This is a genomic window from Streptococcus marimammalium DSM 18627, assembly GCF_000380045.1.
Lineage (GTDB): Bacteria > Bacillota > Bacilli > Lactobacillales > Streptococcaceae > Streptococcus > Streptococcus marimammalium.
Window position 1 is genome coordinate 115,343 of sequence record NZ_KB904358.1, and the last position, 44,406, is coordinate 159,748.

Annotated in this window: 42 protein-coding genes, 2 tRNA genes, 1 other RNA gene and 1 riboswitch (1 of these 46 running past the window's edge); of the genes, 27 read left to right on the forward strand and 18 right to left on the reverse strand. The window is 34.1% G+C overall.

Annotated features, from left to right (window positions below; genetic code table 11):
* Together tsf and rpsB are read right to left on the reverse strand one after the other, a co-directional pair.
* A protein-coding gene (gene tsf, locus A3I1_RS0106000) for a translation elongation factor Ts (RefSeq protein WP_149031805.1) crosses the window boundary here: on the reverse strand, positions 1-1,013 show its 5' portion. 28 nt of this gene lie to the left of the window's left edge; 1,013 of the gene's 1,041 nt are visible here — the first part of the coding sequence; the start codon lies at positions 1,011-1,013; the stop codon falls past the left edge of the window.
* 97 nt (positions 1,014-1,110) lie between these two features.
* The gene (rpsB, locus tag A3I1_RS0106005; RefSeq protein ID WP_018370383.1) at positions 1,111-1,905 is read right to left on the reverse strand and encodes a 30S ribosomal protein S2; all 795 of its coding nucleotides are present in this window, start codon (positions 1,903-1,905) and stop codon (positions 1,111-1,113) included.
* 757 nt (positions 1,906-2,662) lie between these two features.
* Here rpsB and A3I1_RS0106015 point away from each other — a divergent pair.
* Positions 2,663-2,733 (forward strand) — tRNA-Cys (locus A3I1_RS0106015).
* A 142-nt stretch (positions 2,734-2,875) separates the two neighbouring features.
* Here the strand turns inward: A3I1_RS0106015 and A3I1_RS0106020 are convergent.
* Both A3I1_RS0106020 and A3I1_RS0106025 read right to left on the reverse strand, forming a co-directional pair.
* Positions 2,876-3,766 carry a diacylglycerol/lipid kinase family protein gene (locus tag A3I1_RS0106020; protein ID WP_018370385.1) on the reverse strand — a complete coding sequence of 297 codons (891 nt, stop codon included), beginning with the start codon at positions 3,764-3,766 and terminating at the stop codon, positions 2,876-2,878.
* A gap of 14 nt (positions 3,767-3,780) precedes the next feature.
* Positions 3,781-5,676, reverse strand: a complete 1,896-nt coding sequence (locus A3I1_RS0106025; protein ID WP_018370386.1) for a M13 family metallopeptidase — start codon at positions 5,674-5,676, stop codon at positions 3,781-3,783.
* A gap of 124 nt (positions 5,677-5,800) precedes the next feature.
* Between A3I1_RS0106025 and A3I1_RS0106030 the strand changes: the two genes are divergently transcribed.
* From A3I1_RS0106030 to A3I1_RS0106040, 3 genes are all read left to right on the forward strand, one after another.
* Positions 5,801-6,334 (forward strand): class IV adenylate cyclase, encoded by a 534-nt coding sequence (locus A3I1_RS0106030; protein ID WP_018370387.1) that lies wholly within the window; start codon positions 5,801-5,803, stop codon positions 6,332-6,334.
* Entirely contained in the window at positions 6,324-6,677 is a 354-nt protein-coding gene (locus A3I1_RS0106035; protein ID WP_018370388.1) for a hypothetical protein, read from the forward strand. The genes A3I1_RS0106030 and A3I1_RS0106035 overlap by 11 nt, the downstream gene beginning before the upstream one ends.
* Positions 6,678-6,842: 165 nt before the next feature.
* A complete protein-coding gene (locus tag A3I1_RS0106040) occupies positions 6,843-9,962 on the forward strand; it encodes an LPXTG cell wall anchor domain-containing protein (RefSeq protein ID WP_018370389.1) in 3,120 nt (1,039 codons plus the stop codon).
* Positions 9,963-10,029: 67 nt separating this feature from the next.
* Here the strand turns inward: A3I1_RS0106040 and A3I1_RS08250 are convergent, their stop codons facing one another.
* Entirely contained in the window at positions 10,030-10,257 is a 228-nt protein-coding gene (locus A3I1_RS08250) for a PF20097 family protein (RefSeq protein ID WP_018370390.1), read from the reverse strand.
* Between the two features lie 198 nt (positions 10,258-10,455).
* On the opposite strand from A3I1_RS08250, the gene A3I1_RS0106050 reads away from it, so the two are divergent.
* A complete protein-coding gene (locus A3I1_RS0106050; protein WP_018370391.1) occupies positions 10,456-11,289 on the forward strand; it encodes a M48 family metallopeptidase in 834 nt (277 codons plus the stop codon).
* A gap of 289 nt (positions 11,290-11,578) precedes the next feature.
* Here the strand turns inward: A3I1_RS0106050 and A3I1_RS0106055 are convergent, their stop codons facing one another.
* Positions 11,579-12,907 (reverse strand): alanine/glycine:cation symporter family protein, encoded by a 1,329-nt coding sequence (locus A3I1_RS0106055; protein WP_018370392.1) that lies wholly within the window; start codon positions 12,905-12,907, stop codon positions 11,579-11,581.
* 163 nt (positions 12,908-13,070) lie between these two features.
* Positions 13,071-13,177: riboswitch (glycine riboswitch) on the reverse strand.
* Positions 13,178-13,448: 271 nt separating this feature from the next.
* Between A3I1_RS0106055 and A3I1_RS0106070 the strand changes: the two genes are divergently transcribed.
* The 10 genes from A3I1_RS0106070 to A3I1_RS0106115 all read left to right on the forward strand — a co-directional run bounded on the left by A3I1_RS0106070 (position 13,449) and on the right by A3I1_RS0106115 (position 20,811).
* Complete coding sequence (locus tag A3I1_RS0106070; protein ID WP_018370393.1) at positions 13,449-14,486, forward strand: S66 family peptidase; 1,038 nt, start codon at positions 13,449-13,451, stop codon at positions 14,484-14,486.
* Positions 14,487-14,556: 70 nt separating this feature from the next.
* The gene (locus A3I1_RS0106075) at positions 14,557-15,009 is read left to right on the forward strand and encodes an ASCH domain-containing protein (RefSeq protein ID WP_018370394.1); all 453 of its coding nucleotides are present in this window, start codon (positions 14,557-14,559) and stop codon (positions 15,007-15,009) included.
* Positions 15,010-15,329: 320 nt separating this feature from the next.
* Positions 15,330-15,809, forward strand: a complete 480-nt coding sequence (locus A3I1_RS0106080; protein WP_018370395.1) for a hypothetical protein — start codon at positions 15,330-15,332, stop codon at positions 15,807-15,809.
* A 36-nt stretch (positions 15,810-15,845) separates the two neighbouring features.
* The gene (locus A3I1_RS0106085; RefSeq protein WP_018370396.1) at positions 15,846-16,322 is read left to right on the forward strand and encodes a DUF2975 domain-containing protein; all 477 of its coding nucleotides are present in this window, start codon (positions 15,846-15,848) and stop codon (positions 16,320-16,322) included.
* Between the two features lie 13 nt (positions 16,323-16,335).
* Positions 16,336-16,542, forward strand: a complete 207-nt coding sequence (locus A3I1_RS0106090; protein WP_018370397.1) for a helix-turn-helix domain-containing protein — start codon at positions 16,336-16,338, stop codon at positions 16,540-16,542.
* Positions 16,543-16,809: 267 nt separating this feature from the next.
* The gene (locus A3I1_RS07985) at positions 16,810-17,118 is read left to right on the forward strand and encodes a DUF6110 family protein (RefSeq protein ID WP_018370398.1); all 309 of its coding nucleotides are present in this window, start codon (positions 16,810-16,812) and stop codon (positions 17,116-17,118) included.
* Between the two features lie 9 nt (positions 17,119-17,127).
* Positions 17,128-19,197 (forward strand): heavy metal translocating P-type ATPase, encoded by a 2,070-nt coding sequence (locus A3I1_RS0106100; RefSeq protein WP_026216788.1) that lies wholly within the window; start codon positions 17,128-17,130, stop codon positions 19,195-19,197.
* A 189-nt stretch (positions 19,198-19,386) separates the two neighbouring features.
* On the forward strand, positions 19,387-20,142 hold the full coding sequence (locus tag A3I1_RS0106105; protein ID WP_018370400.1) for a class I SAM-dependent methyltransferase: 756 nt from the start codon (positions 19,387-19,389) through the stop codon (positions 20,140-20,142).
* Positions 20,143-20,156: 14 nt separating this feature from the next.
* Positions 20,157-20,495 (forward strand): cupin domain-containing protein, encoded by a 339-nt coding sequence (locus A3I1_RS0106110; RefSeq protein ID WP_018370401.1) that lies wholly within the window; start codon positions 20,157-20,159, stop codon positions 20,493-20,495.
* Position 20,496: 1 nt separating this feature from the next.
* Positions 20,497-20,811: a cupin domain-containing protein gene (locus tag A3I1_RS0106115; protein WP_018370402.1), complete on the forward strand. Its 315-nt coding sequence runs from the start codon at positions 20,497-20,499 to the stop codon at positions 20,809-20,811.
* Positions 20,812-20,856: 45 nt separating this feature from the next.
* Here the strand turns inward: A3I1_RS0106115 and A3I1_RS0106120 are convergent, their stop codons facing one another.
* From A3I1_RS0106120 to A3I1_RS08255, 5 genes are all read right to left on the reverse strand, one after another.
* Positions 20,857-21,726 (reverse strand): CPBP family intramembrane glutamic endopeptidase, encoded by an 870-nt coding sequence (locus A3I1_RS0106120; protein ID WP_018370403.1) that lies wholly within the window; start codon positions 21,724-21,726, stop codon positions 20,857-20,859.
* A gap of 67 nt (positions 21,727-21,793) precedes the next feature.
* Positions 21,794-22,309 (reverse strand): SA1002 family membrane protein, encoded by a 516-nt coding sequence (locus A3I1_RS0106125; protein WP_018370404.1) that lies wholly within the window; start codon positions 22,307-22,309, stop codon positions 21,794-21,796.
* Between the two features lie 21 nt (positions 22,310-22,330).
* Positions 22,331-24,154: a glycerophosphodiester phosphodiesterase family protein gene (locus tag A3I1_RS0106130; RefSeq protein ID WP_018370405.1), complete on the reverse strand. Its 1,824-nt coding sequence runs from the start codon at positions 24,152-24,154 to the stop codon at positions 22,331-22,333.
* 21 nt (positions 24,155-24,175) lie between these two features.
* Complete coding sequence (locus tag A3I1_RS0106135; protein ID WP_018370406.1) at positions 24,176-25,687, reverse strand: amidase family protein; 1,512 nt, start codon at positions 25,685-25,687, stop codon at positions 24,176-24,178.
* 477 nt (positions 25,688-26,164) lie between these two features.
* Positions 26,165-27,019: a helix-turn-helix domain-containing protein gene (locus A3I1_RS08255; protein WP_018370407.1), complete on the reverse strand. Its 855-nt coding sequence runs from the start codon at positions 27,017-27,019 to the stop codon at positions 26,165-26,167.
* A 521-nt stretch (positions 27,020-27,540) separates the two neighbouring features.
* On the opposite strand from A3I1_RS08255, the gene A3I1_RS0106145 reads away from it, so the two are divergent.
* The 3 genes from A3I1_RS0106145 to A3I1_RS0106155 all read left to right on the forward strand — a co-directional run bounded on the left by A3I1_RS0106145 (position 27,541) and on the right by A3I1_RS0106155 (position 28,611).
* A complete protein-coding gene (locus A3I1_RS0106145) occupies positions 27,541-27,885 on the forward strand; it encodes a nuclear transport factor 2 family protein (protein WP_018370408.1) in 345 nt (114 codons plus the stop codon).
* Positions 27,886-27,908: 23 nt separating this feature from the next.
* Positions 27,909-28,304, forward strand: a complete 396-nt coding sequence (locus A3I1_RS0106150; protein WP_018370409.1) for a bleomycin resistance protein — start codon at positions 27,909-27,911, stop codon at positions 28,302-28,304.
* Positions 28,305-28,476: 172 nt separating this feature from the next.
* Entirely contained in the window at positions 28,477-28,611 is a 135-nt protein-coding gene (locus A3I1_RS0106155; protein WP_018370410.1) for a hypothetical protein, read from the forward strand.
* A gap of 139 nt (positions 28,612-28,750) precedes the next feature.
* Here A3I1_RS0106155 and A3I1_RS0106160 read toward each other — a convergent pair whose 3' ends face one another.
* The 4 genes from A3I1_RS0106160 to A3I1_RS0106170 form a co-directional block, all read right to left on the reverse strand.
* Positions 28,751-29,350 carry a Type 1 glutamine amidotransferase-like domain-containing protein gene (locus A3I1_RS0106160; protein WP_018370411.1) on the reverse strand — a complete coding sequence of 200 codons (600 nt, stop codon included), beginning with the start codon at positions 29,348-29,350 and terminating at the stop codon, positions 28,751-28,753.
* A 181-nt stretch (positions 29,351-29,531) separates the two neighbouring features.
* A tRNA-Lys gene (locus A3I1_RS0106165) sits at positions 29,532-29,604 on the reverse strand.
* A gap of 1 nt (position 29,605) precedes the next feature.
* Positions 29,606-29,800: non-coding RNA, 6S RNA (gene ssrS / locus A3I1_RS08390), on the reverse strand.
* A gap of 196 nt (positions 29,801-29,996) precedes the next feature.
* Positions 29,997-31,280: a replication-associated recombination protein A gene (locus A3I1_RS0106170; protein WP_018370412.1), complete on the reverse strand. Its 1,284-nt coding sequence runs from the start codon at positions 31,278-31,280 to the stop codon at positions 29,997-29,999.
* A 204-nt stretch (positions 31,281-31,484) separates the two neighbouring features.
* On the opposite strand from A3I1_RS0106170, the gene A3I1_RS0106175 reads away from it, so the two are divergent.
* The 7 genes from A3I1_RS0106175 to A3I1_RS0106210 all read left to right on the forward strand — a co-directional run bounded on the left by A3I1_RS0106175 (position 31,485) and on the right by A3I1_RS0106210 (position 39,133).
* The gene (locus tag A3I1_RS0106175; protein ID WP_018370413.1) at positions 31,485-32,072 is read left to right on the forward strand and encodes a TMEM175 family protein; all 588 of its coding nucleotides are present in this window, start codon (positions 31,485-31,487) and stop codon (positions 32,070-32,072) included.
* A gap of 211 nt (positions 32,073-32,283) precedes the next feature.
* Complete coding sequence (locus A3I1_RS0106180) at positions 32,284-33,354, forward strand: DNA/RNA non-specific endonuclease (RefSeq protein WP_026216791.1); 1,071 nt, start codon at positions 32,284-32,286, stop codon at positions 33,352-33,354.
* Positions 33,355-33,673: 319 nt separating this feature from the next.
* The gene (locus A3I1_RS08260; protein WP_169332637.1) at positions 33,674-35,620 is read left to right on the forward strand and encodes a leucine-rich repeat domain-containing protein; all 1,947 of its coding nucleotides are present in this window, start codon (positions 33,674-33,676) and stop codon (positions 35,618-35,620) included.
* Positions 35,621-36,014: 394 nt separating this feature from the next.
* Complete coding sequence (locus tag A3I1_RS0106190) at positions 36,015-36,329, forward strand: hypothetical protein (protein ID WP_018370416.1); 315 nt, start codon at positions 36,015-36,017, stop codon at positions 36,327-36,329.
* A gap of 620 nt (positions 36,330-36,949) precedes the next feature.
* The gene (locus A3I1_RS0106200) at positions 36,950-37,420 is read left to right on the forward strand and encodes a DUF3013 family protein (protein ID WP_018370419.1); all 471 of its coding nucleotides are present in this window, start codon (positions 36,950-36,952) and stop codon (positions 37,418-37,420) included.
* A gap of 9 nt (positions 37,421-37,429) precedes the next feature.
* Positions 37,430-38,383, forward strand: a complete 954-nt coding sequence (gene prmA / locus A3I1_RS0106205; RefSeq protein ID WP_018370420.1) for a 50S ribosomal protein L11 methyltransferase — start codon at positions 37,430-37,432, stop codon at positions 38,381-38,383.
* On the forward strand, positions 38,384-39,133 hold the full coding sequence (locus A3I1_RS0106210; protein ID WP_018370421.1) for a 16S rRNA (uracil(1498)-N(3))-methyltransferase: 750 nt from the start codon (positions 38,384-38,386) through the stop codon (positions 39,131-39,133).
* Between the two features lie 99 nt (positions 39,134-39,232).
* Here A3I1_RS0106210 and A3I1_RS0106215 read toward each other — a convergent pair whose 3' ends face one another.
* Together A3I1_RS0106215 and A3I1_RS0106220 are read right to left on the reverse strand one after the other, a co-directional pair.
* A complete protein-coding gene (locus A3I1_RS0106215; RefSeq protein WP_018370422.1) occupies positions 39,233-40,273 on the reverse strand; it encodes a M42 family metallopeptidase in 1,041 nt (346 codons plus the stop codon).
* Positions 40,274-40,282: 9 nt separating this feature from the next.
* Entirely contained in the window at positions 40,283-41,050 is a 768-nt protein-coding gene (locus tag A3I1_RS0106220; protein WP_018370423.1) for an epoxyqueuosine reductase QueH, read from the reverse strand.
* Between the two features lie 225 nt (positions 41,051-41,275).
* Between A3I1_RS0106220 and A3I1_RS0106225 the strand changes: the two genes are divergently transcribed.
* Both A3I1_RS0106225 and dtd read left to right on the forward strand, forming a co-directional pair.
* A complete protein-coding gene (locus tag A3I1_RS0106225) occupies positions 41,276-43,498 on the forward strand; it encodes a RelA/SpoT family protein (RefSeq protein WP_018370424.1) in 2,223 nt (740 codons plus the stop codon).
* A 4-nt stretch (positions 43,499-43,502) separates the two neighbouring features.
* The gene (gene dtd / locus A3I1_RS0106230) at positions 43,503-43,946 is read left to right on the forward strand and encodes a D-aminoacyl-tRNA deacylase (RefSeq protein WP_026216793.1); all 444 of its coding nucleotides are present in this window, start codon (positions 43,503-43,505) and stop codon (positions 43,944-43,946) included.
* A 108-nt stretch (positions 43,947-44,054) separates the two neighbouring features.
* On the opposite strand, the gene A3I1_RS08000 is transcribed toward dtd, so the two are convergent.
* On the reverse strand, positions 44,055-44,406 hold a 352-nt coding region (locus A3I1_RS08000), incomplete at its 5' end, for a Cna B-type domain-containing protein (RefSeq protein ID WP_018369884.1).

Genomic DNA, 44,406 nt, shown 5'->3' on the forward strand with positions numbered 1-44,406 from the left:
GCTTGAACTTCACTTTCAAAGTCATTGGCTGCTTTTTCAATACCCTCACCCACTTCAAAGCGTGTAAATGTATCAACAGTTGCATTTTTAGATTCAAGAAATTGTTCTACAGTTTTACTATCATCCATAATATAAACTTGAGCAAGTAATGTGTATTGTTGATCTACTTGAGTATTATCAAGTAAGAAGCGATCTATCTTACCTGGAATGATTTTATCCCAAATTTTTTCTGGTTTACCCTCAGCTTTAAGTTCTTCTTTGATAGATTCTGTTGCTTCAGCAAGAACACTATCAGTTAATTGTGCTTTTGAACCATATTTAAGGAATGGTAGAGCCGGTTTATTAACCATAGCACGACTTTCGTTATCAAGTTCAATCTTATGGTTTAATTGTGCTAATTCATCATGAACAAACTCTTCACTAAGATCCTTATATGATAAAACAGTTGGTTTCATCGCAGCAACATGCATAGCTACAGATTTAGCAAGACTGTCATCTTCACCATCAAGAACAGTGATAACACCAATACGACCACCATTATGTTGGTAAGCACCAAAAACTTGACTATTTTCTTTTTCAACAAGTGCAAAGCGACGGAACGAAATTTTTTCACCGATCGTTGCTGTTGCTTTAATATAAGCTTCTTCCAATGTTTCACCAGAAGCAACGGTTAATTTAAGTGCTTCTTCATTGTTAGCTGGCTTGTTATCACCAATGATTTGAGCTGTCTCATTAACAAGAGAAACAAATTGCTCATTTTTAGCAACAAAGTCTGTTTCAGAGTTAACTTCAACCAATGCTGCAACATTTCCGTTAACATAGATACCAGTTAAACCTTCAGCAGCAACACGGCTTGCTTTTTTAGCAGCTTTAGCCATTCCTTTTTCACGAAGAAACTCAATTGCTTTTTCCATGTCACCATCAGTTTCAACTAATGCTTTTTTAGCATCCATAACACCAGCACCAGTTTTTTCACGTAATTCTTTTACTTGAGCTGCAGTAATTGCCATTATAAATTTCCTCCATGTTATATTAATTTCTAATGAAAAACGAGACAGAGCGGTTTGCTATTTCTGCCCCGTTTATAGACGTTATCATCAAAAGTAGTGATTATTCATTTGTACCTTCAACAACTTCAACAAGTTTCTCAATTGACTCAGCTGATGCTTCTTCATTGACTTCTTCACTTACCATTTCATCAGCAACAACTTCCATTGAGTCTTCTCCTTGACGACCTTCAATAACAGCATCTGCTAATTTGCCAGTAATAAGTTTAACAGCACGAATAGCATCATCATTTGCTGGTATAATGATATCAATATCATCTGGATCAGCATTTGTATCAACCATAGCAACTACTGGAATACCTAATTTTTTAGCTTCTTTAACAGCAATTTGCTCTTTATGAGGGTCAACAACATAAATCACATCTGGAATACGAGGCATATCAGCGATACCACCCAAGAATTTTTCTAAGCGATCACGTTGTTTGTTAAGAAGTGACACTTCTTTTTTAGGAAGAACATCAAATGTTCCATCTTCTTCCATTTTGTTAATTTCTTTAAGACGTTTGATACGTTTTTGGATAGTTCCCCAGTTGGTCAATGTTCCACCTAACCAACGATGATTAATGTAGTATTGACCTGCACGAAGTGCTTCTTCTTTAACAGCATCTGCTGCTTGTTTTTTTGTTCCTACAAACAAAATAACAGCATCATTAGCTGCAGCATCACGAACAAATTCGTAAGCTTGTTCTGCTAATTTAACGGTTTGTTGAAGGTCAATAACATGAATACCGTTACGTTCTGTAAAGATGTACTTAGCCATCTTAGGGTTCCAGCGACGAGTCTGATGACCAAAGTGAACACCAGCCTCAAGAAGTTGTTTCATTGAAATTACTGCCATGAGTATTTCTCCTTTTTTTGTTTTTTCCTCTCTTGAATTTCAACTTGCCATCTCACTCTAACGAGCAACAAGAAAACAATCCATTCAAAATGAGTATTTGTCATAATAAATGACTCTACTATAATATCAAAAAAGTGTAAATTTAACAAGACATTTATCTCTATTTTAATTTTCATAGGAAAATCCTAAATTACTCTTAAACATTTGAGAATATTTAAAATTTTTCTAAGAGAGACAATCAATCCATTAAAGGTGCATTTGAAGAATCATGGAATACAATTTTACTATCACTCCAAAATAGCTCATCAATCAGTTGACGCTAACAAACGTTCTAATTATTTGAATAAAAAATTGATTTTAGTAAGGTAGCAGTGATCATTTGAATATGTAGTTTGACAAATTCTACAGTTTTAAGCTAACATATTAATAATGCAATGATTTCTCAGTTATGTTGAATTATAATATAGTAACTATAAGTCTGTTAAATCCTTCTTGTCATATAGTGAACGCCACTTTTGAAAAACAATTTTCCCATTTTTCCTTTAGTCAACCTATTTAAATCTTTCTCAACTACAAATTATATGAATTAAAAAGTGGATAAACAACTCACCAAAAGAAGTATTAGAAAACAAATTTCCTAGAAAATCTTTATAGTTAAGCTAATTGGGAATTACCATTAGTTTTATATTTTCTATCAAAAAATCTTCTAAGATTTTACTTGACGAAATCTTATTTTTGCGTTAGAATAATTACTTGTGGCGGTATAGCCAAGTGGTAAGGCACGGCTCTGCAAAAGCTTGATCGTCGGTTCAAATCCGTCTACCGCCTTACAAAACATTTTCATTCATTTTCATAGACAATAAAAAACGCTCAATAGAGCGTTTTTTGTTTTTTAAAGTTAATTAAAACTAGATGAAGCTAAAAATTTCTGGTAAAATTTCTGCATTTTCATCAGAAATATAAATTACTTTTAAGGTCTGTAAACTTTTAAGTGTGAAGGTAAAACCTTGATAGCTACTGGTAGAGCATCTCCTTCATCACCATCAACGTTGACTGTTAATGGTTCATCAGTTTTTTCTAGTGTTATGTTTAATTCTTTTAGTTTTTCATAACCAATACGTTGATTAGAATTGTCTACACCAAATAAAAGACTTGGGACAGATTGTAAGGTTTCCAATAAATTAGAGTCCTTTAAATAAACAAAGTGTAACAAACCATCATTGACTTCAGCCTCAGGCAAGAGTTGTTCAAAACCACCTATTGAATTGGTTAAACCTATTAATAAAGTGCTACTTTTAATCTCTTTTTCCTTACCATCTACTGTCACTTTAAAGTTATAAGATTGATGTTCTAGTAAACTTTTAAATCCTGATACAAAATAAGCCATTTTACCAAGTTTAGTCTTATCTTCTGAGTCGACATCATTGATAGCTTCTGGAATTGTTCCAATAGCGACAACATTCATAAAATAGGAATCATTAATTTTACCAATATCTAATGGATGTAAATTGTCAAAGTCAATTGAATCGATAGCTTCTTTTGGATCAAGTGGAATATTAAGGGCACGAGCCAAATCATTAACTGTTCCTAATGGGAAAAAACCAAAATAAGGTCGGTGGTCTTCTTCTGCTAAACCACTAATACCTTCATTAACTGTCCCATCACCACCCATAACAAAAACACTATGGAAGTGATCTTTAGCTGCTTCTTTAGCAAAATCTCTAGCATCACCACCTTTTTTGGTGTGTTTCACTACAACATCATCAAAATAGGTAGCTAGCTTGTCTTTAGCCATATCTTCAAATTCTTTAGCTTTTTCGCCTCCTGAGCTTGGATTGACAACTAATAATACACGTTTCATTTTTTTCTCCTTTATTACCAAATCGTTAAACGGTCTTCTTTTTTACGCCACATTTTATCTGTTTCTTTCACATCAAAAGTTGTAAAGAAATCATTAAAATTAGCCACTTGAATATTAGTTCTAAGATGACCTGGGGCGTGAACATCAATAGCCACGATCATTTGCATGTATTCTTCACGCGCTTTCATACGCCAAATTTTAGCGAAATTAATGAAATAGTCTTTGGCTGAAAAGTCTGCTTCTTTTTTGGCTGCTTCTAAAGCACAAGCCAAACCACCTAAGTCAGCTACATTTTCAGAAACGGTTAATTTGCCATTAACCTTGGCACCATGCGACTCTTGACCATCAAACTGAGCGACTACTTTATCTGTTCTTTCTTTAAAGGCCTCATAATCTTCTTTTGTCCACCAATCTTTTAAGCTACCATTTTCATCAAAGGAAGCACCATTAGTGTCAAAAGCATGGGAAATTTCATGAGCTATCACTGCACCAATACCACCATAGTTAGCAGAAGAACTTTGTTCTAGTGAATAAAATGGTGCTTGAAGAATAGCTGCAGGAAAGACAATTTGGTTTTGTTGTGGATCATAGTAGGCATTGACCATGTGTGCTGGCATGTGCCATTCTTTACGATTCACCGGCTTATTCCACTTGCTCCAAGAATAAGCAATCGAAATCTCAGCCAATTTTTGTGCATTATCAATCAAACTAATCCTATCATCAATAATCTTTCTATTATAAGTTTCTGGTAATTCTTCTGGATAGGCAATATGTGAAGTGATAACATTTAGTTTGGTGATAGCTTTTTGGCGTGTCTCTTCTTGTAACCAATCATTTTTTTCTAAGCGATCCTTATAAACACGAATCATAGTCGCTACTTTTTTTTCAACATCAGCTTTTGCTTCTGGGGAGAATTTCTCACCCGCATACCATAAACCAAGTGCTTGATTGTATGGTCCTTGTGCAAGGTAAAAAGCTGCTTTTTTCTTATCCATTGCTTGAGGGGTTCCTGAAATCGCACGCTGATATTCACCAGATAAGATACGAATCTCATCTGTTAAATATGATGTCCAGTGTTGTGCAGCTAATGAAAGGAAAGAAGCCTTTAAAGCAGCCCAATTATCTTTTGAGTAAAATTCATTGGCAAATTCCGTCCAAAAACGTTTCTCAGGGACAATAATCTTATCTGGGATTTGCCCTAAAATTTCTTTGAAAAAGTCATCAAGTGGCAACTCAGGCACTAATTTTGTAAATTCTGACCATTCATAAGGATGGTATAATTTAGCATATTCTGATGACTCTTCGCTTGATAAAACGTACTTAGCTAATTTGTTATCAAGAGCAATTATTTTATCTAATATATCTTTAACATCTTCTTTTGAAAAACCAAATAAAGGCAAAAGTTTTTCTTGATTGGCACGCCAAATAGCCAATAATTCTTTACCTCTTTCATTATTCTCATCATAGAAAGTTGTATCAGGCAAAATAGTTCCCGGTGCATAAGCCCAAAGCACATTAGTTCTTGCATCCATAAAATCTGGCGACGTACCAAATGGCATTAAGTTGGGTTTGCCTTTCTTCTCAAGACTAGCTAGCTTTTGGGTAAACTCTTTAAAGCTTTTCATTTCCTGATATTCTTTAATAAGAGGCATAGCAGGAGCAACTCCTAATTTTTCTCTTTTATCAAAATCAGACACCAGGTGATGGAATTTGACAAAGTTTTTTAAAATAGCATCATCAGGAACGTCTTTACCTTCTAACCAGCCATCAGTTGTCTTAAGCATGAGTTTTTCAATCTCATCGGCTAAATCATAAAACCCACCAGTGGCTGGCTTGTCATCAGGAATAACAGCTGACTCAATCCAATCGCCATTAATACCATTGTAAAAATCATCTTGTAATCGAACCATATATCGACCTCAATTTCTATTAATATACCTTCTATTCTATCAAAAATAGGGGTGAAACGCATACTAAATACTTAATATTTCAATAAAATATATTCTATGATATACTGATAAAAAAGGAGGAATAATGATTTTGGCAAAAAATATTGAAATCAAAGCACGCATTACAGATTACCAAAAAACGAAAAAGTTCTTTCATCAATTAACTCAGGTAGAACCTGTCACTTTAAATCAACGAGATACTTTTTACCATTTTTGCTTTGGTAGGCTAAAACTCCGTCAAATTAACAATAAAACTAGTGAATTGATTTTTTATCAAAGACCTGACCTTTCCAGCTCAAAACTTTCCAACTATAAGATATGGAACATTAACAAGCCTAAACAATTAGATAGGGTGTTAGGAGTAGTTTTGGGACGTGTTGGCATCGTTGAAAAGACACGTCTACTCTTTTTAAAAGATAACGTTCGCTTTCATTTAGATCATGTTAAAAACCTTGGTGATTTCATTGAATTAGAATATATGATTTTAGATAATGAACCACTTAAACAAGCTCAAGAAAAGGTAGAGACTATTCTTGAAAAACTTAATATTTCGGATACTGATTACATATCAGTTGCTTATATAGATTTATTAAAAAAGGAGGATTCTTATGACAGCTGACATTAAACCAGAAATTACCATGGACGCCCTTGAAAAAATCGATATTCGTTGTGGCACCATCTTAAGGGTTGAAGATATTGAAGCATCAAAAACTCTTGTCAAATTAACTGTGGATTTAGGAGAAAAAGAACCAAGAACAATCCTTTGTGGTCTTAAAGAAGAGCGGCAAAATCCTCGTGAAATTGAAGGAAAACAGGCATTATTTGTTGTTAATTTGAAACCTCGAAAACTATTTGGTCACATCTCTTATGGCATGCTATTTGATATTGGCTTTGAAGATGGCATCACACCTGTTCTTGCGATGCCAGAAAAACAAATTCCAAACGGAACACGCGCTGGTTAATTTAAATGTAATTATGATAAAATCCTCTCTAAATTAGAGAGGATTTTATTATGTGACTAGTAGTAAAATTTGTTATGAAGTGTTAATTCTATCACATAATGTAAGCGCTTTTAATGTTAAAATACAGGTGAATTCAGCTTAAATTAAATTTCAAGGAGGATACTTATGGTGAAAAAACGACGTTTACCTAAAAGCATTATAGGCCTATCGGCATCATTTTTATTAGCCTTAATGGCTGAGGGTATTATTACCCCAGTGCATGCCAATGATGAGCAACTTTCTACTGTCACAACTACTCAGGTAGAAAACCAACCTGAACCAACTGATAATCAAAATAATGTTGATCAAATTGCTGAATTCGACACTAAAACAGAAGTCACTCCTCAAGAAGTGATAGCCCCAACGGTGACCGAAACTGGCGATTTACCAAAAGAGCCTGCTGTCGAGACGGATACCATAGCAAAAGAGCCTGTTGTTGAAAAAACAGCAATAGCTCCAATCACCTTAGAAGAACAAACAGTTTATCTATCAGAATCAAATAAAATAAATATATCTATTGAAACCCCTGAGACTGACATTAACTGGCAAATAAATGGATTGCCAGAAAAAACTTATATCATTGAAGACGGAACCTTTACAGGTGAACAATTAATTAATGTTTCTGATGTTCAAACTACTAGTGGACAATATAAAGCTACTCTTACGATTAAACCTCTCTTAGGTGAGGATTTGAGTCTACGATGGCCAAATAACATTAGAAGAAGTTTTCGTGATTACATGAAAACCTATGTTTTAGAAGGACATAATAGTGCTGGTGAGCTCATTGTTCAAAAACCACTGACCTTTAGACCATATGAAAGCTATCAAACCTATGAAGAAATGGTAGCTTTTGTTGATGACACCATGACTAATCATGCTAATGACCGTTATGTCAGCCTAGAAGTCATTGGTCAAAGTGCACAAGGTCGTGATTTGAGAATGGGAATCATTGCTGATAAAGAAAAAGATGTCTCTGATTATCTTGAGCACCTAACACCACAAATGTTAAACAATCCTGCTAGTCTTATCAAACAAATTGCTGAAGGCAAACTTGATTACAAGGTCCCTATCATCATCAACAACACTCATGCTGATGAGCAACCAGGGATTGATATTATCGCCTTTCTTTTTAACGATTTTGCTACTAAAGACACTGTTAGCTATCAAACACTAGATGCTAATAAAAATAAGGTCTCAGTCTTACTAAAGGTTAAAGATTTACTTAAACATGCCATTTTAATCTTTAATTTTACCGAAAATCCTGATGGTGATTTATTAAATACACGCTCCCTAGTTAATGGTATTGACCCTAATAGAGATGCAGGTTATCAAGCCAATCCAGAAACTCGTGCAATAGCCGCTCAAATCTCAAAATGGAATCCTGCTTCACTCTATGATGTTCACGGCTTTGTTAAAGAATTTTTAATTGAACCTGCTACACCACCACATGATCTTAACTTTGAGTATGATTTATTAGAAAAAACCATGTTAGAGCAAGCAAAAGCCATGGGAACAGCCGGTATTACAAGTTCTAAATATACTAGCTTTATTATCCCAAGACTTGATTATGGTGCTGGATGGGACGATGCCTTCTCAGGCTATACTGCCGTTTATTCAATGCACCATGGTGTGTTAGGTCATACTGTTGAGATTCCTGAAATGAACCAGCAATCCTTCTATGCTGGATATGCTGCTGTGTTAGCTGGTATTGACTACAATATTCAAAATAAAGATATTATTACAACCAATCGTCTCAATTATTACCTCAGAGGTATCAATAAAATTGAAGATAAAAATGCTGAGAAACAATTTATCGGTCCTAATGGTAACGTTGTTGGACGACCAAAAGGAAATAATCCTAAATTCTTCCCAGATTATTATGTGATCCCAATGGGACTTTCTACTGAGAGCGATAGTCAACAAGCGTTTGAGATGATTGCTTACCTCAAACGTAATGGTATTATCGTCAATGAATTAACCAAGGATATTGGTAGTTATAAAAAAGGTGACCTCGTCATTGACATGGCACAAGCAAAACGCGGCTATGCAAACCACGTCCTCTATAAAGGAAATGATGAGTCTGCTTGGTCAGGAATGTATGCTGAAGTGGTGATGAATTTCCCAGCAATGAGAGGTTTCAAAGCTGAAGCTATCTTTAGTGAAAATCTCTTTAAAGATGCACTAGGACAACCAACTCATCAAATGGCACCTAGAACTATTGTTGATAAAAAAGCAAGCTACTATATGATACATAACAATTCTCTTAGTAGCATTCAAGCTGTTAATACCCTCTTAAAACAAGGAGGAAAAGTCTACCTAACAACTGATGGCTATGTAGTAAAGACACCTGATTTTAGTCGTCTCTTAATGGATTTTGCTTTATTAGGATCACCACTTTATAATAAAGAACCTATTGGTATACCACTAAAACCGATGAAAGTCTATGCTCCTGGTAATCCAAATAGAATTCTTGGTTATCCTTCTGTTTCTGAAGCTACATTGTCTCTTACTCAAATGGGATTTGAAATTGTTAATAGTCTTGATGAAGCAGATGTACTTGTTTTGGATAGCAATCAATTTGATGCAGATCTTCTTGGTAAAAAACCAACGCTCATCATTGGTGGCTCTGCTATGAGAAAGCTAGAAAGACTTGGTGTCTTAGATGGCTTTGATGCTGAAACACAAGATAATGGCGACTCTTATGAAGGTCTCCTAAGAGCTCTAGTTAATAAAACCAATCCACTCTCTAATGGTTATCGAGCTAATGACCTCGTTTATTCCAATTCAGGTAGCTGGATTAAATCATTACCACCAACCTTCAAGCAATTATTATCAGTTTCTTCTGACAATGATTTTTACATTTCTGGTTGGTGGCCAGGTCATGATGCTGTTAAAGGTCAAATAATGGCTATTGATGGTACTTATATGGATAATCCACTATTTATCTATGCGGGTAATCCAATGAATAAACTTCACACCCTCTACTTCTATCGTTGGGTAAGTAATGCTGTATTGCGTGGTGAATTGACTGACTTTAAAGTATTATCAGAAACTCCTGATAAAGATATTATTGTTATCGATCATAACCACACCCAAATGGCTATCAAAACTCAGCCAATGGCAAATCAACAAACAGCAACTACATTACCAAAAACAGGTGATGAATCAACTGTTGTTTGGATATTAATCGGTCTTGCAGCAACAGCTAGCTCTGGACTTTTAGCCTTCAAATGGAAGAAAAAATAGTCTAATGACCTCATCAAAAAAACCTCTGTTTTTAACAGGGGTTTTTAAATTGATAAATTTAATAAGATTAAACACGTTCTGTATTTAAGTCAATAATCAGATGATCGCAAGTCTCACAAGCAAAAGTAACTGTTTTAGGTCTTCCTAGTAATTTTGCATTGGTTTTTAACTTGATACCATCCGTTACCCAAATACCAGCCAAAGCTTTTTTATCAGCTGGGCTCCATTTCAAGGCATAACGATCACCATAAATGAATCCTTGAGTCATTTCTTTGTGACATTTTGGACACTCCATAGATAATTCCTCCTTTTGATAATTTAAGAATATCATAAAAAAATAACACTAACAATAGTTTTGTTTGAAAGTGAAAATATCTTATGGTTTGACAAAACCTTAAGTTTTACAATATAAAGATGATTTCTTTGTTTTATCCTTAAAAGAACGTTATAATAATTTTAATCACAAACACTCAAACTAGAACTGAGGATTACTATGCTAAAAACATCTTCTACACCAGATCTTAAAAGACTACGTCATAAGATGGAAATGCCCTTATTAAGATTAGGTTATCTTGCAACTATTTTAACAACTATTATCGCTATCATCTTACTTTTTTCAGGTGTTCCTTTACGTGAATGGTTTTTGAGTGTTTTAGTGGTGTTATTTGCTCCAATAACAGCCTTTGTCATGGCAAGGTATCTTTATTTTTCAAATGTTGCTAATGGTATTGAAGTTACAAAAGAACAATTTCCCGAACTACATGCCATCTATCAAGACATTGCTGCAAAAATGGAATTTACTAGAGAGTCACCAGCTCCCCCTCTCTACATTAAAAACGGTAATGGTCTTTTGAGTGCTTTTACAGGTAAATGCTCTCTTTCAAAAACCTATATTGTCATTCATAGTGATATTATTGCTATTGCATATCACAACAATGATTGGCGTATCGTTCGCTTTACTATTGCACATGAACTGGGACATATCAAGTGTAAGCATTCTCAATTCAGAAGATTACTAGCACAACCTGTTTTAAAATTCTTTCTACTAGATAAAGCATTACATCGTGCTCAGGAATATTCAGCTGACCGAGTGGCCTGTTACTATGATTCAAAGGATGCTTTATCCGCTATCTATCTCTATGCTGGTAAACAATTAGGAAGCTATGTCAACACAAAAGAATATTTTAATACAATTGCAAAACATGATGACGATTTATCTTTAAAAATAGCTAATATGATGAGTAGGCACCCTGTCGGCTATCGAAGAATGCAAACCCTAAAACAAATGCAGAGTCAGGGCTATGACGTTCATGGAAAACTCCTGTAAAATGACACACCTAACACCATCATTATCCATTAAGCCTGTTTATCAGGCTTTTTTAATGCTTTCAGCAAAAGATGACTAATTTTTTCTATTTTATTAAAATCTAGAAACAAATAGTTGTTGAAGTTACAAATCTTATCTATAATTAAGGAACGAAATACTATACATCTCACACTACTATTCTATCAAAGTTGGCACCATTTTAATGTCATCTTCAACAGTTATTGTGGCTATTAATGCTATGACTTTGAAATTAAAGAAAAAGCAGACGTTTTCTTAACGTCCGCTTTTTTTATTTTTTAAAGTAAGCCTTATAATCTGAGGCAATGATGGGTGATAATAATAAAATGGCAATCAAGTTTGGCATCGCCATAAGGGCGTTAGCGATATCTGCGATAATCCAAATGATTTCAAGTTCTAAAAAGCCACCAAGTAAAATCATTGCTACAAAAATAATGCGATATGGCAAGATAAATTTGGCACCAAAGAGAAAATTAATACAACGTTCACCATAATAACTCCAACCAAGAATAGTGGTAAAGGCAAATAATACCAAACAAATGGTTAATATTGTTGAACCAATGGCACCAAAATTATCAGAAAAAATAGATTGCGTTAAGACAGCCCCGTTCAAATCACCCTGCCAAGAACTGGTTACAAGAATAGCAAAACCAGTCAAGTGACAGATAATCAAGGTGTCAATAAAAGTACCAGTCATGGAAATAAGTCCCTGTTCAACCGGTTGATTGGACTTAGCAGCCGCTGCAGCAATTGGTGCTGACCCCAAACCTGATTCATTTGAAAAAATCCCACGCGCAATTCCAGACTGCATGGCAATAACCATACTAGCACCCAAAAAGCCACCTGTTGCTGCATGTCCTGTGAAAGCAGACTGCCAAATCAACTGAATAGTTGGCAAAATACGATCAGCATGCATTCCTATAATAATGATGGTTGTCAAGATATAAAAACCTGCCATCAAAGGAACAACTTTGGAAGAGACGTTTGAAATAGACTTGATTCCTCCAAAAATAATTAACCCTGTTAAAATGGCTAATAAGAAAGACGTCCAGTAAGGAGGCAATTCAAAATTATTTTGAACAGCTTCTGTTATCGCATTAACCTGAGTAAAACTACCAATCCCAAAAAGAGCTGCCAAAATCCCACTGAAAGCAAAAAATTGTGCTAGGGGTTTCCACTTAGGACCAATGCCTTTAACAATATAATACATAGGGCCACCAGAATAGTCGCCATTACTTTCTTTTTGACGGTATTTAATGGCAAGAAATCCTTCTGCATATTTTGTTGCCATTCCTAAAAAACCAGCTAGTAACATCCAAAACAAAGCACCTGGGCCACCCATTTTAATAGCAGTTGCGACACCTACAATATTTCCTGTTCCAACCGTTGCAGCTAAGGCTGTACTTAAAGCCGCAAAACTAGAGATGTCTCCACTAGCATTATTATCTTGTGGTTTAGCTATCAAGCCTAAGGCCGTTTTCAAACGAAACAACTGGAGCCATTTCAAACGAAAACTAAGATAGACTCCTGTCCCTAACAATAATATTAAGAGGGGTGGACCCCAAATTAAACTATCTAAATCTTTCAAAAATGATAACATATCTTCTCCTTCTATATGAATAATAATAAATAACAATACAAAAAGGCAACTAACCAATAGATGCCTTGCTTTTTTTTCTGATGTGACTAAACGAAAAGATACTACAAAATGGCAGAAAAATCTTACTTCCTCTTTTTTTTTCTGTTTCTTTGCTTATACTTACATTTATTATTCTGTCCTTTTGCCTGAGAGATTGAGCGTTAGCCTTGCCCCTTCGGCGCTTGTTCTAAGATGACAATCATCTCAACAAGTCTCTCCAGAAGTCCATCAGTTTTCAGTCCCACTTACAACAAGCACCTGAGAGTTTAGCTCCTTCGGCGAAAATCATGATTGATTCTCTTCTCCTGAACAACGTCTATTGGATATAATATTGTTTTATCATAACGAAAAAAATGAAAAATGTCAATATTATATTGATTGCATTTAAGAAGTCACTATTTCTGGAAAAGGATTATCCTCAAAGCCAAGTGATAGAAATAAACTTTTTTTCTTTCCAGTCAATCCATGTTATAATAACTCTGAATTTAAAAGGAGCGGTTTTATGATTAAAACTATTGAGATTATCAGCCTATCTAGTGGCATGTTGGGAGAAAACTTTGTTAAGCACGAGCTTGATTTGGGTGTTAAACGCTTGAAACAACTAGGCCTTACCGTTACCTTTTCTAAACACGCTTTAAAAGGCATTGATTTTTTGAACAAATATCCTGAAAAGAGAGCTGAAGATCTTTTGGCGGCCTTTAAAAATGAAACTGTGGATATGATTTTGTGTGCCATTGGTGGTGATGACACCTATCGTTTACTACCTTATCTCTTTGAAAATGATGAATTAAAACAAGTCGTTAACCAGAAACCCTTTCTTGGCTTTTCTGATACCACCATTAACCATCTGATGCTGCATCAACTTGGTATCAAAACCTTTTATGGTCAGGCTTTCCTACCGGATGTGGCTGAACTCGACAAAGAAATGTTGCCCTATTCGCAAAAATACTTTAAAGAATTACTTGAAACAAAGACCATTTCTGAGATTAAACCAAGTGAGGTTTGGTACGAAGAGCGCACAGATTTTAGCCCCAAGGCCTTGAGTACTAAGCGTCAAAGTCATCCGAATCAGGGTTGGGAGTTACTGCAAGGTGAGAGTGTTTTCTCAGGGAAAATCCTTGGCGGTTGCCTAGAATCCCTCTATGGTTTGTTCGATGGGACAAGGCATAGCGATTCGCCAATCTTGGCTAAAAAGTATCAGCTCTTCCCAGATTTATCTGACTGGCAAGGGCGACTTCTCCTGCTTGAAACCAGTGAAGAAAAACCAAGTCCAAAACTCTTTCAAAAAATGCTTGAAACTCTCAAAGAAACAGGCATCTTTTCTGTTGTAAACGGCATTCTAGTTGGTAAACCAATGGATGAGACCTACTATGAAGAGTATAAACAAATATTAGTTGACGTGATTGACAATCCTTCTCTGCCAATTCTTTATAATCTTAATGTTGGGCATGCCACACCACGCGCCATTGTGCCATTTAGAGTAACGGCAATTGTTGATGCCAAAGAGCAGGTGATTAGATTTAAAAACGAAGATGAATAACAAAACCCTATTTTAAAATAACACTAAAACACTATTGATAGAACAAACACTTATATATGGAGGCATCAAAATGACAGACAACATCAAAAACTACTGGGAAACATTCTGTACAGAAAAAAATATTCCAATAGACACTCCCTATGAGGCATGGGCTTTTGGTAACACGAAAGAAATGGCTGATGACTTGGCTGATTTAGTGGATAAAAAAATAAAAACTGCCACTACCTCTGCCTATGAACTCTATGAAAAGGATGAACCTCTGCCACAAGTTGGAGAGTATAATATTATTTTAAATGGTTCAGACGAACCTGTCTGTGTGACACAAACAAAGCTAGTCTATATTGTCCCTTATTATTTGGTATCTCCAGAACATGCTTGGCATGAAGGAGAAGGTGACAGAAGCTATGACTATTGGAAAAAGGTTCATGACCACTTTTTTGAAAAAGAATATCAAAGGTTTGGGAAAACATTTTATGAACAAGCACCCATGGTCTGTGAAGTCTTTGAAAAAGTGTCAGAATGACGATGATAATCAGGATAAACTTTATTATATTTTAAATAATATTTAAAACATGATTCTGTCACAACAAAAAAATTGTGTTTTGGAGTAATCTTACTAAACACTATCAAAACAAGGGGTTTCAATCATTTTTCGATTATTAATTTCGATAAAATAACGAAAAAAAATATTTTTTTATCAAAAAACGATAAAAAAGTGTTGCAATTCAAAAAAATTGTGCTATACTATATTTATCGAAAAACAATAAATATATTTCGATAAGAGATAAGAAGAGCTCACCTTATGTCTAATTTAAAAAAATTATTGAAATAGAGGAATAAAAAATGAAAACAACTCAACTCACTGCCCTTGTTAAAGGATTCATCACATTAGCTGCTACTTTTGCCGTTATCGTTCTCAGCACCATAAGCATTGCATCACTTGTGCTATTGTTTGGTCAAATTGATCTCTCACACATTTTACCAGCAGGCATTGAAACAACCTTTTCAGCCCACAATGCTTGGGGCGGTGCAAATGCCTACGTTCTTACCCTTGTGACTGGAAACACACTCATGACCTATGGTCTAATCAAACTCAAACAATTTGCGACTACTTTCAATCCAAATGAACTCATCTCAGACAAAACAGCATTATTCTTGAAAAAAGGCGCTCTTTTGATGGCTGTTGTTGGCCTTATTCAAGGTATTACTGAATTTACTGCTAATCCTAATCACATCATCGTCAATCTTGGTATTGCTGTTTGGTTATTGATAGCCAGCAAAGTGATTACTTACATCAAAAACCATACCAAACAACAAGCCTAATTAATACAACAAAACACTAGAAAAGAGGACACCATAGTGACTAAAGAAAACACCTACTTAAGATATATCCTTGGTTTTATCAATATCTTACTCATCATACTAGCCATCTCACTTGTTTTTGCCACAATCTTTTTTGCCCTTGGCATTACAAATATTGATCTTTTTAACAATGCTGATATGAGTTTTACGATGTCTTTAAAAGACGCTAGTCCTTTAGCCACTCTCTTAAATCTAGCTAATAGCTATATTATTCTCTTTGTCCTTTATTGTGTTCGACAATTTTTCAAAAATATTATAGCCGATGAGATTTTTGTTAAACAAAATGTTCTCTTGTCAAAACGTGTTGCACTCCTTTTAGTGATTGCATCGTTCTTTGGAAATGGTATTTTCCAATTCCAAGATTACTCCTTTTTCAATCCTACTTATATTATCACTGCTCTTGTTGTTTGGACACTTTCAAAAATATTAGAAAAAGCAAATGACATCGCAGCCGAAAATGAATTTACTATCTAGAAAGGAGTAAACGATGATTGTTGTTAATCTAGACGTTGAACTTGCCAAAAAGAAAATGCGCTCAGGAGATCTGGCAGAACGCATTGGTATTACTCCTGCCAACCTGTCCATTTTAAAAACAGGTAAGGCAAAAGCCATCCGTTTTTCAACCTTAGAAGCCATCTGTAAGGAATTAGACTGCCAGCCTGGTGATATTCTTGAATACGTGCCAGACGAATGATAAGAACCAATCGATGACACTGAAACAACAATGCCACATTTTGATGATTATTATAAACGTCTAATCGAGAGGTTAAGTAGACTATGATAGGCTGATAAATCAGCCTTTTTATAGCTCTACTTTTTTGTATAGACACTGAAATCACAATATCGTATCTCTATCAAATGACCAATTGTTAGCTTCTTCTCTTTTTTAATAACCCGTATCAATTGTAATTACTGTCTATTCACGTTATAATGAATTTATCAAAGAAAGTGGAGGGCCCTTATGTTAAAACAACTATTAAAAGCCACACAAGTTACTAAAAGCTCTGGATTATTTGTAGGCGGTGTTCTTTTTGGAACAGTCGGTTTAAAATTACTATCTAGCAAAAACGCTAAAGCTAAGTATGCTAAAGTGATTGCAAAATCATACCAAGTCAAAGATGAACTAGATTCAAGTCTTTCAGTGGTCAAACAACACACAGATGATGTTTTAGCTGATGCTAGAGAAATCTATGAAGCAAAAAAGCAAAAAGAATTAGCATTGAGTGCTGAAGAACTAGAACTCGATCAACCAAGCGCGACAGAAAACTGATAATAGCCAATGACATTTAAAATATTGCATCAAAACAATAGTCGAATAAGGGTGAAATGCCCTTTTCTTTGTAGTTATGCTGTTAAAGAATATCTCAAAGAATTGGCTCATCAAAATGATGCCATTAAGATGGTTCATTTTTATCAAGATCAAAAAAACATAGCTATCACGGTGAATGAAGGCTATGCTCTTTCATCTGCTCTTTTTTATCTAAAAAGCATTGATCAAAAACAGCTCAAAATAGCTCTAGAAAAGACCTATCAAAAAGAAGAAACCCCTTATCAAATCATCTCTAAAGAACTTCTGCAATTTGCGGCAAGACGCTTCTTTTTACCATTACCAATTCAATATGCCTATACGATTTACCAAGCCACTCACTACATTAAAGAAGCTTTAAATCATTTAAGTAAAAAAGAATTGACGATGGAGGTGCTTGACGGTGCTGCTATTTCAACCTCTATTCTCATGGGACAATTTAAAACAGCCGGATCCATTATGTTCATCATGGGATTGGGTGAACAGTTAAATGATTGGTCCAATAAAAAATCCATTGAAGATTTAGAAAACAGTTTAAATAATCGTGAGCAGATGGTATGGGTTTTAGATGAAAATCAACAAAAAATTGAAAAGAACAGCCAAGACATTAAGGAAAATGACATTGTTATCACTTCTGCCGGTAATGAATTATTGTTTGATGGCATCGTCCTATCAGGTAGTGGTATGGTCAATGAGAGTTCTCTCAATGGTGAATTTTTCCCCATTTATAAAACAAAGGAAGATACCGTTTATTCAAACACTGTTTTAGAATCTGGTGAACTTTATATCAAAGTCACTAATGCCAAAATCAATTATCGTCTGCATGAACTAATGCGACTGATGAGACAATCCGAAACAAAAAAAGGGAGTGAACAGCGAAAATTTATCAAATTGGCTGACCATTTAGTCAAATACAATTTTTTGGGTGTCTTTCTCACCTACTTCTTGACAGGTTCCTTCCAAAAAGCCTTATCTTTTCTACTGGTTGACTTCTCATGTGCTTTAAAACTATCAATTCCTATTTCTTATCTGTCAGCCATTAAAGAGGCTGTTGATCATGACATTATCATTAAAAGCATGGATGTAGTGGAAAACTATAACGACATCGATTTATTTGTTTTTGATAAAACAGGCACATTAACTGTTTCTGACCCTAAAGTCTTTAAAGTTATTCCCTTCTATAATTATTCTACCGAAAATGTTATCAGAATTGGTGCGTGTTTAGAAGAGCATATTCACCATCCTCTTGCTTCTGCTGTTGTCCTAAAGGCTAAAGAACAACATATTATCCATGAAGAAATGCATGGACAATTACAACACATTGCTTCACGCGGTATCTTATCAACCATTGACGACAAACAAGTGGCCATTGGTAGTTATCTACTAATGACCGAGCAAGCGATCAAAATCACACCAGAGCAAGAAGAGTTGATTGCTTCCTACCAAAAACAATACAACCTTCTTTATCTTGGATATGATGGGCAATTAATTGGTATTTTCTTAATTGACACCCCATTAAGGGTAGGTGCAAAAGAAATGATTACTTACTTGCAACGTCAAGGTAAGGAGGTAGCACTTCTTACAGGAGATACTGTAGAAAGAACCCAAAATCTTATCGGAGATATCAGTTTTCAATACATTAAAACTAATGTTACTCCCGAAGATAAATATGATTTTGTCAGAGAGCAAATGAGCTTGGGTAAAAAAGTCATGATGATTGGCGATGGGTTAAACGACTCTGCTGCCATCTCACTAGCAACTATTGGTGCTGTGATGCATGATGCTGCAGATATTAGTAAACAAACCAGTGATTTAGTTCTAGCAAGTAATAAATTAAACAGCCTTTTAGAGCTTGAAAATATTACTAAGGAGCTTGAAATAAGGATTTCAAAAAATGTTAAAGAAACCATCACCATTAACAGTAGCTTAATTTTGCTTGGTGTTTTTAATCTTATCTCGCCAAGTCTCTTATCCATTCTTCACAATTTAACCACTACAACAATCATCCTAAAAAGTATGAGTGGTTTCAGAAATATTAACTAAAAACTAGTTTATCCCTAAAAACCTTTACACATTTGTAAGGGTTTTATTTTTTATCCAATAATGAAAACTTTACAAGATTGATTATTTTATAGTGGCGTGTTATAGTATAAATAATTATTAAAAAATGATGAAGAAAGAACAATACAGTCTCTATAATAATGGCTCTTATTTGTTAAAGGAGGAAAACTATTGTCAAGTAAAGAAGTTGGACATCAATTTTTAGCACGTTTAGGAAAAAAACGATTACGTCCTGGAGGTATTACAGCAACTAACTGGTTGATTGAAAAAGGTCACTTTTCAAGTAAAAGTAAGGTTCTTGAGGTTGCTTGCAATCAAGGAACAACAACCATCGACTTAGTTCAACGATTTCATTGCCACATCACTGCTGTTGATATGGATAAAAAAGCTTTAGAAAAAGCAAAAATAACGATTGAAAAAGCTCAACTAGGAGATTATATTACTCTCATGCAAGCTAATGCCATGAAATTGCCCTTTGAAGATAATAGTTTTGATGTAGTTATTAATGAAGCTATGTTAACTATGTTAAACAATCAAGCTAAAAGTAAGGCACTTAAAGAATATCATCGTGTTTTAAAACCAGGAGGTATCTTACTCACTCACGATGTCTCTTATGAGGATCTTAAAACTCAATCCATCCTTAATCAACTCAGTCAAACCATCAACGTGAACGTTACTCCTTTGCAATTAGATGATTGGCGACACATTATTCTGGATGCAGGCTTCTCAAAATCTAACTATATTCACGGAAAAATGACTCTCATGTCACCGTTTGGGATGATTAAAGACGAAGGACTCATCAATAGCATTAAAATTATCTCTCGCGGTTTAAAAAAAGAAAATAGAGAACAATTTCTCAATATGAGACGATTTTTCAATAAAACTGGGAAAAATCTCTGCTATATTGCAGTAGCAAGTATCAAGTAATCAAGGAGAACAACATGTCATATATTGAAAAAATTGAAATGAGTAAAGTGCTCAACTTAAAAAATGAAGTTCCTATCGAAAAAGAACAAATGCTAAGTAAAACCCTCGTTCAACGAAAAGATTTAGGAATGACTCTCTTTTCTCTTGATAAAGGACAAGAAATTAGTCGACACTCCTCTCCTGGAGATGCTATGGTCAACATTTTAAGTGGTAAAGCAGTTATTACCATTGACGATAAAAACTATAGTGTGTCTGCCGGTGAAACAATAATCATGCCAGCTAATATTCCCCACAGTTTAATCGCCAAAGAAGCTTTTCAAATGCTATTGATTGTTGTTAAACCGGAGGCCTAAAATGTTTCCAAATCTGTTAGAAGCCATTAATTATCATGACCATCAAATCGCTAGTCGCCTTCTTAATCAAAAACTAGACATCAAAGAAAAGCTTGTTTTGTATGCTATGGCAAAGGGAGAAACCATCAGTAACGAATCAAGCCCCAAGACAAAACTACTAATCGTTCTTGAGGGAAGATTAGTAGTGACTAATAACAAAGAAAGCCAATCACTAGAAGGAAATGCTCTCTTTTTAATTCCTGCTACTCAAGAACATCACTTGAAAGCAGATGAAAATACCAAATTTTTACAATTAGAACTAACAAGCGATAACTAAGACTATCAAAAAAGCATTTTTCCTAGGGAAAATGCTTTTTTGATGTTACGCTCTTGTATAAATTCTATTTTTTTTCTTAACAGCAATAATTAGTAAAACCATCAAAATAATACCTAAAAGAGAAGTGATAACACCACCTTCAAAACCAAAACTACCACCTGAGATGAAGTCCATCCCTTTAATCGGTGTAGCAGTGAAAATACTTTCTTTTATCGGATTTCCTGACACCAGTGAGCCATAGATTATTCCTTGTGAAAAATTCCAAACAGCATGTGCTGCTCCCACCAACCAAAAACTTTCTGTCAAGTAGTAGATTAGTGAAAAAACAAGACTAGCTAGAAAAAGATTAACAATAGGCATAAAACCAATACCGGGGTTTAAGGCATGAATTAAAGTAAAGAAGACTGAACTTAGCAAAATCCCTTTGACCATCCCTAACTGTTTTCCAAAATGAGGCATCAAGTAAGATCTATAAACCAATTCTTCTAATGGTCCTTGAAAAGTAAACATTAACATTGCAAGAATAATAGTTGGAATGGAACCAAAATGAAAGTTAAAGGTCATATTAACAGCACCTAGTAAAACAAGAACTAAGGCAACTACCGAAATAGCCCCAAAACCGTACAATAAACCTTTAGAAATGTCTTGACCAACAGTTTTAGTAAAACCAAAATCTTTTGCTTTTAATTTTGCCACCGCTAATAGAGCAAATAAAGTTGCAAAAAATGTTAACATCATTTGAACAACGGACGCCAATGTAATCAATTGACCTTCTTGTGAGGGCAATACTAACCCAACAATCATTTGAATCACACCTGGTATAGCAACAGAGACCACTAATACCATTAAGACAGGTATTCCAATTAATTTCCAAGGTCCTGTAGCCTTGATTGCATTTATTTTTTCGTGAAACATATGCTTTCTCCTTTTTTTATTTTAATATTGTTAAAACCGTTATCATTAACAAAACTTAGCATTATTTTTAGATATCATTTTTTCTAATTCTATATAGAATAACCGAAATCCAAATTGAAATGAGAGTAGGTAAAACTATAATCATCATATCTGTAGGATTAGTGACTTCTATCTTGGTAACTTCTTTTGTTGCTACACCCTTAAAGAGAGAATCAAAAGTGATTTGATAAATAGTAATATAAATCAATGACCATTGGATGATGTATTCTGATAGAACAATGACGCTCATCGGTATTTTTAATTTTGGAATTACCCAAACACCAATCCAATATAAAATAATACCCGAAATGATGGCAATACTTAAAATCAAAACGAACAAGGAAGCTACATCATTCAAAACAACACTTAATAATGGTGTTACAGAGGCTAAAAGATGTAGAAACACAAAATTAATCGTTCCTATTGTTAGTGCCACAACAACCAATAAAAAGGCCTTAGGAAGATCCATTCGTCTTTCTTTTGGTAGTTTTGTTAAAAATCCTATACCGACAATTAGTGCTAAAAATATGATATATACAATCATTTTATCACCCTTTCTCTTTTATCATTTCAATAAGCCAAGTTCGTGAAGAATAATCTCCACATCACTTCTTTTACTTCTGTCTTTAAGGGCTTGTTTGACGGGTTTGACATGGTCAGTAATAATGCCGTCAACATTTGAGTTGACAAATTCAGCAATTGACTCAGGTGTATTAACTGTCCAAACAATAACTTTTTTTCCATGTTCTTTTATAGTAGCCACATGATCATCAGTTGCTTCTCTTTCCTCCATAATCAGATAATCACCTTTTAAATCTTTTAGATTACCGATATTAAAGAAATAGAGATAACCCGTTTCGATTTCTGGATAATTTTTTTCAGTATACTCAATAATGTCATAATCAAGGGATAAAATAACAGCCTTATCACCAAGATGATTGGCTTTAATTTGTTCTACCACATCATCAACCATTTGATGATCAGCACTAGCTCCTTTTAATTCGATGAACAAACCAATATTATCTTTTGCAGCTACAATTAATTCTTCTAAGGTTGGTACCTTTGCGGTAGGTGCATTTTCTTCAAACTCATTAGTTAAATCTAGTGCTTTAATCTCGTCTAACGTCATCTCCATTGGTGTTTTGTCAATACCTGCAATACGAGCATAATTCTTATCATGATTAAGAACATAGTAACCATCTTTAGTTCTTTGCACATCAATTTCAGTCCATTCCACCCCTTCAGCAATTGCACTTTCAATTCCTTCAATTGAGTTTTCAACACCTAGGTCACCACCACCTCTATGAGCAATAACATCAATATGAGGATTAATTTTAAAAATCTCGTTGAAAAATAAGGTAAACATAATAGAAGCTAATAAGATAATAACTGCTGTTCCTGATATAAAGATTTTAAAAGCATAACGTTGTAGAAAGCCTAGTTTTGCTGGTTTTTCTGAGGTTTTAAGTAGCTTTGCCATTGTTGGTGTTAAAACCACCCTATGACCGTCTTCTTCATTAAATTGATAGAATAAATCCGTCAAAGTATGAATGAAAAATGGGAGAATAACAGCAGTCACCATGAAAACAATAAAAGCTGTTGATAAAAGAATTAACCAGTTAAAGAAACGATAGAGTTCCGTATTAACATTTTGTAATGCTAAAAGAACAAGCAATCCTGCTCCGACAATCAAAGCACCAATGAGTGAAATGGCTAAGAGAAAACCGAAAAAGTTTATCATTCTCTTAAGAAATGCTTTCCAGTGGCCTAAGAATAACTGTCTAGCTTTTTTTAAGCTACTAAAAATATTATCCCCTGTCAGGGTAATGTAATGAAAAGTAAAGATATGTAAAATTGTAATAAGCGTAATAATGATAGCAACTGCAGTATAAAGAGCAAGATAAAGCGGTTTACTATAAATCACTGAGGTAACAAAATTTGGAATTTTAATATTTCCAATGGAAGAAACACCCATCCCAGCTCCTGCTATTGGGACTAAAATTGTTAAGTAGAAAGCCACAAATAATCCAGCAGGATTTAGTAAATTTCTTATCGATTGTAAGCCAATCTTTAATAACTGAGTACTTTTGATATAGCCTTCTTTTTCTCTTTGTATGGTACTTAGAGCAATAAATAAGCTGACGTCAATCCCTATAATACTCACAAAGAGAATTAAACTAAGAATTAACATCCCTACACCTTGTAGACTAAAAACAAAACTCAAATAATCTCCACTGGAGAGATTATCTCTACCGCTAGATGCGATTAAAAAATTAAGTAAAAAAGTATATAGTGGGAGAATAAGAGCAGATAAAGCGAGTTTAGTCACAATTTGATATTTGAGATAAACCCAAAAATTGGTATGATTTTTTTTCATGTATGATATCATAATAATCACCTTTCATATTTGTTACTGGTTAGGGATTTGTCTCAATTTGGTGTGTTGTTCAAAACTATATGCAATATTTAAAATGGCGGCATCATCCCCTAAACGTCCTGAAAAGGTAGCTCCAATAGGTTGTGTGTCATTTTGTCCAAAAGGAACTGTTATTTCTGGTGCTCCTGAAGTTGCTGTTAAAACAACGCCACTGTTGTCTTGAAAAACAATGGCATGCAGATTGTTATCTGTCATGACTTTATCTAATTGTTCATTTGCCTTTTTGATTATTTCTTCCACTTTAGTGTCATCATTATCAGAAAAAGCAAGTGATTTTTCAAGAAGACTTTGTCCATATTTTATTCTACTCTCTGAATCTTCTTTATTATATGATATAAGTTCTTTTAAAGATTTAATGGGTGCGTTATTACTTTCTAGATAATTATTAAAATCTTTTTCAAAATCATTCATCATAATAAATTGTGTATCAATTTTTGAAGTGTCTATTTCTTTTAATTCAACAACTTCTGCTCCCATTTGAGTCAGTATACGGCTTAATGATTTAGTAAAATTTTTTTCACCCGGCAACAAGCCAATCTTTTTACCCTTAATAGCATTTTTTTGCAATTCAATTTCAATTTTTTGATTACTTGCAGCATTATAGGTATCAAGAGCATCTTCTACTGTTTTAGTTATTACACCGACAGTATCCAAACTAAGTGTGATGGGAACAACTCCTTCACCACTAATCTTATCTCTACTGGGTTTAAATCCAACCACTGAATTGACCGCTGCTGGAGAAACAATAGAACCAAGGGTTTCTGTCCCTAAAGATACTGTTGCAAGATCAGTTGACATAGATACCGCACTACCAGCACTAGAACCAGAAGGACTTAATTCAACTGGATTAAAAGGATTATGTGTCTGACCTTTTTTGGCACTATAGCCACTTGGTGCCTTTTCACTCAACCAATAAGAGAGCTCAGATAGATTAGTTTTTCCTAAGATAATAGCACCGTTAGACTTTAACTCCTCAACAACTGGTGCATTAGTCTCAGGAATAAAATCTTTTAAAGCATCAGTGCCAGAACTGGTAGGCATGTCATTAGTATTAATATTTTCTTTAACTAAAACAGGAATTCCTTTAAAAGGTAGGTCTTCTGACATTTGATCAAAAAACTTAGCTTCTTTTATCGCATTAGGATTGATCTCACTAACAGCATTATTGCCATCTTTACTTTGGTCATATTCTTTAATATTAATTAAATAATAAGCCACTAATTCCTCATAACTAATATCATTTTTTGCAATGTTTTCCTGGATTTCTCTAACAGTTTTTTGTTCGATAAAAGGAGCTTTAGTTTTTATTTTTTCAATATCTATGCCTTCTAATTGTTGATCAATTTGTTTAATGATGTCATCGTTTCTAAAAGCAATCCTCTCTTCTTTTTCTGGAAGCATTGATTGAATAAAAAGCGCCACTCCTCCACCAACAACAATCAAAAGACCAACCGTTATAGCTATACCAATAATAATTTTTTTCATAACATCTCCATCTTTTATTTATAATTAAGTTCAATTTTCATTGGCAAAACTATTAATAAATTTAAATAATAAATCACACAAGGATTTAAATAGTATAAAAGTGTTTCATAATTATATGAAACACTTAAAACAAAATATAACATACAAATAAAATATAAAAGGTTAAACCTGAAAATCAATAAAATAAAACTTCTTTTACCTAACACTAACATAAATAGAGAGAGAACTCAAACATTTATGCTCTATTTATTTAACAATATCAGTTTTAAATCTGTTTCCTTCATTCGACCACTTTTTGTTAAAAATAAGAATTTAGACTATAATTTACTGAATCATGTAAACAAAACACCCTAGCAATAAAATCCTTGCCTTAGTTGATAAGAATTCTATTACTACTACACCCAAATATCAGTAAGAATCTCCTATTCATAACTCTAACACATAGATTTTCTTAATTAATACCTATGTTCTCTTATTTTATATTTTTGACTCGACATCTATCCCTACATACATTTTCATTATATAATCATCACTTTCTCTATCGCCCACTTTATAATATCCAATCTGAATGGGATGATAAGGCAAGTTATTATCTACAAAAAAATTGTCTAAAATATATCTAAGTTCACTGCCAATTGTTTTATTAATGGCTGACTGAATTTCAAAAACCATATATTCACCATTAGGTATTTCTACTGAATGCATCTTAAGTTTATTTTCCAAAGAATTTTTTAATCTTTGGCATCCTAAATAATAAACAGGAACTCCTTTTGCATTTGGCAAAATCATTTCATATAAATCGACGCTGTCAGGATCTAATTCTTGACTAAGTAAATTTGTCAAATCAGTATAACTTTTTATGACATCATAATTACTAGCTATAATATCTTCTACTGTCCCTAGTTCAACGGCACTTACTACTAAAGTGGAAATTTTTTCAAAACTAACCTTTATATCCTTACATCCATTGATAATCACTGTCAAATCAATAGGAATAAATGTTTTGTAGGATGCTCCTTTTTTCACAGCAATTGGAGAAACACCATGATAATCTTTAAAAGCTGAAGAAAATGACTCCGATGATTCATAACCATACTTAAAAGCTATTGTAATAATCTTATCGTCTGTCATAATGATATCCTTAGCTGCTTCACTAAGTTTTCGATATTTAAAATATGTATTTAATCTCATTCCTGTTAAACTGCTGAATAATCTGGAAAGAGTCTCATACGGTAAATTTAATTTTTGTTTAATATACTTTGAATTTATTTCCTCAGTTAGATGACTTTCCACATATTTTAGCAATTCGTTAAGCTGTGTTAAATGTCTCAATAAACTCTCCTTGAACATTTATAATTATATTAAGCATATTATACCATCTTATCACTTTAATTAAATTATATTTTTAGTACTAATTATAACATGTTATGGCGTTACAATAGAGATGAAACCTAACTAGCAAAACAAGAAAAATAATACGATAATTTTTGAATAACTATTCAAAAAAGAGTCTTCTAATGACTAGTATATCTTATATGCTCTAGAATATAATTGGATTAAACCGTTATTTTCGGTATTGTAAAAACTATTCTCATTGAATTATCCTTTAAAATAAAAGTCAACAATAATACAATATCATCCTTTTTCTCTTTCGTATGTTAAAAACCAAAAATCTTTACAAATAAAATGAAAATTTATCACCAAAATCTTATGAGCTCTCTAAACCACTACCATTTCATTTTTCTTATCATTTATGATAAAATGAAGCAACATCAAAAATCATATTTAGAAATTTTAAAGACATGATTTGACTATCATTCTGACAAGAAATTGTGGATAAGGAGAGAAGACTCATGACTAAAATACCTGACATCTTAGCTTATGAACGGCGTCATTTAACGAATGACAAGAGAAAAGACCAGACATATCTTGATATCCTTCATCCTGACTACAAAGAATTTGGTGCCTCAGGCAGAATTTTCCATAAAAAAGATTTTGAAAAAATTGACCTGTCAGACAGTGATTACCAAATCATTGACTACAATGTTTTAGCCTTGTCTGAAACATCATACCTTGCTACTTACCAGTTAATCGATAACATGACTGGACAAAAAACCAATCGCAGTTCTATCTGGGTTATCTATCAGAATGATTGGAAATTGTTGTTCCACCAAGGAACCTTAGCAAAAGAAGACTAATAAAAACTAGAAAAGAGCATCATATGACATTACTAGAATACAATGATCTGATACCAGAATTAATCGTTAGCAATATTGATAAATCAAGAGACTTTTATGTGCGTTTACTAGGGTTTAGTATTGCCTATGAAAGACCTGAAGATAAGTTTATTTTTTTATCTTTGGGCAAAATTCAACTCATGCTTGAAGAAGGGGGAAAAGAGGACTTAGAGTTGTTACATTATCCCTTTGGCAGAGGCGTCAATTTTACCTTTGGTGTTGATAATATCACTGATATTTATCAGCGCTTGATTGAAGACAACTACCCGATAAAAAAAGAGTTGACAACACACCAGTTTAGAGTTGATGATAAAATGGTGACACCTAGAGAATTTTCCGTTTTAGACCCAGATGGTTACTTCATTAGAATTAGCGACTAGAGAGAAGATGATAAAGTAGTTGCAAGTTCTGCTAAATTGATTTGATAATAATAAATTAGAAGATGTAAAAATTAACTGGTAGAGTTTGGAGACTAGTATGTGTGGAATGATTCAAGAGGAGTACAATGATATAAAACAACTATGGCGATAATTTAATAATGAGGTACTAATAGTGACAGATGAAGAATTTGCAATTTTGGTAGAACAAAAAAGTATTGGTAAGAAAATAGATTTTGGGAACAAAGAAGATGTAGAAGAATTTTTTGGAGATGAAGATTTTTCTGAGTATGAAGACTATTTCAAATAAGTAACCAAGTAAAAAAGCCTTAAAATTAAGGCTTTTTTCTTATTTGGTAGATAGACTAGAAAAATTTCTATATCTTATGTATTAAAAACAGTTTTCAATAACTTTTTATCCTAAACTGCTCCTTAATGATAGTCATATTCTATAAACTCATCTTCGTTTTTTGACCATTTTCAACCATAATAGCTTCAGAATTTGTAATAGCTTCTATATTTAATTTGGAATTTTCTTCAATGATTTTTTGAGAGCTTTCTGTGAATGGTGGACACAAATAATGAGGAACAACATAAAAATCTATCAAATTTAATCCCGTATAATCTTTTTGAGAGAAATCTTCCGGAACTGCATCCATAGGCTTGATATATGACAGTTCATTTGCACAAATAATAGCACCAGCAGATTCTCCTACATACAGTTTCCCATTTGATAACTCTTTTTTTACTAACTCATCTACTCCTGTTTTTTTCAACTGGTCAATTAAGAAAAAGGTATTTCCACCAGTAAAATATATAATATCTGCTTTCTCAAAAGTTTTATGAATATCATCAAATGATGCGGTTGAAATTTCAAGTTCAAAAATATTTGCCTTCAATTCTTTCCATAGATTTCTTGCTGAATCTACATACCCTTTATATTCTTCATTTATAGAAGCTGTTGGTATAAATACAACATTCTTTCCTTCCACTTCATTTTTTAATAAAGATCCTACTTGTTCAAAAGCCGAACATAAAAATAATTTCATCTATTTTTCTCACCTTCTATTATAGTTTAGTTTTATTTTATCACAAAATTGAGTAATGAAATAAAATCATGTAACAAATAAGCAAGCAAACAAATTAAGTTTCATGGGACAAATGAGGGGACAAATCTCTTTCAACCAAGCAAAAAAGCCTTGAAAACAAGGCTTTTTCTTGTGTGGTAGATGCCCCCTACAGGGATCGAACCTGTGACCCACGGATTAAGAGTCCGCTGCTCTGCCAGCTGAGCTAAGAAGGCAAAAAAAGCTGTATTGGTACCGTTTATTCACGGCTTGTATTGAACCCGCACGCTATACGCAGGTGGGCAACGTGTTCCCAACTTAGTTGTTTCCGCGTGAAACGGCCTACATACTGTTAGGAGATCTTTGTTTCCCTAATAATACAAAAATTAGTCGGTCAACACAGTAATGTGAATTCGTATACCACAGCATCTTTATTATTATCATACCATATTTTACGAAATTTTCAAGTTTTAGAAACATCTCAAGATGCATTAGACTATTGATATCATTGAGAATATCCTTATTTATGAGGTTAATTTCCGAACAAAATCAAAATAATTTTCTTCTTTTAATCTATAAATTAAAAACAAAGAAAAGCTATTTAAAACTTTCTCAATTTAAAAAACGATTATTCTGAAAAAAATTGTTTTTTTAAATCTTCAATGATTTTTTGACGATTTTTTAAAGCTCGTTCATACTTTCCAGTCTCATTACCCTTAAAATATATAGCTTGTTGAAGCTTGTCAGGTAAATATTGCTGATTAACCCATTTTTCTGGATAATTGTGAGGGTATTTGTAATTTTGAGCATTTCCTAATTCTTTACTGCCACTATAATGCCCATCACGTAAATGTCTTGGAATAGGAAGATTTCCGTTAGAACGTAAATCAGATAAGGCTGCATCAATTGCTAAATAAGCAGAATTGGACTTAGGTGACAGTGCCAAATCAACAACGACATTTGCAATTAAAATCCTAGCTTCAGGAAAACCAATTTTTTGAGCCGCAGAAAGAGCGGTGACAGTATGGATCTGAGCTTCAGGATTTGCCAGCCCAATATCTTCATAGGCAATCACTATCAAACGTCGAGAAAGACTCTGAAGATCCCCACTTTCAATCAACCTTGCTGCATAATGAAGACTAGCATTAACATCACTTCCACGAATTGATTTTTGAAGAGCTGACAACACATCATAGTGGCCATCACCATTTTTGTCCATGGTAATGTAACTTCTTTGTAAACTATTTTCAATGATATCAAGCGTGATGTGACGGTATCCATCTTCATTTGGAGTAGTTGACATAACTGCTAAGTCAAGCGAATTATAGGCAGATCGTAAATCGCCATTTGTTGCTGTAGCGATAAAATCAAGAGCGTCGTCATCTAACCTGACGTCAAATTCATAGCCTCTTTCTTTATCATCAAGGGCACGTTTAATGGCTTCTTTAATATCATCATTTGACAACGATTCTAGCTCAAAAATTTGAACACGACTTCGAATAGCTGGAGTGACTGAAAAGAAAGGATTTTCTGTTGTGGCACCAATCATGATAATATTACCATTTTCAAGAAGAGGTAAAAGAAAATCCTGTTTAGTCTTATCAAGACGGTGGATTTCATCAAGTAATAAAACAAGACCACCTGAAAACTTCGCTTCTTCTGCCAATTCCTGAAGTCTTTTTTTAGTGTCAACCGTCGCGTTAAACGTCCGAAAGGCATATCTTGTTGTGCCAGCAATGGCACTAGCGATTGATGTCTTTCCGATACCCGGTGGCCCATATAAAATCATGGAAGAAAGCATATTAGCCGCAACCATCCGTTGAATAATTTTTCCTTCTCCTACCAAATGTTTTTGACCAATCACTTCTGAAATATCTCTTGGTCTCATCCGCAAGGCTAAATTGTTTGGCATAATATTTTCCTTTCTCTTACAGTCACTCTTTATACTGATTATACCACAAGACAAAAGAGATGAAGTGAAAATACGGTCTTTAAGTGAGGTCACATCTAGTTTAAAAATAATGACACTATGATATAATAACTGTAATAATTATTTTGAAAAAATAAACGAAATAACTATTTAAGAACAATTATCAAAAATCAAAGGAGGTATTACATGACAAGTTCACGACTAGAAGCCTTTAGTGACGGTATTTTAGCAATTGTTATTACTGTTATGGTTCTTGGATTAAAGGCACCTGATACAGAATCACTAAGCTCCTTATTAAAAACTATTCCTGGGTTACTTGCTTATGTATTAAGTTTCATCTATGTGGCCATTTATTGGAATAACCACCATAATCTAATGATTAGCATCACAAAAATTAATGGTGTCATCTTATGGATTAATAATCTTTGGCTTTTTTGTGTGTCATTAATACCTTGGTCAACAGATTGGGTCAGTCGCTTTTATAATAAAACACTACCTGTCATGGTTTATGGTATTGTCCTTTTTTTTACCGCCTTATCTTACTTCATTCTCCAAAATCAAATCATCAAATATAGTGAACACTCAAAAATTATTAAACGTATTATCGGTAAAGATTTAAAAGCAAAAGCATCTACAGTGATCTATATTTTTTCAATTCTCATGGCGCCATTTTCCGTTTTTCTTGCAGAGCTAGGCTATATTACTGTTGCGGCCATCTGGTTCATCCCAGACAATCGCTTTGAAAAAGCCTTAGGAGATAAGTGGATTGATTAAAATACAAAAAAGCATCTAAAAAGGTGTTTTTTTAGTAGTTTTGATACATTATTTCAAAATATATGGTATAATGTCAGTTAATAAGACTTAATATATTAAATTTATCAGGAAAAGGAAGTTATTAGTGATTCTCATCTTAGTAGCTAACCTTAACTGAGGAAGTTGTTATTAAGAAAAAATTTTATTTTTATTTAAGGAGAATCAAATGATTTTGAAAAAGAAACTTTTTAAGAAAATAATTTTTAGTGCTGTCGTTTTATTGACATCATATAGTTCTATAACACTACCAGTCAATAATCAACAAAATGCTTTTAGCAACAATGTTGTTAAAGCGGAACAATACCAAGAAACAGATAAAGGAACTCTTGAATTCAAAAAAGAATTACAACTTTCTTTAGGAAAATTAGATGATAAAGGACGTGCCACATCAGCTCATATCCAACTACGTGAACAGGATCAGCCAACAAAAAAACGTAAGAAAAGATTAGAGTATAATCCAGTAGGATGGCACAACTACAAATTCTATTTTGAAAATGGTGAAAAGAAAGCTTGGTTGATGAACCGAGGTCATTTAATTGGTTACCAATTTAGTGGTTTAAATGATGAAGCTAAAAACTTAGTCCCAATGACTGCATGGCTAAATTCAGGAAACTATAAAGGAACCAATAAAAATAATCAAGACAGTATCCTTTTCTATGAAAAACGATTAGATTCATGGTTAGCAACTCACCCTAATTACTGGCTTGACTATAAAGTAACTCCTATTTATCAAGGAGATGAATTAATTCCAAGACAAATTGAATTACAATATGTTGGTATTGATGAAAATGGTAATCTTTTAGAGATTAATATTGGTGGTAAAGCAACCAAAGATAATTATGGGGTTAGTAAAGTTGTTCTTGATAACACTTCACCTAATGCTACTATAGACTATGCAACAGGCTTGGCTCAAAATACTGTTCTTTCTGCCAAAGAACAAAAAGCGGAACAAGAAAGAATTGCAGCCGAAGAGGCACAAAGAGCTGAGCAAGAAAGAATCGCAGCCGAAGAGGCACAAAGAGCTGAGCAAGAAAGAATCGCAGCCGAAGAGGCGCAGAGAGCTGAGCAAGAAAGAATCGCAGCTGAAGAAGCACAAAGAGCTGAACAAGAAAGGATTGCGACCGAAAAAGCACAAGCTGCTAATCAAGGAGGTTATTTTAGAGATAATAGAGGAAGATGGCATCGTCCAAATGGTCAATATGCATCTAAAGCCGAGATTGCCGCTGCCGGACTTCCTTGGTAATAACCAAACTTCTTAATCACACTTCAAATATAATATATGTCTGCCATGAACCTTAGAATACTTTAAGGTTTTTTAGTGGAAGAAATCACTTATTCTTTATTGATAATAACAAAAAGCACCTAAAGGTGCTTTTTTTGAGTCATAACCTATAAGTAATTGACAAATTATGGGGGTTATGATAAACATTGAGATAGATAAAATATAGTCATCTTTTTTAAATGATTGTTACTATTTTCGCTTATGGTTTTAATAAAAGGAGAAGAAAAATGCGAAAAAAATTATTGTTTTTTGTGCTATGATTGTTATCCCAATAGTGATGATGGCAATTAACGTCATTCCAGCTCAAGCAACGACAGCAAATATTCCTGATGAGACTTTTAAAGCCTATCTCAATCAAAAACTCAATCAAAGTGACGATTCTGATATTGCTTTAGAACGGTTAGCAACTATAGAACAAATTGAACTTCCAGCTGGGGTCTCTGATCTTGAAGGGATACAATATTGTACTAACCTCACCTTTTTTAGAGATAATGGCAATGGACTTCCTTTAAATTATCAAAAAATTGGAGAGTGTGCATCGCTGACATTTTTAGCTTTCATGAATTGTGGGATAGAAGATATCAGTTTTATAGCTAATTTAACTAACTTAACCTATTTAAATTTTTGGAACAACGATATTTCAGATATTAGTGTTCTTAAAAATCTCAAATCGTTAACAACACTAGATCTCAGTCACAATCACATCATGGATATATCTCCTATTGCTAATTATGTTGATAACATGGCCAATTATTGCCATTTACACAGTCAAACTATCAATCTTACAGTAACCTGTGATAAAGAGGAAGACGGTTTTTGTGTCATAGAAAATCCAATTATTGGAATACACGGAGAACCTGTAGTACCTGATGGGATTGAACAAAATACTGCCACCTATGATGCTCAAACAAATACGTTTAAAATTGCCAAAGACAAAGAAAAATTCATTTTTTGTTTTCGTCAAAACACCAAAAATGAAAATCCTTTAAAAGATTTTGAAAATCTATATCAAGGTAATGTTTCTGTCACCATCAACCATCCCCTTCCAAATATCCTCAAAAACGTCTCACTTGCTACAACAGATGTTGTTTATACCTATGATGGAATGGAACAACCTGCTATGAAAGCACATTCTGTTGATGAAAACGGACACAATGTCAAAATTGACTACAGCCTTGATGGGATTAATTGGACTAACGATATTAATGAAATAACAGCAAAAAACACTTCTGATAGTAAAACAATCACTGTAAGAGCTCAAGTAGAGGGTGTCTACGAAGGTAGTATCATTCAAACACAAAAATTAGACATTGTAAAAAGAAAAATTATTTTAACATCAGAAAGTGCCCAAAAAAATGACGATGGTAAACCTCTTACCAATCCAAAGGTAACTATTAAAGGAGAAGGTTTTGCTGAAAACGAAGGAGCTAAATTTACTGTAACTGGAAGACAAAGTGGTCTTGGTATTTCTGATAATGAATTTACATATACTCTAAATGACAACACTCTAGCAGAAAATTATGATATTCAAATCATTTATGGAACACTTGAGGTGAAACCAGCTATTCATACAGTGACTTTCATTAATGGAGATAACACCTATGCAAGAGTTGAAGTCCAGGATGGAAAAACAATTGCTAGTGATGATTTAACAGAACAGAATATGCCAAATCAACCAACTAAAGATGGCTATACCTTCAAAGAATGGAATACTAGCGCAGATGGGAAAAAGATGAGTTTTACTGAAACAACCGTTGTTAACCAAGACTTAAGTGTTTACGCTATCTATAGCTTAAAAGCATCTCCTATCACTGAAGCACCTGTATTAAAAGTAAGAGATGCAAGTATTAACCAAGGAGAACAGCTAGACTTAATGACCCTTATAGTATCTGCTGAAGATACAATAGATGGTGATTTGACAAAATCTGTAGTCTTAGTTGATGACGGTAACTTTAAATCTGATAAAATAGGACAGTGCAAAATAACCTTTAGTGTCACAAATCGTTTAGGAGCAAGCACCACCAAAACTGCAACAGTAACAGTGATAAAAAAAGATGATTCTACTACAAAAACAACGCATCCGAAAAAAGAGAAAACAGACAATTCAAAATCATCAGAAAAGCTTCCAGAAACAGGTGAAAGTGATAACCAATCATTGTTGTTTGGAGTTTCTGGACTAATAATATTAACTTTAATGATTTTTAGAAAAAGAAATTTAACGCAATAAAAACAAGACAGCCAAAACTTTGAATTAATGACTTTATAAAAAAATAGTAAGAGTTTTTAATAAACAATAACAAAAAGCATCCTTGGGTGCTTTTTGTATTAAAGACTAGTTTATGATATAATAATTATAAGAAAGAGATTCTTGTTATTCTAGTAAATAATTTTATAAAAAATTTTAAATCATATCATAAATATGGTTTCATTTTATTGTTTCTTTACCTTACTTTACTATTGCTGTTAAAAAAATATTTTCAATTTATCCATCGTATTTTAGTGATTATTTGGAATATCTGCTTTATTTTACTAGCCATCCGTATCACTTATATCATTCTTAAGCAAACTTATTTTACGATGAGTCTATGCCCAAGAAACCACTAGTATTAGGGGGTGACTATATGTCTGAGCAAAAAATGAGCACTATTTTTAAATACCTGTATCGCATGGGAAAGCTCTCTAGCTTATTAGCTTTGCTATGCATTGCTATTGTTTGGTTAGGAAATTTTTCTGCTCCAGATATCATGTTTTCAGTGCTAATGATGTGCTTATTAGTTTTGCTATACATTGCTATTATTAGTCTTGGGATGCTAGCTATTTCAGTAGTCATCTACTCAGTTAAGATAAAAAATACTAAATATTTTGTTAAATATTCATTTCTATGTATTTTATTCCTCATATTTATCATTGAAATCTTAATAAAATTAACTAAATAAAATGATAATAATCCCATATTTAAGAATAAAAAGCACCAAAAGGTGCTTTTTATTCTTAAATCTAGAGAAGTTTTACGACTTTGTCAAATTGTTTTTGCTCAGTAATAATCATTAAAAAATCACCTCATATTAGCTAAAGACATGGCAAGCATTTTTAAAAATCTTGCTTTTCCTCTAGTTTTGTCAATTCCTTTTGACCTAACAACATAAAGTCTACAACACTTTGAGGTGCCTTGTATTTGTTGGACATTAAATGGAGTGATACCTCATGAGCAAGCCTAGCAATGACGTATCATCCTGATCTTTTTGATATTAAACAAAGGCTTTCAAAAAAATGTTATAAAGAGGCTTATCTTTTTTAACGTCAATGTCATTTAAAACCGCTGTAAAATATTTTTCATACGTCATACTACTATTAAACTCCTATTATTTCAAATAAAATTGACCACCATTGTTATACCACTAAAATCTTTTGACCCATAGTATGATATAATATTAGCAAGTTTAATTAACCTAACAGATTCAAACTAACTTCCATTCTATAAATGTTTATAACAACCCATTTCAAAGGCTCTCTAAAGCCTATTAAACCAACCATTACAAGACAAAGGAGACACATTATGGCAAAATACGGCTTTCTTTCCATTTTAGAAGAAGAGCTTGACAAAGCCTTTCACTATGACTATGCTATCAACTGGAATAAGAAAAATCATGCAATTGAGGTCAGTTTTATTCTTGAGGCACAAAATAGTTCTGGGGTTGAAACGATTGATGATGATGGTCAAATCGTTAGTGAAGATATTACTTTGGAGGATTTTATCTTATTTTACCAGCCTGATAAATCCCGTTTTGAAGAAACTGATTATCTTGTTACCATTCCCTATCATCCCAAAAAGGGGTTTTCTCGTGAATTTCTTGCCGTTTTCGCCAATCATCTCAATGAGGTAGCAACTGATGGCTTAAGTGATTTAATGGATTTTCTAGCCGATGACAGCCAGGAAGAATTTGTGATGGACTGGAAAAAAGAGTGTTTTGAGAAAGAGCTTGCTCAAATCACTGAAACCACTTTTTTCCCTTATCCTAGATATTAAGAGGTAATTATGGACAAGTGGCAAGAATTAAAAGTCATTAGCAATCGTGAGGCTCAAGAGATTATTTCTAATCTCCTCATCGAAGCCGGTAGTCAAGGGGTTGCAATTGAAGATAGTGCTGACTATTTAGGGCAGGTTGGTCGTTATGGTGAAATTTTTCCGAACATTAGTCAATCTGATGACGTGAGCATTACCGCTTACTACCCTGAAAATATAGCCATTGCTGAAGTGAAAGCCGAGCTAAAAAATTGTTTGGAAACTCTAAAAAAAGAGACCATTATCACTGGCGACTTCCGATTTGAAACAAAAGAATTAGCTGAAGAAGACTGGGCAGACCAGTGGAAAAAATACTATGAGCCAACAAGAATTACTCACGATTTAACCATCGTTCCCAGCTGGGCAGACTACCAAACAAGTAATAACGAAAAAATCATCAGACTTGATCCGGGAATGGCTTTTGGAACAGGTACCCATCCGACAACCAAGATGAGCTTATTTGCCTTGAGCCAAGTCATCCGAGGTGGAGAAACAGTCATTGATGTCGGCACAGGGTCTGGTGTTCTTTCAATCGCCAGTTCCCTACTAGGTGCAAAGGATATCCACGCCTACGACCTAGACGATGTTGCTGTCCGAGTGGCAAAAGAAAATATCGCCCTCAATACAAACACTGCCAATATTTCTGTTACCACTGGTGATCTCCTAAAAGGGATTGAAATTAAAGCCGATGTCATTGTCGCCAACATTCTTGCCGATATTCTAATCCATCTCACCGATGATGCCTATCAACTCGTTAAAGAAAATGGCTACCTCATCATGTCTGGCATCATTTCAGACAAATGGGAAATGGTTAAAACAGCTGCTGAAAAAGCCGGTTTCTTTTTAGAAACCCACATGATACAAGGAGAATGGCATGCTTGTGTCTTTAAAAAAACAAACGATAAAACAGGAGTAATGGGAGGCTAAATGCAACAGTATTTTATTAAGGGACTTCCTGTCACCACGCGTCTAATCATTAAAGACAAAGAAACAATTAAACACATGTTTTCAGTAATGAGACTGACAAATGATGAACAAGTCGTTCTGGTATTTGATGATGGTGTTAAACGTCTAGCACAAGTCTCCAATCGTGAGATTTACGAACTTGAAATTCTTGAAGAACTAGCAGAAAACGTAGAATTGCCGGTTGATGTGACGATTGCTTCGGGTTTTCCAAAAGGTGACAAGTTAGAGTGGATTGCTCAAAAAACCACCGAATTAGGAGCAAGTGCCATCTGGGGCTTTCCAGCTGATTGGTCCGTCGTCAAATGGGATGCCAAAAAATTGGTTAAGAAAACAGAGAAAATAGAAAAAATTGTTATCGGGGCTAGCGAACAAAGTAAACGCAATCGACTACCCGAAGTAGGATTGTTTGCTAGTCAATCTGACTTTTTAGCGCAATTTTCCCAATTTGACAAGGTTTTAATTGCTTACGAGGAATCAGCCAAGACTGGAGAAAAATCTCAACTGGCTAAAACCCTCTCTACTCTTAAAAAAGGTGAGAAAATCCTTTTTATCTTTGGACCAGAAGGTGGTTGGTCACCAGAAGAAATCAAAACCTTTCAGCAATATGGTGCCAATACTCTTGGACTAGGACCAAGAATCCTACGAACAGAAACAGCACCACTTTATGCTTTGAGCGCTATCAGTTATGCATTAGAACTTGATGATAAGTAGGGCATTGACTAATAATAAAAATCAAGAGGCTGGAACTTATGTTCCAGCCTCTTTCTTATTTAATATTGTTCATTAATTTTAAATAAAGTCTCTAAAGGATTACTTATCAATCATTTCACTTTTGATGTAAGCATCTACCAAACGCTCCGTTGCTTCCACCGAATCAATATGACTACGTTCATACGAATGGCTTGACTCTACCCCTGCACCGATAAGGGCATGTCTCACTTCTGCTCCTGCTCGCATCGCTGCCGAAGCATCGCTCCCATAGAAAGGATAAATATCTAGTTTATAAGGAATTTGCTTACTCTCAGCCAGTGCTACCATCTGTTGACGCAAGCCATAATGGTATGGTCCTGAGGCATCTTTAACACAGATTGAGACAGTGTATTCATCTGTTTGCTGGTCATCCCCCATTGCCCCCATATCAACCGCTAAATACTCAACAGTTTTTGCAGGAATACTTGAGTTGGCTCCATGACCTAATTCTTCAAAAGAACTAAAGTAAAAATGCGTCGTATAAGGCAAGGTTACTTGCTCTTTTTGATAAACCTTTAAGAGATTTAACAAAATAGCTGCTGAAATTTTATCATCCAAATGACGCGATTTGATAAAACCAGACTGGGTGACAATCGTTCTTGGATCAAAAGAGATAAAATCCCCAACCTCAATCCCTAAAGCACGTGTTTCTGCTTCATTGGTCACTTTTTCATCAAGACGAACTTCCATATTGGCTTGGTTACGCTCTGCGCTTCCTGCGTCTTTATATACATGAACACTAGTTTGATGCATTAAGATGGTACCAGAAATTACTTTACCATTTTTACTTACATGGACGCTACAATTTTCACCTTCAATCGCATTGTAAACAAAACCACCAATCAAATCCATCTTTAAACGCCCATCAGGTTTAATGGCACGAACCATTGCCCCCAACGTATCCAGATGAGCAGTTAACAAGCGATGTTTTTTATCATTTTCACCTGTTATGGTCACCATCAAGCCATCTTTTGGTGTTCTTTTAGCGGTATACCCCATTTTTTCCACCTCGGCTTGGACATAATCCATAATTTCAGTTGTATAGCCTGTTGGTGATGGAATAGCGGTTAATTTTTTAATATAGTTAACGGTTGGTGTCATTTTTTCTCCTTAAATTGTTTTTCCCTTATAGGTGAAGACCACGTTTGGAAACTCATTTTCGGTGTCTTTATCTGCCATAAAGGCACTAGCATCTTTTTTGATCTGAACAAGGTCAATTCCCTGTGTCTTAGCACCATAAACACAGCCACAATAACACTGTCGGTAGATATCATACTCTACACACATCTCAACAGAACGCCTATAGCCATTATTTTTCTTTAAATCGCTTGGTAAATATTGAGTTGTGTACAATTTTTGTACATCAATTCCCACTGCATTAATCACTTGTGAATTTTTGTGTGGGCTAATGGTTAAGGCACTACCAAAATAATCAAAACCAAGCTCGACAGCCTTTTGAGCAGTTTTATCTAGTCGGTAATCATAGCAAACTTTACATCTATCACCACCCTCGGGCTCATTTTCTAAACCACGAACGACTTGTTTAAACTCGTTGGGTTGATAAGGTGCTGATAAAAATTGCACTGACTCACCTGTTTTCGCATTAAAATCATGAACAAATTTTTTAGTCACATAAGCTCTTCTTTCATATTCAACCTTAGGGTGAATATTAGAATTAGCAAAATAAATGGTCACATCGCAGTATTGAGTCAGATATTCTAGTGTATATGTCCCGCATGGTGCACAACAAACATGCATCAAAACATTAGGACGTTGGCCTTTTTTTTGCCAATCTGCCACCATTTTTTGCATGACATGATCATAATTAATTTTTTGATTTGGATTAAGATTGTCCAAAATCTCCCGTAAATCGATCATAAGTTTTCCTTTAATATACTAATTTTTTCATCACTAGCTCCATCTATTATATCACATTGAAAGCACTTCGCCTATAGGCTATAATGGAACAAAACAGTGAGATATCAGCCTTTTTTGAAATTTTATTTCTCAAAACTTTTTATTTTCACCTTAAAAGTGATAAAATAGTACAATACAGAAAAAAAAATATATGAACATTCTTGTTCAATTAGTAAGGAAAATCATATGCCTAAAGAAAGAAATTATTCCGGCCAAGATGTAGTGGTCTTGGCTGCGACATATATTAATCAAAAAGATGTCGCTCTTGTGCAAAAAGCACTTGATTTTGCTACACAGGCACATGAGGGGCAATTCCGGAAATCAGGTGAACCCTACATCATTCATCCCATTCAAGTTGCAGCTATCTTAGCACAACTCCATTTGGATGCCACAACCGTAGCTTGTGGGTTTTTACATGACGTAGTAGAAGATACTGATTACACATTAGATGATTTAGAGGAAGCCTTTGGTAAAGATATTCGTATTATTGTTGACGGTGTAACCAAGTTAGGTAAAGTCAAATACCGTTCACATGAAGAACAATTAGCTGAAAATCACCAGAAAATGCTAATGGCTATGTCACAAGATATTCGTGTTATCTTAGTCAAACTGGCTGATCGTTTACATAATATGAGAACACTTAAACATCTAAGAAAAGATAAACAAGAACGTATTTCTCATGAAACTATGGAAATATACGCACCTCTTGCTCATCGTTTGGGAATTAGTAGAATCAAATGGGAGTTAGAAGATCTTGCTTTTCGTTATATCAACGAATATGAATTTTATAAAATTTCTCGAATGATGAGAGAAAAACGTAGAGAACGAGAAGCACTTGTGGATGATATTGTTCATAAAATAAACCAATACACAAAAGAACAAGGTCTTTTGGGTGATGTTTATGGTCGGCCAAAACATATTTATTCTATTTATCGAAAAATGCGTGACAAGAAAAAACGTTTTGAACAAATCTTTGATTTAATTGCAATTCGTTGTATCATGGAAACATCAAGCGATGTGTACGCTATGGTTGGTTATATTCATGAACTATGGCGTCCAATGCCAGGTCGCTTTAAAGACTATATCGCAGCACCTAAAGCCAATGGTTACCAATCCATTCACACAACTGTTTATGGACCAAAAGGACCCATTGAAATTCAAATTCGTACCAAAGAAATGCACAAAGTTGCCGAATATGGTATTGCTGCTCATTGGGCCTACAAAAAAGGAGTTAAAGAAAAAGTTAATTCTAAAAAAGCAACTTTTGGTATGCGATTAATCAAAGAAATTGTAGAATTACAAGATGATTCAGTAAATGCTAAAGATTTTGTCACTTCAGTCAAAGAGGATATTCTAGCAGAACGTATTTATGTCTTTACACCAAATGGTGCTGTTAAAGAATTACCAAAAGATTCCGGTCCGATTGATTTTGCTTATGCCATTCATACACAAGTTGGTGAAAAAGCAATTGGTGCCAAGGTCAATGGACGAATGATTCCACTGACTGCCAAATTAAAAACAGGTGATGTTGTTGAAATAGTGACAAACAGCAATTCCTTTGGACCTAGTCGTGACTGGATTAAGATTGTCAAAACCAATAAGGCTAGAAATAAGATTAGACAATTCTTTAAAAATCAAGATAAAGAACTTTCTATTAATAAAGGTCGCGAACTTCTTATCGAATGTCTCCAAGAACATGGTTATGTTGCCAATAAATTCCTTGATAAAAAACATATTGAAAACATTTTACCTAAAGTTAGTTATAGTAGTGAAGAGGCTCTTTACGCTGGCGTTGGATTTGGAGAAGTTAGTGCCCTCAGTATTTTCAATAAATTAACTGAAAAAGAGCGCCGCAAGGAAGAAAAAGCTAAAGCAGCAGCTGAAGCTAATGAACTTCTTAAAGGTGGAGAAATTAAACATGAACAAAAACCATCACAAACTCTTAAAGTGAAAAGTGAAGATGGGGTGATTGTTCAAGGAGAATCTGGTCTTTTGATGAGAATTGCAAAATGTTGTAATCCAATTCCTGGAGATGATATTGCAGGCTATATCACTAAAGGCAGAGGAATTGCCATACACCGTTCGGACTGCCAAAATCTCAAAAGTCAAGAAAACTATGAACAACGTCTCATTGAAGTCGAATGGGATATGGCAAATGCTAACAAAGAATATCTTGCTGAGATTGATATTTATGGGCTAAATCGTGGTGGAGTCTTAAATGATATCTTACAAACGTTGTCAAACAATACCAAAAATATTACCTCAGTAAATGCACAACCAACTAAAGATATGAAATTTGCTAATATTCATATTGCTTTTGCTGTCAGCAATCTCACTGCACTAACAACAGTAGTTGATAAAGTAAAAAGCATACCAGATGTCTATTCTGTGAAAAGAACAAATGGGTAAAAAAATGAAAATTATTATACAACGTGTTAAAAAAGCGTCAGTTTCTGTTAAAGAAAAAACCATTGCCAAAATCAATGCTGGTTTTCTCCTATTAGTTGGAGTTGGTCCAGAAGATTCTCAAGAAGATATTGATTATGCTGTTCGAAAAATCATCAATATGCGTATATTTGCCGATGAAAATGATAAGATGAATTTTGCCATTCAAGACATCAAAGGAAGTGTTCTATCTATTTCACAGTTTACACTGTTTGCAAGTACCAAAAAAGGTAATCGTCCCTCCTTTACACAAGCAGCTAAACCTGAACATGCTAATAAAATCTACCAAGAATTTAATCAGAAACTTTCAGAATTTGTTAGTGTTAAAGAAGGTCTTTTTGGAGAAGATATGCAAATATCACTCATTAATGATGGACCTGTAACCATTATTTTAGATACTAAAAACAAATAAACCGCCTTCCCATCAAAAACCAGTTTACTGTATAAGCTGGTCTTTGACACAATAAAACCCTCTGTCATTATTGACAGAGGGTTTTTCTAGTAATAACTAGGAAAATGACTAGTTGTTAACATAGCGTCTATAAGTAAAGAAACCTGCAAACCCTGTTACTACTAATCCTATTAAACTAAAGAGTAGAGTTGATGACTCTCCTGTTTTTGGTAATGGTTTTTCTGGACGATGGACATTGGTAATGTCATAGCCCTTAATGACTGTAGTATAGCCTTTAACAGCATCTTCTGATAAACTATACTCAATTTTCTTACCATTCTCATACTCAGGAAGATTCTCAAAGCTATAAGACCACTTGTCTTTAGCTGTCACTACTAAATGTTTCACTTCTTTCCCATTCGCATAAAGACGAACAGTAATAGACGCTGGTCTTAAACCATCTTTATTGTCAGCGTCATCC

Bases quoted from the DNA above. Each gene is read 5' to 3' on its own strand.
- A3I1_RS0106080 (WP_018370395.1), top strand. From the start codon at position 15,330: ATGAAAACAACTCAACTCACTGCCCTTGTTAAAGGATTCATCACATTA.
- A3I1_RS0106220 (WP_018370423.1), bottom strand. From the start codon at position 41,050: ATGATCGATTTACGGGAGATTTTGGACAATCTTAATCCAAATCAAAAA.
- A3I1_RS08260 (WP_169332637.1), top strand. From the start codon at position 33,674: ATGGCAATTAACGTCATTCCAGCTCAAGCAACGACAGCAAATATTCCT.
- A3I1_RS0106090 (WP_018370397.1), top strand. From the start codon at position 16,336: ATGATTGTTGTTAATCTAGACGTTGAACTTGCCAAAAAGAAAATGCGC.
- A3I1_RS08250 (WP_018370390.1), bottom strand. From the start codon at position 10,257: ATGGAGTGTCCAAAATGTCACAAAGAAATGACTCAAGGATTCATTTAT.
- A3I1_RS0106130 (WP_018370405.1), bottom strand. From the start codon at position 24,154: ATGATATCATACATGAAAAAAAATCATACCAATTTTTGGGTTTATCTC.
- A3I1_RS0106025 (WP_018370386.1), bottom strand. From the start codon at position 5,676: ATGGTTCGATTACAAGATGATTTTTACAATGGTATTAATGGCGATTGG.
- A3I1_RS0106170 (WP_018370412.1), bottom strand. From the start codon at position 31,280: ATGCCAAACAATTTAGCCTTGCGGATGAGACCAAGAGATATTTCAGAA.
- A3I1_RS0106075 (WP_018370394.1), top strand. From the start codon at position 14,557: ATGACAGACAACATCAAAAACTACTGGGAAACATTCTGTACAGAAAAA.
- A3I1_RS0106050 (WP_018370391.1), top strand. From the start codon at position 10,456: ATGCTAAAAACATCTTCTACACCAGATCTTAAAAGACTACGTCATAAG.
- A3I1_RS0106020 (WP_018370385.1), bottom strand. From the start codon at position 3,766: ATGAAACGTGTATTATTAGTTGTCAATCCAAGCTCAGGAGGCGAAAAA.
- A3I1_RS0106040 (WP_018370389.1), top strand. From the start codon at position 6,843: ATGGTGAAAAAACGACGTTTACCTAAAAGCATTATAGGCCTATCGGCA.
- A3I1_RS0106210 (WP_018370421.1), top strand. From the start codon at position 38,384: ATGCAACAGTATTTTATTAAGGGACTTCCTGTCACCACGCGTCTAATC.
- A3I1_RS0106135 (WP_018370406.1), bottom strand. From the start codon at position 25,687: ATGAAAAAAATTATTATTGGTATAGCTATAACGGTTGGTCTTTTGATT.
- A3I1_RS0106160 (WP_018370411.1), bottom strand. From the start codon at position 29,350: ATGAAATTATTTTTATGTTCGGCTTTTGAACAAGTAGGATCTTTATTA.
- A3I1_RS0106030 (WP_018370387.1), top strand. From the start codon at position 5,801: ATGATTTTGGCAAAAAATATTGAAATCAAAGCACGCATTACAGATTAC.
- A3I1_RS0106110 (WP_018370401.1), top strand. From the start codon at position 20,157: ATGTCATATATTGAAAAAATTGAAATGAGTAAAGTGCTCAACTTAAAA.
- A3I1_RS0106215 (WP_018370422.1), bottom strand. From the start codon at position 40,273: ATGACACCAACCGTTAACTATATTAAAAAATTAACCGCTATTCCATCA.
- dtd (WP_026216793.1), top strand. From the start codon at position 43,503: ATGAAAATTATTATACAACGTGTTAAAAAAGCGTCAGTTTCTGTTAAA.
- A3I1_RS0106120 (WP_018370403.1), bottom strand. From the start codon at position 21,726: ATGTTTCACGAAAAAATAAATGCAATCAAGGCTACAGGACCTTGGAAA.
- A3I1_RS0106070 (WP_018370393.1), top strand. From the start codon at position 13,449: ATGATTAAAACTATTGAGATTATCAGCCTATCTAGTGGCATGTTGGGA.
- A3I1_RS0106125 (WP_018370404.1), bottom strand. From the start codon at position 22,309: ATGATTGTATATATCATATTTTTAGCACTAATTGTCGGTATAGGATTT.
- prmA (WP_018370420.1), top strand. From the start codon at position 37,430: ATGGACAAGTGGCAAGAATTAAAAGTCATTAGCAATCGTGAGGCTCAA.
- A3I1_RS0106175 (WP_018370413.1), top strand. From the start codon at position 31,485: ATGACAAGTTCACGACTAGAAGCCTTTAGTGACGGTATTTTAGCAATT.
- A3I1_RS0106115 (WP_018370402.1), top strand. From the start codon at position 20,497: ATGTTTCCAAATCTGTTAGAAGCCATTAATTATCATGACCATCAAATC.
- A3I1_RS0106190 (WP_018370416.1), top strand. From the start codon at position 36,015: ATGTCTGAGCAAAAAATGAGCACTATTTTTAAATACCTGTATCGCATG.
- A3I1_RS0106150 (WP_018370409.1), top strand. From the start codon at position 27,909: ATGACATTACTAGAATACAATGATCTGATACCAGAATTAATCGTTAGC.
- A3I1_RS0106055 (WP_018370392.1), bottom strand. From the start codon at position 12,907: ATGTTATCATTTTTGAAAGATTTAGATAGTTTAATTTGGGGTCCACCC.
- A3I1_RS0106035 (WP_018370388.1), top strand. From the start codon at position 6,324: ATGACAGCTGACATTAAACCAGAAATTACCATGGACGCCCTTGAAAAA.
- A3I1_RS0106100 (WP_026216788.1), top strand. From the start codon at position 17,128: ATGACATTTAAAATATTGCATCAAAACAATAGTCGAATAAGGGTGAAA.
- A3I1_RS0106225 (WP_018370424.1), top strand. From the start codon at position 41,276: ATGCCTAAAGAAAGAAATTATTCCGGCCAAGATGTAGTGGTCTTGGCT.
- A3I1_RS07985 (WP_018370398.1), top strand. From the start codon at position 16,810: ATGTTAAAACAACTATTAAAAGCCACACAAGTTACTAAAAGCTCTGGA.
- A3I1_RS0106145 (WP_018370408.1), top strand. From the start codon at position 27,541: ATGACTAAAATACCTGACATCTTAGCTTATGAACGGCGTCATTTAACG.
- rpsB (WP_018370383.1), bottom strand. From the start codon at position 1,905: ATGGCAGTAATTTCAATGAAACAACTTCTTGAGGCTGGTGTTCACTTT.
- A3I1_RS0106200 (WP_018370419.1), top strand. From the start codon at position 36,950: ATGGCAAAATACGGCTTTCTTTCCATTTTAGAAGAAGAGCTTGACAAA.